This is a genomic window from Amycolatopsis sp. TRM77291, assembly GCF_054166285.1.
The window spans coordinates 8,056,383-8,111,720 of record NZ_JBSZHF010000001.1; the positions used below are offsets into that span (position 1 = coordinate 8,056,383).

Annotated in this window: 56 protein-coding genes (1 of these 56 cut by a window edge); 25 read left to right on the top strand and 31 right to left on the bottom strand. The window is 69.0% G+C overall.

The window, feature by feature from the left end; genetic code table 11:
* Positions 1–894, top strand: the 3' end of a protein-coding gene (locus ACXIZN_RS37770; protein ID WP_457959607.1) for a sacsin N-terminal ATP-binding-like domain-containing protein. It extends 1,914 nt beyond the left edge of the window; only the last 894 of its 2,808 coding nucleotides appear in the window; the start codon falls outside the window, past its left edge; its stop codon occupies positions 892–894.
* A gap of 72 nt (positions 895–966) precedes the next feature.
* On the opposite strand, the gene ACXIZN_RS37775 is transcribed toward ACXIZN_RS37770, so the two are convergent.
* The gene (locus ACXIZN_RS37775) at positions 967–1,194 is read right to left on the bottom strand and encodes a DUF2530 domain-containing protein (RefSeq protein WP_457960696.1); all 228 of its coding nucleotides are present in this window, start codon (positions 1,192–1,194) and stop codon (positions 967–969) included.
* Positions 1,195–1,274: 80 nt separating this feature from the next.
* Between ACXIZN_RS37775 and ACXIZN_RS37780 the strand changes: the two genes are divergently transcribed.
* From ACXIZN_RS37780 to ACXIZN_RS37795, 4 genes are all read left to right on the top strand, one after another.
* The gene (locus tag ACXIZN_RS37780; RefSeq protein WP_457959608.1) at positions 1,275–2,732 is read left to right on the top strand and encodes an NCS2 family permease; all 1,458 of its coding nucleotides are present in this window, start codon (positions 1,275–1,277) and stop codon (positions 2,730–2,732) included.
* Between the two features lie 67 nt (positions 2,733–2,799).
* Positions 2,800–3,231 carry a MarR family winged helix-turn-helix transcriptional regulator gene (locus tag ACXIZN_RS37785; protein WP_125683916.1) on the top strand — a complete coding sequence of 144 codons (432 nt, stop codon included), beginning with the start codon at positions 2,800–2,802 and terminating at the stop codon, positions 3,229–3,231.
* Positions 3,232–3,338: 107 nt separating this feature from the next.
* Positions 3,339–4,598 carry an MFS transporter gene (locus ACXIZN_RS37790; RefSeq protein WP_257484058.1) on the top strand — a complete coding sequence of 420 codons (1,260 nt, stop codon included), beginning with the start codon at positions 3,339–3,341 and terminating at the stop codon, positions 4,596–4,598.
* Positions 4,595–5,026, top strand: a complete 432-nt coding sequence (locus ACXIZN_RS37795) for a hypothetical protein (RefSeq protein WP_457959609.1) — start codon at positions 4,595–4,597, stop codon at positions 5,024–5,026. Before ACXIZN_RS37790 ends, ACXIZN_RS37795 begins: the two co-directional genes overlap by 4 nt.
* Here the strand turns inward: ACXIZN_RS37795 and ACXIZN_RS37800 are convergent.
* The 9 genes from ACXIZN_RS37800 to ACXIZN_RS37840 all read right to left on the bottom strand — a co-directional run bounded on the left by ACXIZN_RS37800 (position 5,023) and on the right by ACXIZN_RS37840 (position 14,568).
* The gene (locus ACXIZN_RS37800; protein ID WP_457959610.1) at positions 5,023–6,039 is read right to left on the bottom strand and encodes a hypothetical protein; all 1,017 of its coding nucleotides are present in this window, start codon (positions 6,037–6,039) and stop codon (positions 5,023–5,025) included. The genes ACXIZN_RS37795 and ACXIZN_RS37800 overlap by 4 nt on opposite strands.
* A gap of 216 nt (positions 6,040–6,255) precedes the next feature.
* On the bottom strand, positions 6,256–6,741 hold the full coding sequence (locus tag ACXIZN_RS37805; RefSeq protein WP_457959611.1) for a hypothetical protein: 486 nt from the start codon (positions 6,739–6,741) through the stop codon (positions 6,256–6,258).
* A 241-nt stretch (positions 6,742–6,982) separates the two neighbouring features.
* Complete coding sequence (locus ACXIZN_RS37810; protein ID WP_457959612.1) at positions 6,983–7,822, bottom strand: SDR family NAD(P)-dependent oxidoreductase; 840 nt, start codon at positions 7,820–7,822, stop codon at positions 6,983–6,985.
* Between the two features lie 218 nt (positions 7,823–8,040).
* Positions 8,041–8,790 (bottom strand): arylamine N-acetyltransferase family protein, encoded by a 750-nt coding sequence (locus tag ACXIZN_RS37815; RefSeq protein ID WP_457959613.1) that lies wholly within the window; start codon positions 8,788–8,790, stop codon positions 8,041–8,043.
* 90 nt (positions 8,791–8,880) lie between these two features.
* Positions 8,881–9,504 (bottom strand): superoxide dismutase, encoded by a 624-nt coding sequence (locus tag ACXIZN_RS37820; protein ID WP_016337537.1) that lies wholly within the window; start codon positions 9,502–9,504, stop codon positions 8,881–8,883.
* Between the two features lie 198 nt (positions 9,505–9,702).
* The gene (locus ACXIZN_RS37825; protein WP_457959614.1) at positions 9,703–11,562 is read right to left on the bottom strand and encodes a serine hydrolase domain-containing protein; all 1,860 of its coding nucleotides are present in this window, start codon (positions 11,560–11,562) and stop codon (positions 9,703–9,705) included.
* A 147-nt stretch (positions 11,563–11,709) separates the two neighbouring features.
* Complete coding sequence (locus ACXIZN_RS37830; RefSeq protein ID WP_457959615.1) at positions 11,710–12,378, bottom strand: biliverdin-producing heme oxygenase; 669 nt, start codon at positions 12,376–12,378, stop codon at positions 11,710–11,712.
* A 78-nt stretch (positions 12,379–12,456) separates the two neighbouring features.
* Positions 12,457–13,044, bottom strand: a complete 588-nt coding sequence (locus ACXIZN_RS37835) for a TetR/AcrR family transcriptional regulator (RefSeq protein WP_192743778.1) — start codon at positions 13,042–13,044, stop codon at positions 12,457–12,459.
* 24 nt (positions 13,045–13,068) lie between these two features.
* Positions 13,069–14,568, bottom strand: a complete 1,500-nt coding sequence (locus tag ACXIZN_RS37840; protein ID WP_457959616.1) for a glutamate-cysteine ligase family protein — start codon at positions 14,566–14,568, stop codon at positions 13,069–13,071.
* Between the two features lie 216 nt (positions 14,569–14,784).
* Between ACXIZN_RS37840 and ACXIZN_RS37845 the strand changes: the two genes are divergently transcribed.
* From ACXIZN_RS37845 to ACXIZN_RS37855, 3 genes are all read left to right on the top strand, one after another.
* On the top strand, positions 14,785–15,600 hold the full coding sequence (locus ACXIZN_RS37845) for a TrmH family RNA methyltransferase (RefSeq protein ID WP_457959617.1): 816 nt from the start codon (positions 14,785–14,787) through the stop codon (positions 15,598–15,600).
* Positions 15,601–15,626: 26 nt separating this feature from the next.
* Positions 15,627–16,229, top strand: coding sequence for a DUF2537 domain-containing protein (locus ACXIZN_RS37850; RefSeq protein WP_126730456.1), 603 nt, complete (start codon positions 15,627–15,629; stop codon positions 16,227–16,229).
* A 188-nt stretch (positions 16,230–16,417) separates the two neighbouring features.
* The gene (locus ACXIZN_RS37855) at positions 16,418–16,783 is read left to right on the top strand and encodes an MmcQ/YjbR family DNA-binding protein (protein WP_257484066.1); all 366 of its coding nucleotides are present in this window, start codon (positions 16,418–16,420) and stop codon (positions 16,781–16,783) included.
* Positions 16,784–16,819: 36 nt separating this feature from the next.
* On the opposite strand, the gene sepH is transcribed toward ACXIZN_RS37855, so the two are convergent.
* The 4 genes from sepH to ACXIZN_RS37875 all read right to left on the bottom strand — a co-directional run bounded on the left by sepH (position 16,820) and on the right by ACXIZN_RS37875 (position 22,184).
* Complete coding sequence (gene sepH, locus ACXIZN_RS37860) at positions 16,820–17,665, bottom strand: septation protein SepH (protein WP_457959618.1); 846 nt, start codon at positions 17,663–17,665, stop codon at positions 16,820–16,822.
* 189 nt (positions 17,666–17,854) lie between these two features.
* Positions 17,855–19,012, bottom strand: coding sequence for an ATP-binding protein (locus ACXIZN_RS37865; protein WP_457959619.1), 1,158 nt, complete (start codon positions 19,010–19,012; stop codon positions 17,855–17,857).
* Complete coding sequence (locus ACXIZN_RS37870; RefSeq protein ID WP_126730462.1) at positions 19,009–19,668, bottom strand: response regulator transcription factor; 660 nt, start codon at positions 19,666–19,668, stop codon at positions 19,009–19,011. The genes ACXIZN_RS37865 and ACXIZN_RS37870 overlap by 4 nt, the downstream gene beginning before the upstream one ends.
* A gap of 713 nt (positions 19,669–20,381) precedes the next feature.
* Positions 20,382–22,184: an alpha-L-fucosidase gene (locus ACXIZN_RS37875; protein WP_457959620.1), complete on the bottom strand. Its 1,803-nt coding sequence runs from the start codon at positions 22,182–22,184 to the stop codon at positions 20,382–20,384.
* A gap of 230 nt (positions 22,185–22,414) precedes the next feature.
* Between ACXIZN_RS37875 and ACXIZN_RS37880 the strand changes: the two genes are divergently transcribed.
* The 5 genes from ACXIZN_RS37880 (at position 22,415) to ACXIZN_RS37900 (ending at position 27,231) form a co-directional block, all read left to right on the top strand.
* The gene (locus ACXIZN_RS37880) at positions 22,415–22,969 is read left to right on the top strand and encodes a hypothetical protein (protein WP_457959621.1); all 555 of its coding nucleotides are present in this window, start codon (positions 22,415–22,417) and stop codon (positions 22,967–22,969) included.
* Positions 22,966–24,066: a peptidoglycan-binding protein gene (locus tag ACXIZN_RS37885; protein ID WP_457959622.1), complete on the top strand. Its 1,101-nt coding sequence runs from the start codon at positions 22,966–22,968 to the stop codon at positions 24,064–24,066. Before ACXIZN_RS37880 ends, ACXIZN_RS37885 begins: the two co-directional genes overlap by 4 nt.
* Positions 24,063–24,749 carry an ABC transporter ATP-binding protein gene (locus tag ACXIZN_RS37890; RefSeq protein WP_457959623.1) on the top strand — a complete coding sequence of 229 codons (687 nt, stop codon included), beginning with the start codon at positions 24,063–24,065 and terminating at the stop codon, positions 24,747–24,749. The genes ACXIZN_RS37885 and ACXIZN_RS37890 overlap by 4 nt, the downstream gene beginning before the upstream one ends.
* The gene (locus tag ACXIZN_RS37895; RefSeq protein ID WP_457959624.1) at positions 24,746–25,960 is read left to right on the top strand and encodes an ABC transporter permease; all 1,215 of its coding nucleotides are present in this window, start codon (positions 24,746–24,748) and stop codon (positions 25,958–25,960) included. The genes ACXIZN_RS37890 and ACXIZN_RS37895 overlap by 4 nt, the downstream gene beginning before the upstream one ends.
* 80 nt (positions 25,961–26,040) lie before the next feature.
* The gene (locus ACXIZN_RS37900; protein WP_457959625.1) at positions 26,041–27,231 is read left to right on the top strand and encodes a glycosyltransferase 87 family protein; all 1,191 of its coding nucleotides are present in this window, start codon (positions 26,041–26,043) and stop codon (positions 27,229–27,231) included.
* Position 27,232: 1 nt separating this feature from the next.
* Here the strand turns inward: ACXIZN_RS37900 and serC are convergent, their stop codons facing one another.
* Positions 27,233–28,360 carry a phosphoserine transaminase gene (gene serC / locus ACXIZN_RS37905; RefSeq protein WP_457959626.1) on the bottom strand — a complete coding sequence of 376 codons (1,128 nt, stop codon included), beginning with the start codon at positions 28,358–28,360 and terminating at the stop codon, positions 27,233–27,235.
* A 115-nt stretch (positions 28,361–28,475) separates the two neighbouring features.
* On the opposite strand from serC, the gene ACXIZN_RS37910 reads away from it, so the two are divergent.
* Both ACXIZN_RS37910 and ACXIZN_RS37915 read left to right on the top strand, forming a co-directional pair.
* Positions 28,476–28,793 (top strand): hypothetical protein, encoded by a 318-nt coding sequence (locus ACXIZN_RS37910; protein WP_034308476.1) that lies wholly within the window; start codon positions 28,476–28,478, stop codon positions 28,791–28,793.
* Entirely contained in the window at positions 28,793–29,302 is a 510-nt protein-coding gene (locus tag ACXIZN_RS37915; RefSeq protein ID WP_457959627.1) for a hypothetical protein, read from the top strand. The genes ACXIZN_RS37910 and ACXIZN_RS37915 overlap by 1 nt, the downstream gene beginning before the upstream one ends.
* Here the strand turns inward: ACXIZN_RS37915 and ACXIZN_RS37920 are convergent.
* The 6 genes from ACXIZN_RS37920 to ACXIZN_RS37945 form a co-directional block, all read right to left on the bottom strand.
* The gene (locus ACXIZN_RS37920) at positions 29,299–30,645 is read right to left on the bottom strand and encodes a serine hydrolase domain-containing protein (protein WP_457959628.1); all 1,347 of its coding nucleotides are present in this window, start codon (positions 30,643–30,645) and stop codon (positions 29,299–29,301) included. The genes ACXIZN_RS37915 and ACXIZN_RS37920 overlap by 4 nt on opposite strands.
* Before the next feature lie 14 nt (positions 30,646–30,659).
* Entirely contained in the window at positions 30,660–31,280 is a 621-nt protein-coding gene (locus tag ACXIZN_RS37925) for a response regulator (RefSeq protein ID WP_457959629.1), read from the bottom strand.
* Complete coding sequence (locus ACXIZN_RS37930; protein ID WP_457959630.1) at positions 31,277–32,431, bottom strand: sensor histidine kinase; 1,155 nt, start codon at positions 32,429–32,431, stop codon at positions 31,277–31,279. The genes ACXIZN_RS37925 and ACXIZN_RS37930 overlap by 4 nt, the downstream gene beginning before the upstream one ends.
* Positions 32,428–33,240 (bottom strand): ABC transporter permease, encoded by an 813-nt coding sequence (locus ACXIZN_RS37935; RefSeq protein ID WP_457959631.1) that lies wholly within the window; start codon positions 33,238–33,240, stop codon positions 32,428–32,430. The genes ACXIZN_RS37930 and ACXIZN_RS37935 overlap by 4 nt, the downstream gene beginning before the upstream one ends.
* Entirely contained in the window at positions 33,237–34,076 is an 840-nt protein-coding gene (locus ACXIZN_RS37940) for an ABC transporter ATP-binding protein (RefSeq protein ID WP_457959632.1), read from the bottom strand. The genes ACXIZN_RS37935 and ACXIZN_RS37940 overlap by 4 nt, the downstream gene beginning before the upstream one ends.
* Positions 34,077–34,226: 150 nt before the next feature.
* A complete protein-coding gene (locus tag ACXIZN_RS37945; protein WP_457959633.1) occupies positions 34,227–34,817 on the bottom strand; it encodes a TetR/AcrR family transcriptional regulator in 591 nt (196 codons plus the stop codon).
* A gap of 206 nt (positions 34,818–35,023) precedes the next feature.
* Here ACXIZN_RS37945 and ACXIZN_RS37950 point away from each other — a divergent pair, with 206 nt between their 5' ends.
* Genes ACXIZN_RS37950 through ACXIZN_RS37960 form a run of 3 tightly spaced genes read left to right on the top strand, consistent with a single transcriptional unit; the run spans position 35,024 to position 38,859 of the window.
* On the top strand, positions 35,024–36,523 hold the full coding sequence (locus tag ACXIZN_RS37950) for an MFS transporter (protein WP_457959634.1): 1,500 nt from the start codon (positions 35,024–35,026) through the stop codon (positions 36,521–36,523).
* Positions 36,524–36,559: 36 nt separating this feature from the next.
* Complete coding sequence (locus ACXIZN_RS37955) at positions 36,560–38,251, top strand: SDR family oxidoreductase (protein WP_457960697.1); 1,692 nt, start codon at positions 36,560–36,562, stop codon at positions 38,249–38,251.
* A 17-nt stretch (positions 38,252–38,268) separates the two neighbouring features.
* A complete protein-coding gene (locus tag ACXIZN_RS37960; RefSeq protein WP_457960698.1) occupies positions 38,269–38,859 on the top strand; it encodes a TetR/AcrR family transcriptional regulator in 591 nt (196 codons plus the stop codon).
* Positions 38,860–38,910: 51 nt separating this feature from the next.
* Here ACXIZN_RS37960 and ACXIZN_RS37965 read toward each other — a convergent pair whose 3' ends face one another.
* Positions 38,911–40,059: a citrate synthase 2 gene (locus ACXIZN_RS37965; protein ID WP_457959635.1), complete on the bottom strand. Its 1,149-nt coding sequence runs from the start codon at positions 40,057–40,059 to the stop codon at positions 38,911–38,913.
* A gap of 292 nt (positions 40,060–40,351) precedes the next feature.
* Here ACXIZN_RS37965 and ACXIZN_RS37970 point away from each other — a divergent pair, with 292 nt between their 5' ends.
* The 6 genes from ACXIZN_RS37970 to ACXIZN_RS37995 are packed head-to-tail and all read left to right on the top strand — an operon-like array spanning position 40,352 to position 44,754.
* A complete protein-coding gene (locus ACXIZN_RS37970; protein ID WP_037317886.1) occupies positions 40,352–40,654 on the top strand; it encodes an urease subunit gamma in 303 nt (100 codons plus the stop codon).
* 13 nt (positions 40,655–40,667) lie between these two features.
* Complete coding sequence (locus ACXIZN_RS37975; protein WP_457959636.1) at positions 40,668–40,961, top strand: urease subunit beta; 294 nt, start codon at positions 40,668–40,670, stop codon at positions 40,959–40,961.
* Positions 40,961–42,682 carry an urease subunit alpha gene (locus ACXIZN_RS37980; RefSeq protein WP_457959637.1) on the top strand — a complete coding sequence of 574 codons (1,722 nt, stop codon included), beginning with the start codon at positions 40,961–40,963 and terminating at the stop codon, positions 42,680–42,682. Before ACXIZN_RS37975 ends, ACXIZN_RS37980 begins: the two co-directional genes overlap by 1 nt.
* Complete coding sequence (locus tag ACXIZN_RS37985; RefSeq protein ID WP_457959638.1) at positions 42,682–43,356, top strand: urease accessory protein UreF; 675 nt, start codon at positions 42,682–42,684, stop codon at positions 43,354–43,356. Before ACXIZN_RS37980 ends, ACXIZN_RS37985 begins: the two co-directional genes overlap by 1 nt.
* Positions 43,346–44,053, top strand: a complete 708-nt coding sequence (gene ureG / locus ACXIZN_RS37990; RefSeq protein WP_457959639.1) for an urease accessory protein UreG — start codon at positions 43,346–43,348, stop codon at positions 44,051–44,053. The genes ACXIZN_RS37985 and ureG overlap by 11 nt, the downstream gene beginning before the upstream one ends.
* A complete protein-coding gene (locus ACXIZN_RS37995; RefSeq protein ID WP_457959640.1) occupies positions 44,050–44,754 on the top strand; it encodes an urease accessory protein UreD in 705 nt (234 codons plus the stop codon). Before ureG ends, ACXIZN_RS37995 begins: the two co-directional genes overlap by 4 nt.
* Positions 44,755–45,033: 279 nt before the next feature.
* Here ACXIZN_RS37995 and ACXIZN_RS38000 read toward each other — a convergent pair whose 3' ends face one another.
* A complete protein-coding gene (locus ACXIZN_RS38000) occupies positions 45,034–46,134 on the bottom strand; it encodes a lipase family protein (RefSeq protein ID WP_457959641.1) in 1,101 nt (366 codons plus the stop codon).
* A 91-nt stretch (positions 46,135–46,225) separates the two neighbouring features.
* Here ACXIZN_RS38000 and ACXIZN_RS38005 point away from each other — a divergent pair, with 91 nt between their 5' ends.
* Positions 46,226–46,846 (top strand): TetR/AcrR family transcriptional regulator, encoded by a 621-nt coding sequence (locus tag ACXIZN_RS38005; protein WP_457959642.1) that lies wholly within the window; start codon positions 46,226–46,228, stop codon positions 46,844–46,846.
* 3 nt (positions 46,847–46,849) lie between these two features.
* On the opposite strand, the gene ACXIZN_RS38010 is transcribed toward ACXIZN_RS38005, so the two are convergent.
* The 8 genes from ACXIZN_RS38010 to ACXIZN_RS38045 all read right to left on the bottom strand — a co-directional run bounded on the left by ACXIZN_RS38010 (position 46,850) and on the right by ACXIZN_RS38045 (position 55,263).
* Positions 46,850–48,394, bottom strand: coding sequence for a hypothetical protein (locus ACXIZN_RS38010; protein ID WP_457959643.1), 1,545 nt, complete (start codon positions 48,392–48,394; stop codon positions 46,850–46,852).
* A 111-nt stretch (positions 48,395–48,505) separates the two neighbouring features.
* Positions 48,506–49,099, bottom strand: coding sequence for a GTP-binding protein (locus ACXIZN_RS38015; RefSeq protein WP_126730503.1), 594 nt, complete (start codon positions 49,097–49,099; stop codon positions 48,506–48,508).
* Positions 49,077–49,457: a DUF742 domain-containing protein gene (locus ACXIZN_RS38020; RefSeq protein ID WP_034308529.1), complete on the bottom strand. Its 381-nt coding sequence runs from the start codon at positions 49,455–49,457 to the stop codon at positions 49,077–49,079. Before ACXIZN_RS38020 ends, ACXIZN_RS38015 begins: the two co-directional genes overlap by 23 nt.
* Before the next feature lie 20 nt (positions 49,458–49,477).
* Positions 49,478–49,903 (bottom strand): roadblock/LC7 domain-containing protein, encoded by a 426-nt coding sequence (locus tag ACXIZN_RS38025; protein WP_005156032.1) that lies wholly within the window; start codon positions 49,901–49,903, stop codon positions 49,478–49,480.
* Entirely contained in the window at positions 49,900–52,521 is a 2,622-nt protein-coding gene (locus ACXIZN_RS38030) for a nitrate- and nitrite sensing domain-containing protein (RefSeq protein WP_457959644.1), read from the bottom strand. Before ACXIZN_RS38030 ends, ACXIZN_RS38025 begins: the two co-directional genes overlap by 4 nt.
* 2 nt (positions 52,522–52,523) lie before the next feature.
* A complete protein-coding gene (locus ACXIZN_RS38035) occupies positions 52,524–53,312 on the bottom strand; it encodes an ABC transporter ATP-binding protein (RefSeq protein ID WP_457959645.1) in 789 nt (262 codons plus the stop codon).
* A complete protein-coding gene (locus tag ACXIZN_RS38040; protein WP_457959646.1) occupies positions 53,309–54,262 on the bottom strand; it encodes an ABC transporter permease in 954 nt (317 codons plus the stop codon). Before ACXIZN_RS38040 ends, ACXIZN_RS38035 begins: the two co-directional genes overlap by 4 nt.
* Complete coding sequence (locus ACXIZN_RS38045) at positions 54,259–55,263, bottom strand: ABC transporter substrate-binding protein (RefSeq protein WP_457959647.1); 1,005 nt, start codon at positions 55,261–55,263, stop codon at positions 54,259–54,261. Before ACXIZN_RS38045 ends, ACXIZN_RS38040 begins: the two co-directional genes overlap by 4 nt.
* Positions 55,264–55,338: the final 75 nt, after the last annotated feature.

Genomic DNA, 55,338 nt, shown 5'->3' on the forward strand with positions numbered 1-55,338 from the left:
TCGCTGGAGCGTCCGCCGTCGCGGGTGCTGGCCGTGCGCGATCTCGATCTCGTCGCCGACGACGCCTGGCCGGAGGCGCTGCAGCTGCTCGCGGCTCGCCCCGAAACCTGGCGTGCCCTCACCGAACCCGGCGGGCACACCGGCTGGTGGCTCGCGCGGTACGCGCTCCTGGACGGGCACGCGCCGCTCGATTGGCGGATGCCGGAGGCGTCCGCGCTGGCCGGCCTCTATGACGTCGTCCCGGATTCGGGGCTGAGCAAGGAGATCCTGCTCGCCGCTGGTGTCCGCACGGAGCTGGGGGCAGACGCCGAAGACGTCGAGGATCTCTTGGAGCGGCTTGGGGATCCCGAGCGCAAGGTGAGCCCCGGACTCGCTTGCCGGGCGCACGCGGCCCTCGCCGAGTACACAGTGGACGTTCCCGCGCCGGATCGCGTCCGTGCCGCGGACGGCTCGGCCGTCGACGCCCGCGACGCCGTCGTGCTCGACGTGCCGTGGTTCGCGGCCGTGCTGGCGCCGGAGCGGATGGTCGTTTCGGCGAGCGGCGCCGCCGCGCTGGCGGAACTGCTGGACCTGCCGGTGGCGAGCGGTCTCGACGCCAAGGTCACCGAAGACGGCGAGTTCGTGCCGTGGACGGAGCTGTCCGCGCTGCGGCTGGCCGCCGATCAGCTCGGCGTCGAGCTGCCCGACGGCGGGGTGCTGCTGCACGAGGTGCTGACGGTGACCTTCGAGGACGCGGAACACGACGTCGCCTGGTGGTCCGACGGCAGGCTGCACGCCGCCGACACCTCTGAAGGCCTCGGCCGGGCATTCGCCTGGGCCACCGACCGCTGGGCCGACCGGCACGTCCTGACGGCCCTGCTCGACGATCCCTCGCCCTCCGCCCTCCTGAACTGACGCATTTCGTCCTCTGGATGCGGTCCTTGCACACGCAAGTACCGCATCCAGAGGACGAAACGCGAGGGAAAGTCAGAGGTGCTGGGCGCTCTTCGAGCCCCGGCGGGCGGCGGCGCGTTGCCAGCTGATGATCGCGAGACCGATGAAGCCGAGCACGAGGCCGGAGAACGCCGTCTGCACCCAGATGCCGTCGGTCACAAAGAACAGGACCACGGTCGCGACCGCCCAGAGCGAGGTACCTACGATCACCACCGGCGTCAGGTCGGTCAGCCGCTTCGGCAGCTCCGGCGTTGGCCGCAATGAACCGTTTACTTCCCCGGAATTGATCGATTCGCCCACGTGGGGAAGGGTACCCGGCAACGGGCGAAGGGTGGTACGCGATGGCGGAGCAGCGCACCCGGTCCACACTGGACCGGTTCTTCAAGATCAGCGAGCGCGGCTCGACACCGGGGCGGGAGATCCGCGGCGGGGTCGTCACCTTCTTCACGATGGCCTACATCGTGGTCCTGAACCCGCTGATCCTCGGCAGTTTCTCCGCCGAAGACGCGGGTGCGCACAAGGACGTCCTCGGCAACATCCTCCCCGTCCCGCAGGTCGCCGCGGTGACCGCGCTGGTCGCCGGCGTGCTGACCATCGTCATGGGGCTGGTCGCGAACTACCCGTTCGCCATCGCCACCGGCCTCGGCATCAACAGCCTGATCGCGGTCACCTTCGCCTCCCAGATGAGCTGGCCCGAGGCGATGGGCCTGGTGGTGATCGAAGGCCTGGTCATCGTCCTGCTCGTGTTCGCCGGTATCCGCACGGCGGTGTTCAACGCCGTGCCGCCACCGCTGAAATCCGCGATCGCGGTCGGCATCGGCCTGTTCATCTGCCTGATCGGCCTGGTCGACGCCGGCTTCGTCCGCCGCGTCCCCGACGACGCTAAGACCACCGTGCCGGTCGGGCTCGGCATCAACGGTTCGATCGCGTCGTGGCCGACGCTGGTGTTCGTCGTCGGCCTGCTGATCACCGGAATCCTGGTGGCGAAGCGGGTCAAGGGCGCGATCCTGATCGGTGTCCTCGCCTCGACCGTGCTGGCGATCGTCATCGAGGCGATCACCAAGGTCGGCCCGTCGAAAGGCGTGAACCCGCAGGGCTGGAACCTCGGCTACCCGGCGCTGCCCGATCAGGTCCTCGGCGTACCGGATCTCTCACTGGTCGGCGACATCTCCTTCGGCGCCTGGACGCGGCTGCCGATCATCACCGTCGTGCTGCTGGTGTTCACCCTGGTACTGGCGGACTTCTTCGACACCATGGGCTCGATGACCGGCCTGGCGAAGGAGGGCGGCCTGCTTCCGCCCGACGGCAAACTCCCGAACGTCGGCAAGGCGCTGTTCGTCGACGGCACCGCCGCGGTGGCGGGCGGGTTCGCGTCTTCGAGTTCGAACACCGTCTTCGTCGAGTCCGCGTCCGGTATCGCCGAAGGCGCCAGGACCGGGCTCGCGAACGTCGTCACCGGCGTGCTGTTCATCGCGGCCATGTTCCTGACCCCGCTCTATCAGGTCGTCCCGGTCGAGGCCGCCGCTCCGGCGCTGGTCGTCGTCGGCGCGCTGATGATGAGCCAGGTCAAGGAGATCGACTTCGCCGACTTCACCGTCGCGCTGCCCGCGTTCCTGACCATCGTGGTCATGCCGTTCACCTACTCGATCGCCAACGGCATCGGCGCCGGCTTCGTCAGCTACGTCGTCATCCGCGCGGTCACCGGCAAGGCCAAGGGCGTGCACCCGCTCATGTGGGCCATCGCGGCGATGTTCGTGGCCTACTTCGCGGTCGGCCCCATCCAAGCCGCGTTCAGCTGACCAGCGGTTATGTCGGCCGTGGGCGATCTCACGGGCCGATGATCCGATCGTGAGGTATGCTAACTATATGTCCGGAGACACGCACGAGCGCTCACTGGCGAGCCGCCTGCGTCTCGCGGTGGTGCGGCTGAATCGGCGGCTGCGGGCCCAGCGGGCCGGTGACGGCATCTCGCTGACCCAGGTGTCCGCGTTGTCGACGCTGCACAAATGCGGTGCGCTGACCCCTGGCCAGCTCGCCGCGAAGGAAGGCGTCCAGCCGCCTTCGATGACGAGGGTGATCGCCGCGCTCGAGGAGATGGGTTACGTCGAGCGCAGGCCGCATCCGACGGACGGCCGCCAGGCCATCGTCGAACTGTCCGGCCGCGGCCGGGCCTACGTGATCGAGCAGATCACCGCGCGGGAGATCTGGCTGGACAAGCAATTGGCGGAGTTGAGCGCCGAAGAACGCGAAGTGCTCTCTCGCGCCTCCGAGATCATCGACAGGATGGCGGGGAACTAACAGCGGTGACGACCACGGGTAGCGAAACACAGTGTCCTTCCAAGACCGCCGCTACCCGGGAACCTTCTCCACCGCCACCTCCCGTTCGCGAGAAACCGCGCGGGAGCATGTTCTCCTCGCTGAAGGTCCGTAACTACCGGCTCTTTTTCACCGGCCAGGTCATCTCGAACATCGGCACCTGGATGCAGCGCATCGCGCAGGACTGGCTGGTGTTCACCCTCAGCGGCAACGACCCGATCGCGCTCGGCATCGCGGTCGCCTTGCAGTTCCTGCCGACGCTGTTCCTCTCGCTGTGGGCCGGGGTGCTGGCCGACCGCGTCGACAAGCGACGGCTGCTGATCGGCATCCAGATCGCCGTGCTGGCGCAGGCGGTCGTCCTGGGCGCGCTCGATCTGAGCGGGATCGCGGCGCTCTGGCACGTCTATCTGCTCTGCTTCACCCTCGGCGTGACGGCGTCGCTGGAAGTGCCCGCGCGGCAGTCGTTCGTCGCCGAGATGGTCGGCAGGGACAAGGTCACCAACGCCGTCGCGCTCAACTCCTCGATCTTCAACATGGCCCGGATCGTCGGCCCGGCCATCGCGGGTTTCGCGATCACCTGGGTCGGCACCGGCTGGCTGTTCATGGCGAACGCGGTGAGCACGGGCGCCGTCATCGCCGCGCTGGTGATGATGAACCCGGACAAGCTCTTCCGCGGCCCGGCCATCCCGCGAGAGAAGGGGCAGCTCGTCGAGGGACTGCGCTACGTGCGGCGGCGCAGTGACCTGATGACCGTGATGGTGCTGGTGTTCTTCGTGAGCACGTTCGGCATCACGTACTTCACGTCGCTGCCGATCGTCGCCGCGAACGTCTTCCACACCGACGCCGACGGCTACGGCCTGCTGTCGACACTGGTCGCCGTCGGTACCTTCACCGGCGCGCTGATGTCGGCCCGCCGCAACACCCGCGGTGGTCCGCGCGTGCGGCTGCTGCTGATCTCGGCGTTCCTGCTCGGCGCGTTCGAGGTGGTCACCGCGTTCATGCCGACGTACCTGAGCTTCGGCCTCGCGCTGATCCCGCTCGGCTTCGCCACGATCACCTTCCTGAACACGGCGAACGCACTGGTGCAGACCGCGGTCAGCCCGGAGATGCGCGGCCGCGTGATGGGCCTGTACGTGCTGGTCCTGATCGGCGGCAACCCCATCGGCGGCCCGATGACCGGCTGGATGGCCGACGCCTTCGGCGGCCGCTCGCCGTTCTACATCGGTGGCGCGGTCTCGGCGCTCGCCGCGATAGCCTGTGCCGTCGTGCTGATCCGGCGTGGCGGGGTGAGCCTGCCGGTGCGGCGGTTCGGGAACGGGCTGCGGGTGCTGAAGCGGGAGCGGGTGTGAACAGACTCGGCGTCGAACCTTCGGTGACCGGCGAGGCCCGGTTTCTCGACTGGACGATCGACGGCGTCGCGCTGCGGTCGATGATTCCCGGCCCGCCGGAGCAGCAGACGCCGCTGTTCCTGGACGACGATGTGTGGCGCGAGGCCGCTGTCGAGACGCTTCGCCGTCTGCTGGGCGAACTGCCGGGTGATTTCGACGACGGCCGGGTGGCGCTGCTGGTGTGCCCGGCGTGCGGTGACCTCGGCTGTGGCGCGTACAGCGTCGAGATCGTGTTCGGCGACGACGTGGTCGAGTGGCGGGCCCTCGGTTGGCAGACCGACTACGAGCCGTTCGACGGCCTGGACGAGGACGGGTTCACCGGGGCCAGGTTCGAGCGGAAGGCGTACGAGACGCTGCTCGGCGACCTGCTGTCGAACTACCGGGTTTAACGGCCGAGCAGCGGCGGCACCATCTTCTCGGCGAGTGCCATGAGATCGCCGGTGCCCTTGAACTTGAGCGTCTGCCCGGCCGGATCGTCGGTGAGCTGCACGAAGACGCCTCGTCCGTCGACTTGGGCGGGCAGCCCCGCGATCGTCGTGGTCGGAGCGACGACTGAGGACAGTTCGCTGTAGTCAGCGGTCACGCCGTTCAGCTCGCACGCGGCGAAAAAGGTCGGCTTCGCGTTGTCGGCGGGCACACCGAGCGCGCGGCCGAGTTCTCCGCACAACAGCCACGAAATCACCGGAAGCGGCCGGTCCTTGATCGGGCCCGGTTCGGTCTTCTCCAGGGCGATCTCGCCGTCCTCGCCGACCTTCGGCAACTTCGGCCCCGGCGGTGTCACGCCGGCGATCAGCGCTTCGGCGAGCGCCCTCGCCTTCTTCTCGGTTTCGGGGCTCTTGACGATCCTGCTGCGGAGCGAAACGTGCAGCACCGGCGACGCGCCGTTGCGCGGCGCGACGTCGACGAGTTCCACGCTCAGGCTGGTGCCGTCCTTGTCCGTGGCGATGACCGCGAGCTTGCCGGCGACCGTGGTCTTCGTGGGCAGGCCCCGGCTCGTGTCCTCGGGCAGCGCGGGGGCCATCTGCGCGCTGACGTCGAGTTTCGTGGTGACCGCGTGACAGGACCGGCCCGCCTCGCGGAGCGTGCGGTCGCCGAGGATCTCCTCCCAGCGCTGCTCCGGGATCGCCTGGCACAGCACCTGCGCACCGGTTTCGGCCGTCAGCGCGGCCACCATCTCGCCCGTCGGCATCATGACCGGACGGAGCTCCTGCCCGGACTTGGACGGCCAGACTTCGGGGAGCTTCGCCTCGGTACCGGTGTCGTCCCGGTTCAGCAGGGTGATCGCGACGAAGATGCCCACCCCGAACAGCAGCAGGGCACTGACGAGCGCGCAGCCCGCCCAGATCCACATCGGACGGTCGGTCCTGCGCGCGATGGCTCGGTAATCGTTCGGGGTGGCCACGGGGTGAAGCTAGCCCGTCGGGCGCCGCCTGTCCGGCGAAACGCCAACCCGATGGGCGGATCCGCGGAGGTGGGCCTTCGGGGAGGGTTGCGGCTGACTTCGATCAGCGCTGGTTAGTAAACCGGCGAAGTGGACCCGGCAGCCTTCCGGACGGTGGGTGGGCCGGGTTTCGCGTATCCGGACCTCATACGGTTCTGATCTCTTCCGCCATTTCCCTCACCCGGGTCTTGGTGTGGCCGCCACGCTGCCAGCACCAGGCGAGGGCGTCCGGTACGGCCAGCAGTGGTTCTTCGAAGGCACGTAGATGCCGGTACTCGAGAGTGTCGTGGCATCCGTGCCGTCGGACAGAGCGATACAGCGTCTTCCTGTCCAGTCCACTATCGATTCGTCGCTCTCCAGGACCAGCATTCGTGTCCCGGCGCTCGCGAGGTCCTCGACCAGTGCGTCGAGGCAGGCTTCGCGCTGACGACGTCGATGATGCGCTGAAGCGTCGTAGATCGTCACCGTCGGCCCGAGTCCGGCGATGGTGTCCAGGATCCGTTTCCGGCGTCCGTCGTTCTCGTGGGTGAAGTGCAGACGCCGTTGTCCGGGAAGCACCAGGCCGCGTATAGCGCGCCTGGCGGACGTGAGGTCGCCTGAAAGCAGCGCGGCGGCTGTCACCAACACCAAGTAACCGCGCTCTTTGCTTTCGTCGACGAACACGTGGCTGGTCATCCCGTGCATTGTTCCGGTGAGGGCCGACAAGACGATCATCGGCTGAGAGTGATGCCCTTGCGCGCGGGCAAAAGCTCCCCTCTAACGGGAGGACGAAGCAACGCCGGAGAGAACCGATCCGAAACCCGGTTCGCGCTGCTCAAGACATGAGCAGCGGCCCCGGCTGGATCACGGGCACCGCGCTCAGGCCTTCACAGACGCCCACTGCGCCAGTCGCCTTCGTACAACTTCACCTCCACCTCGCCGAGGGAGGCGGCTCCAGCGCCTCCCGCAGCTCGCCGCCCACGGCGCCCGCGATGTCTTCGACCGTCCAGGTGTCCCGCTCCAGCACGGGTTCCTTGATCGCGGTCTGCCGGAGAACGCACAGGATGTCGCCGCGGAACCGGAGGATCTGCCCGGTGACGCCCGTCGACAGGTCGCTGAGCAGGTAAGTCACCAGCGGCGCCACCCGTTCCGGGGTGTGCTGTGGCGTCTGGACGACGGTCGGGTCGTTCCGGGCCATCCGCGTCCAGGCCACCGGTGCGACGGCGTTGACCCGGATGCCGTATTGGGCCAGGTCGGCCGCCCAGGAGGCGGTCATGGAGGCGACGGCGCCTTTCGACGCCGAGTAGGCGGCCGCGCGCCGCTGGCCGATCATCGAGCCGGACCCGACGTTCACGATCACGCCGCCGCCCCGCTCGCGCAGCACTTTCGCCGCCGCGGTCCCGCAGAACAGCGGGCCGAGCACGTTGACCTCGACCACTTCGCGCATCCGCGCCGGGTCGTCCGCCCACGGGTCGGCCCGGTAGTTGACGCCGGCGTTGTTGACAAGGCCGTCGAGCCTTCCGAATTCGGCGACGCATCGGTGGATCAGTCCAGCGGCCGGCGCCGCGTCGGCGACCGAGCCCTCATAGGACACGGCCCGCCCGCCCAGGTCACGGATCTCCCTCGCGACCTCGTCGGCGAGCCCCGCTTCGACGTCGTTCACCACGACCGCCGCGCCCTGTGCGGCCGCGTGGTGGGCGAAAGCCCTACCCAGACCCTGTCCGGAACCGGTGATCACCACGGCTTTGCCGCTCAGAAGACTCATGGGGACAAGTGTGCTGTCACCCGGACGGGTGAGATCGGCATCTCTCGATCGAACCCCTTGTCGGGGCAGATGAGGTTAGGCTAACCTCATACATGTCCGCTTCGTGGTGGGAGCGGCAGTCAGTTCGGGAACGGACGAAGCCCCGCGACCGGGTCACCCCCGGAGGCGGGGCTTCGTTCATTCCGGAGGGTTCATGGTCGATGACCGCGCCGATCAGGTCAAGGCACCCGGTCGAGTGCGATCCCGAACTCCTTCCGATAGACGTCCAGGATCTCCTGGTCACCCGAAAGCCTGGTCTCCTCGCGGACGCCGTGGGTGGTGACGATCAGCTTGTCACCCGCCAGCGTGACCCGGCCGTGCTTGGCAGGCAGCGAGCAGGTCGGTCCCCGCGTGAAATGCGAGTCCGGCGACGTCGACTGCCAGAAAGCGGTCGGGACGAACTCGTCCAGCGCCCGCGGCCGCCGCTCGATCCGGTACTGGGGAGCGCCGTCGAGCAGGACGTCGATGTCGCCGTGGGGCGCGTCGAGGACCAGGAACTCCCCTTCCGGGTCGGCCTGCGCCTCGGTGGCGGCCAGCCGCAGCGGGAACCGGCTGAACCGCCCGAAGCCGACGTCGGCCAGCCACGGTTCGTCCAGTTCGACGTGGACGACGGCGTGGTCGAACGGCGGCCCGAGGGTGCCGTCCGGCCGGAACACCTTCGCCGACCTCAACCCGGCGTCGAACCCCAGCTCCCGCAGCAAGGCGGCGAAGAGCCCGTTCAGCTCATAACAGAAGCCGCCACGGCGCCGGAGCACGATCTTGCCGAACAACGCCTCGGTCTCCAGGACGATCGGTTCGCCGAGGTGGATGCTCAGGTTCTCGAACGGCACCACCGCGAGGTGGCGTTCCTGCAGCGTCCGCAGCGCGGCGACGTCCGCGGTGGCGGGAGGGGCGAGCCCGAGTCGGTCGAGGTACGCGGCGACGTCCATGCGTCCACCTTGACACCTCGACTTCGCTGGAGGTCAAGAAACGAAAACGGGGCCCTCCGTGAAGGAGAGCCCCGTTTGTGGCGAGAAGTGTCAGCCGAGCAGCAGGCCGTTGCCACCGGCGACGGCGTTGTCGAACCGCTTGGAGATCTCGGCCCAGTTGAAGATGTTCCAGAGCGCCTTGACGTAGTCCGGCTTCACGTTCTTGTAGTCCAGGTAGAACGCGTGCTCCCACACGTCGACCAGCAGGATCGGCGTGGTCGGCAGGACCAGGTTGTTGTGGTGGTCACGCAGCTGCTGGGTGATCAGCGTCTTGCCGATCGGGTCCCAGGAGAGCGCGGCCCAGCCGTTGCCCTGGATCGTGGTGGCGACCGCAGTGAACTGCGCCTTGAACTTGTCGAAGGAGCCGAACGCCTCGTCGATCGCGGAGGCCAGCTCGCCGGTCGGCTTGTCGCCGCCTTCCGGGGAGAGGATCTTCCACCACACGACGTGGTTGGCGTGCCCGGCGAGGTGGAACGCCAGCGTGGTCTGCAGGCCGACGATGTCGCCGAAGTTGCCGGCCTCGCGGGCCTCGGCGATCTTGTCGAGCGTGTCGTTCGCGCCCTTGACGTAGGTCGCGTGGTGCTTGCTGTGGTGCAGCTCGTTGATCTCGCCAGAGATGTGCGGCGCCAGAGCGCTGTAGTCATAGTCGAGATCGGGGAGCACGTAGCGGGCCATCGGCCCTCCTTCTGTCTTCGACACAAGTTTCCAAGGACGAACTTAGTCGTCTTCACCCGTTTGCGGCGACCGGGGGCGCCGCGTTTCTCCCCAGGTGGAACGACCCGTTCGTAGCGGCTGTACCCGGTGGGGCCACCGCCTGAAACCCACCCTGCTAGCTCCAGTTAGCTGGAGGTCAAGGCGATGTGACGGCGGTCATCAAGCCAGGTAGGGCAGCCCGGCCAGGTGATAGGAGGCGAGTACTCCGAGGAAGGCCGCCAGTGCCACGGAAACCACCGTGTAGGTGATCCTGGCGGGGACGGTCCACCAGCGGCGGAGCCACGCGAGCGCCGTGCAGACGACGGCCGCGCCGGTCAGGAGCAGGACGAGGTTCGGCAGGAGCAGGGTGACGCTCAGCAAGGGGGAGTGCCCGGAGGTCAGCGCGACCGCGGCGGCGCTGAGATCACTCATGAGGAGGGCGAAACCGCCCGTGAACAGCAGGACCGCGAGGGCGGCGGACCAGGCGGCGACCGTCGCGAACCGGGCGCCTTTCGGATTCCGCTCGCGGCCACGCCGGACGAACGCGCGGATCGGCCACCACGCCAGCGCGCCCACCAGGAGCAGCAGCGCGATACCGAGGATCAGCAGGTGCGTGGACGGCGATCCGAGCCATGACGTGCGTTCGTAGGAGGAGTTCGGGTCGTCGCCCGCGAACAGCAGCATCTCCCCGCCGGATTCGCGGAACGCGAGGCGCTCACCGGACGCGTCGGTGAACAGCCCGGGCTCCGTCTGCGTCCATCGCCGGGTCCCCTCGCCGAGGCCGGACGTCGTCAGCACGCCGTCGCCGTCGGCGGTCACGGTGACGCCGCCCGCGAGCGCACGCACCTTCGTGAAGCTGTCGTAGTCCAGCCGGGTGTTGTTGTAGTCGCCTTCGAACCGCGAGACATCACCCGCGAGGGTCACGGGCGCGGGAACGGGAGCGGCGGGCTGGAGCCGCTCGACGAAGGCCTTGAGCACCTCGGCGGTCACCGCGGCGGCGTCACCGGAGAACGCGCCGCCGTTGAACGCCAGGTACACGCCGGTGTTCTTCTCGGGGATCAGCTCCAGCACGCTGAAGAACCCCGGTGAGTCGCCGGTCTTCTCCACCATGCGCAGGCCGTTCAGATACCGCTCGGAGAAGCCGAACCCCATCGCGGGCAGCCGCGGGTCGTTGCGGAACCGCGCGCCGTGCAGCTGGTCGAGCAAGGAGCGGCTGAACACGCCGGGAACGAGGTTCGCGGACAGATAACGGCCCATGTCGGCCGGAGTGGCGACGTTCCCGTCGCCGGCGGGCGGTTCGGGGCCGAAGTTGGCGGGCGGGACGACCTGTGCGGCACCGTCCCAGCGGTACCCGCTCGCCAGCGGGACGTCCGGGGTGGGCTGCGCGACGCTGCTGGCGTTCATCCCCGCCGGTTCGAAGATGTGCTGCCGCACGTAGTCCGAATAGGACTGTCCGGACGCGAGTTCCACGAGATGCCCGGCGAGCGCGAAGCCGTAGTTCGAGTAGATCGCGACGTCGCCGGGCGGCCGGACGCGGGTGGGCATCTCGTTCGCGAGGTGCTCGGCGAGCGAAGGGAGTTTCTCGTCCCGTGGCGTGAACATCCGGTACACCCGGTCCTCGAAACCGGCGGTGTGGGTCAGCAGGGAGAACAGGGTGACCGGGCGGCCGGGGAAGGTTTCGGGGATCTTGAACGATTTCAGGTAAGTGTTGACGTCGGCGTCCAGCGCGATCTTGCCCTGTTCGACCAGCTGCATCGCGGCGGTCGCGGCGATCGACTTGCCGACGGAGTTGATCAGGAATCCGGTGCGCTCGGGGTCCACCTTGGCCTGGGTGTCCACTGAGGACACTCCGTAACCCTTCGAGAACACGGTCTTCCCGCCTTCGACGACCACCACGGCGGCACCGGGGATGTGATGCTCGGCAAGGCTCCGCGGAAGTATCTCGTCGAAGACGCCGGCGGGTGTCGCGGCTTGGGCGGCGGGGGCACTCAGGACCGTCGCGAAGGTCAGCAGGGCGGCGGTGGCCGCGATCCGGAACATACCCCGAAAGTTAGGGATTTCCCCGGGGAGAAGGGATCCGGCGGGCCGCCGATCGCGGGGTGGGGCCTGCCCTACCTGGTGACCGGCCCGCGTCAAGCTGCTCGTGAGTGGTAAGGACGGTTCTAACCGTCCTTACCACTCACGAGGTCAGGCGGCCCGGTACGCGTCCAGCTCGCTCGCCAGCTCGTCGAACACCGCGATGTTGCATTCGAAGGCCACGATGGCCTCGTCGATCAGCCGCGCGCGCTCGTCTTCGGTCCACGGCGCCGAGTTCAGCTGCTCGCGGTAGTTGTCCCGGAACTTGGGCGCGCTGCCCAGCTGGTCGAAGTGGTAGAACAGCGAACCCGCCTCGGTGAGCTCGTACTTGCGCTCCAGCAGCCGCCGGATGACCTGGCCGCCGGCGATGTCGCCGAGGTAGCGCGTGTAGTGGTGGGCGACGAACCCGCCGGACCAGTCCGACGCCTCGGCCACGCGCCGCGCGTAACGCTCCGTCGAGGGCAGCGGCCGGATGGTCTCGCGCCAGTCCGGGCCGACGAGGTGTTCGAGGTCGCGTTCGAGGCTCGGCAGCCGCCGCAGCTCCTCGAAGACGAACTTGCCCGCCACCGGGTCCTTCGCCAGCTTGTCGGCGGCCTGCTCGATGGCCTGGTAGATGAAGTAGTACTGGATCGCCAGCCGGATGTACCCGTCGCGCGTGAGCTCGCCGCCGAGCAGCGCGTTCATGTACTCGGAGTGGTTGGCCCGCTCGTGGGCGGGCAGGGTGGAGGCGCGCAGGGCCGCGGAGAACGGCCCGGATTCGACGTCGGTGGTCACCGGCATGGACAGAGCCTCCAAGCATCGATCTGACATGCTGTCAGAAAGAGCGTAAGGCACAACCACGGGTTAGGCTACCCTTATTTACGGGTTTTCCGTCATCCCGACCGCTCTGAGCACGAAGCGGACGGCTCCCTCGATCGCGTCGTCCAGCCGTTCGGGTGGCACGTCGACGACCTGACGGCTGCCCAGCGCGGCGGTGATCATCGGGATCAGCACGTCGGGGTCCTCGTCCGGCACCCCCTCGGCGAGGATCTCGCGCAGCTGGCCGGTGATGGGGTCGGCGTGCGCGCTGATCCGCCGGTACGCGGCGGGTGCCAGTGCCGACGCGAGCGCCGTCCCCGGCGGCAGGTGGTACTCGGCCAGTACCCGCAGCTGGAGCCGGACGAAGGTCGCGAGCTTCTCGACCGGGGTGTCCGCGGTCGCGACGGCCGCCTTCAGCCGTTCGACGTACCGCGTCGCCTCGTCCTCGACGAAGGCGACCAGCAGGCTTTCCTTGTCCGGGAAGTGGTTGTACATCGCCGTGCGGCCGAGGCCCGCTTCGGCGGCGACACCCGCGAGCGTGATCGCGTCGAATCCGCGCTCGTACAGCTGCCCGCGCAGGACGTCGAACACCCTACTGCGGACCTCGCGCCGGTGCTCCTCCAGCGACCGGCCGATGATCTTGGGCACGAGCCACCTCCCTGGAGGAAGACTCTAAGCCTCCAGGGACCAGGTGTGCACCGGCGTCTCGGTGGCCGACAGCTCCAGGTACCGGCCCAGCATCCGGTTCAGCGCGGTCTCCCGCTCGGCGCCGCGCTCCTCCGCGCGCAGGACGTACTCCCGCTGCCACGCCGCGCCGGTCCGCCGGGTGAGGCACCGCTGCTCGATGATGCCCAGATAACGCTCTCTCGCCTCGTCCGAAACGTCCGATCGGCGTAGTCCTTCGTGCGCCAGCGGCAGCAGGACCCGCAGCACCAGCTCGTCCGGCGGGATCCAGCCGATACCCGGCCAGTACAGCTGCGCGTCGAAACCGCGGCGCGCCCCCGCGTACATGTTCTCCTCGGCCGCCTGGAACGACATCTGTGTCCACACTGGACGGTCGGCTTCGGCGAGTGCCCGCTGCGCGCCGTAGAAGAAGGCGGCGTTCGCGACCATGTCGACGACGGTCGGGCCCGCGGGCAGCACACGGTTCTCCACCCGCAGATGCGGCAGGCCGTCGACGACGTCGTAGACCGGCCGGTTCCAGCGCCAGACGGTGCCGTTGTGCATCCGCAGCTCGGTGAGTTTCGGGGCCTGCCCGGAGTCGAGCGCCTCGATCGGGTCCTCCCGGTCGGTCTCGGGAAGCAGACCGGGGAAGTACCGGACGTTCTCCTCGAACAGGTCGAAGATCGACGTGATCCACCGCTCGCCGAACCACACCCTCGGCCGCACGCCCTGGTTCTTCAGTTCTTCGGGCCGGGTGTCCGTGGCCTGCAGGAACAGCGGGATCCGGGTTTCGTGCCACAGTGCCTTGCCGAGCAGGAACGGCGAATTCGCACCGACGGCGATCTGGACGCCGGCCAGCGCCTGCGCCGCGTTCCAGTGCGCCGCGAACTCCTCCGGCGCGACCTGCAGATGCAGCTGGACGGAGGTGCAGGCGGCCTCGGGCAGGATGGACTCGGAGTAGCTGCGCAGCCGCTCGGGCTGGCGGCCGGGCAGCGGCGAGCCCTCCATGGAAAGCACGGTGCGCTCGCCGCGCGCGGCGAAGATCCGGTCGTTGAGCAGCGAGTACCGGGCGTTGTTGGTCAGCCATTTCTGGTCGAAGTGCTCGTGCCGCAACGTCGGGAGGATGCCGATCATCGCCAGGGAGGCGCCGGATTCCTCGGCCTTTCGCGAAGCGGCGCCCAGATACGCGTGGAGGTCGTCCTCCAGTTGCAGCGCGGACTCGCCGGCCAGCGGCCGCGGCGGCACGTTGAGCTCCAGGTTGTGCTGGCCGAGCTCGGTGGTGAACGAAGGATCGTTCAGCGCTTCGAGCACCGTCGTGTTCGTCATCGACGGGCGCAGTTCCGCGTCGACGAGGTTGAGTTCGACCTCGAGGCCGATGTTCTTGCGCGGGAAGGAAAAACTTCCGTCGGTGAGCATCCGGGCCAAGGTGTCGAGGCAGCGCTGTACCTTCCGGCGATAGCGGCCGCGATCCTGCGGCTCGGAGGGGTCCGCCGAAAGATTCTTACCCATGTTCGTCGAGCTCCTCATTGGCCACGCTCCGCGGGATCCAGGCGGGACTGCCAGGCGGCCCAACGGTTTCACGCCTCGCAGCCGCCCGGCTAGCGGCCAAACTGGTGCTCTCTGTCACTAGGGGTTAACTGACAGCAAAATACATCCATTCGTACTACTTACCCGTGGACGATCGGACGCAAACGGCGCGCAGCGGGCGGATGACACACTCTCCTGGTGGCAGAACTGATCACCATCGACGACCGTGACGACCCGCGGCTCGACGATTTCCGCGACTTGTCCACAGCCGATCGGCGTCCCGATAGGCCGGGTGGGCGTGGCTTTGTGATCGCCGAGGGCACCGTCGTGGTCGAGCGCCTGCTCAAGTCCCGCTATCCGGTCCGTTCCCTGCTCGGGGTGGAACGGCGATTTTACGAACTGGGCGGCGAGCTGGACCGTGTCGACGTCCCCGGATATGTGACCTCGGCCGAAACGATGGCCGAGGTGGTCGGATTCCACCTGAATCGCGGCATCCTGGCCGTCGCGGACCGGCCGTCTCCGCCGCCGGCGGTCGAAGAGGTCATCGACGGCGCGCGGGTGCTCGCGGTACTCGAAGGCGTCGGTGACCACGAGAATCTCGGTTCGCTGTTCCGCAACGCGGCCGCGCTCGGCGTCGACGGGGTCCTGCTCGGCGCCGGCTGCTCGGACCCGCTGTACCGGCGCAGTGTCCGCGTCTCGATGGGGCACGTCCTGCGCGTGCCGTTCGCGACCTTCGGATCCTGGCCAGGCGACCTCGAACTGCTGCGGGAACGCGGTTTCCGCATCGCTGCCCTCACTCCTCGTGCGGATTCCGTTTCGCTGCGCCAGTTACGGGACCAGACGCCGGAGAAGGTCGCGCTGATGCTGGGCGCGGAAGGGCCGGGCCTGACCGAGGAGGCCATCGCCGCCGCCGACGTCGCGGTACGGATCCCGATGCCGGAAGGCGTCGATTCGCTGAATGTCGCCACGGCGGGCGCGATCGCGTTCTACGAGACGCGTCCACCGCTATCGTGAGCACCCGGGCGATCACGAGGAGAACCATGGAATTGCGGATCCGTGAGGGACGCGCGGTGCTGGCCGGTCCGGGCGGCGAAAGCGCGCGCGAGGTGGACCCGCATTCACTCGCGATCGGTTCGGATCTCGCGCAGGCGCTGCACGAATGGGCCCGGGTCGCCTCCGCCGTCGGCGGCTCCGGCACCGAGGCGGCTTCCGTGGTCTCGCAGCGGGGCCGCCAGCTCGCGCAGCGGGTCGCCGCCACGATGGGCACGTCGGTGCGGTTCGTCGATCCCGTCTCCGGCGACCGCGTCATCATCGACCCGCCCGCCCCCACACCCCGGAACGAACTCGCGCGCCGGCTCTTCGGCACGCCGGACCCCGCCGGGGAACCGACACCGTGGCTGACCGGGCTGACCGTCTCCGCGTTCGCCGCGGCCTTGGTCGTCGTGGCGATGCTGGCGCTGGCGAACACCCTCGCGCGCGAGACCAACGGCTGGCTCGCGCTGCTCGCGTCGGCCGTCGTGACCGCCGGGATCACGCCGTCGCTGTGGCTCGCGCGTCGGGTGCCGATCGTGCGCTGGGCAGCCTTCGGCGCGGCCGCGGGGATCGTGATCGCGTGGATCGGCGTGCTGGTCGTCGTCTTCTAGAGATCGAAACGGTGTTCGAGGTAGCCGCGGCTTTGGGCGATACCGCGGAGAGCGCCGGGATCGATCCGACATTCCATCGGTGAGACATGCGCGTACGGCGTTCCGGCGAAAACCTGGAAACGCAAACGGACAGCGCGTGCGTACCAATCCTGCATGAATCCCCCTCGGCGGCGAGGATACTGAGCTCCATGACCGGTGACCCGCTCGATTCACTCAGAAGGCTGTGTCTCGCGCTGCCGGAAGTCTCCGAGCGGCTCAGTCACGGCGAGCCGACATGGTTCGTGCGCGGTAAGAAGACGTTCGTCATGTACGCCGACCGCCATCACGACGACAAGGTCGCCTTCTGGTGCCCGGCGCCGCCGGGGGCACAGGAGGAACTCGTGGGGGCTGAGCCGGAGCGGTTCTTCCGGCCGCCGTACGTCGGGCATCGGGGGTGGCTCGGGGTGCGGCTGGACACCGACGTCGACTGGGCCGAGATCGGACAGATCGTCACCGACGCGTATTGCCTCGTGGCGCCGAAATCCCTGATCGCGCAGGTCCCCGGACGCACGTAATGGCCCCTCCACCGGAAGGGGCCATTACGTGCGGATTCAACCTCGTTGTGATCGGACGCCCAGAAGGACGTCTTCCCAGGATGGGACGATGGGGTGGTTCTTCTTCCCCTTCGCCCGTGGAGCGGGTTCGGCCACTTCCTCAGGCTCGTCAGCCGGAAGTGGTGGCTCGGCATCTTCTTCGGGCTCCGCGATCGGCGCGTCGATCACCTTCGCGACCGGCTCGCCCGGGACCGAATCGAGAGTGGGCTGGACGACGGCTTCCTTGCCCGGGTCCAGCGCCCGCACCGTGCGCGGGGCGCGGTAGGCGTTGGGGTTGAGCAGGACTTCGGCGTTTTCGTCGAGGGCTTGCACGGTGCCGCCGTGCGCGCCGGGCGCGAACGACCAGTGCGCGCGGTTGTCCGAGCGGCCCGCCTTCCAGCTCAGCACGACGACCCACTTGCCGTCGTCGCCTCGCCAGGAGTCCCAGGTCGCCTGGCTGTAGTCGTGGCCGCGCTGCCCGAAGGAATGCGCCACGACCTCGCCGAGCGTCTGGACGTCGGGGCCGTCTTCGCGGACCGGGTGCGCCCGCTGGGCCAGTTCGGCGGTGCGGGATCGTTCGAGCAGGACGGGGTACGCGAACCGCTCGACGCGCTGCACGGTGACGCCGGCGCTGCTCGCGACCTGCTCCACGGACTCACCGGCCCGGATTCGTGCCTGGATCTCGCGTGGCCGCATTTGGCTCTCCAACTCGATTTCGATCTGGCCGAGGCGGGTGATGTCACCCCTCGCCGCCGCTCGCAGCCTCTCATCCGCGGGGAGCAGGAAGCGCGTGCGGCTCGCCGGGTCTTCGCACACGATGGACTTACCGTCCTCGTGCAGCCCGACCACCCGTAGCGCTCGCATTCTCGCCTCCCCGATTCTTCACCATTGTGGGTGTCCACGTTAAAACGGCGCGTCGCCTTGACGTGTGAGGCGCGCCGATGTCATGTGTCCTGCTCACTATTTTGTTCATGACGGCAAGTGCATTCTGTCCGAGCGACGCGCCGTCCGCCGCGTGACGCGCTGGACACGCACAGTCACGATCGGGGGAATCTACGGCAGCCGCACCCGCACGACCAGTCCGCCGCCGCGGCCGCCGGGTTCCGCGCCCGCGGTCCCGCCGTGCGCCTTCGCGATGGACCGGACGATCGACAGCCCGAGCCCCGCGTTGCGGGAGTCGCCGGTGCGGTCGCCCGAGAGACGCCGGAACGGCTCGAACAAGGCGGGCACGGCGTCCAGCGGTACCTGCGGGCCGGTGTTGCGCACCACCAGCGCCGGATCGACGCCGATGTCGACGTGGACCCAGCCGCCCTGGTGGTTGTAGGTGATGGCGTTGTGCACCAGGTTCGTGACCAGCCGCTCCAGCAGCACGGGATCGCCGGACACCGTCCGCGGCCGCAGCCTCGACTCCACCGTGACACCCGCTTCCTCGGCCATGGCCGACGCCGACCGGATCACCGTCGCCGCGACCTCGTCCAGCCGGACGGGGCCGCGCGCGGCCAGGCCGCGGTCACTGCGGGCGAGGACGAGCAGGCCCTCGATCATCCGTTCGCTGCGTTCGTTGGTGTAGATCAGGTGTTCGCCGAGTTTCCGGACCTCGGGGCTCGCGTCGGGATCGGCCATCGCCACCTCGACCAGCGTGCGCTGCACCGCGAGCGGGGTCCGCAGTTCGTGGGAGGCGTTGGCGACGAAGCGTTTCTGGCTGTCGAACGACACGGCGAGCCGGTCGAGCATGCCGTCGAAGGTGTCGGCCAGTTCCTTGAGTTCGTCGTCGGGACCGTCGAGGTCGATGCGCCGGTCGAGGTTTTCGACCTCGAGTTTCCGCGCGGTGGAGGTGATCGCGTGCAACGGCCGCAACACGCGGCTCGCCATCAGCCAGCCGAGCAGTACCGCGAGCGCGCCGGCGATCGCCAGCGCCACCAGTGATTGCCACAGCAGGGTCGACAGGACGTCCGAGCGGTATTCGGTGATCGAGGTCGCGACCAGCTGGGTGGCCTGGGCGCGTTCGGCGGGGAGGATGGTCGTCGTGTCCATGGGGTACGCGCGCTGGACCGCGATCCCCGCGGCGTCGGTCGCGAACGTCGCCGTATCCGGCAGGGTCGAGCTCACCAGCAGGTAGTTGACGATGAGCAGGGCGAGCCCGACGATCAGGAACGCGCCGCCGTAGAGCGCCGTCAGCTTGGTGCGGACGGAGAGCCGGATCGGTTTCACGACCCGAACCGGTAACCGGCTCCGGGCACGGTCTCGATCAACGGCGGTTCACCGAGTTTGCGCCGCAACGTCATCATCGCCACCCGGACGGCGTTCGTGAACGGGTCGGCGTGTTCGTCCCACGCCTTCTCCAGCAGGTCTTCCGCGCTGACGACGGTCCCTTCGGCGCGCATGAGCACCTCCAGTACCGCGAACTCCTTGGGGGACAAAGGAAGGAACCGGCCGTCGCGCGACGCCTGGTGCCGGGGCAGGTCGAGGACGACGCCGCCGCGTTCCAGTACCGGCGGCAGCGCCGGCCGCGCGCGCCGCGACAGCGCCTGCACCCGCGCGACGAGTTCGGCGAACGCGAACGGTTTCGTCAGGTAGTCGTCGGCGCCGAGGCCGAGCCCGGCGACGCGGTCGTTGACGTCGGCCGCGGCCGTCAGCATGAGGACCCGCGCCTCGCCGCCGGTCCCGATCACCGCGGCACAGACCTCGTCGCCGTGCACGACGGGGAGATCACGGTCGAGCACGACGACGTCATAGCCGTGCACCCCCACCCGGTCCAGGGCCTGCGCGCCGTCGTAGCAGACGTCGACGGCCATGGAGAACCGTCGCAGGCCCTCGGCGATCGTGTCCGCCAGGAGCCGCTCGTCTTCCACCACCAGCACTCTCACCTGGCCAGTCTGCCCCGGATGGGGGTAAGCGGGGGATAAGCGCGGCTCAGCCGACCGGGTGTGGCCCGGGGGTCGCGAAAGCCACTTTCGCAACGTCCCTTCGCGCTGCGGAGTCCAGGTGAAGGGTGCCTTCCCCGCCTCGGACGAGGAGAAAGTCCCCTTCGCGACACCCGGGCCTTGCTCGGCGCTCGTCCCTGCGTGGATCCACCGACCGGGTGGCGAACGTCCCCTTTATGTCAAGGCGCGCGCCGGCCCGTGATGTCGCGAAAGCCACTTTGGGGACGCCAGATGTCCCGAAAGTGGCTTTCGCGACATCACCGGCCCCGGCCAGCACGGATCCACCGGCCGGGTGGCGTCGAAGACCGAACTCGCGTACGTGGAGCCGTAACTCGCGTACGTGGAGCCGTAACTCGCNGCGAAAGCCACTTTGGGGACGCCAGATGTCCCGAAAGTGGCTTTCGCGACATCACCGGCCCCGGCCAGCACGGATCCACCGGCCGGGTGGCGTCGAAGACCGAACTCGCGTACGTGGAGCCGTAACTCGCGTACGTGGAGCCGTAACTCGCGTGCGTGGAGCCGTAACTCACGTGATTGAAGACGTAACTCACGTGATTGAAGACGTAACTCACGTGATTGAAGACGTAACTCACGTGATTGAAGCCGTAACTGCGTGATCCGGCTCTAAACACGCGAGTTACGGCTCCAAGCACGCGCTATCCGGCCGCGCGCAGCTGTCGCGCCGGGATCACCTGCTGTGGTGTGTTCGGGCTGGACCACAGCAGCTTCATCGACGCCTCGCCGCCGCGCTCGGTGTGCTCCAGCCGGATCGCGTACGATCGCCCGGCGACCAGGTCGAGAGTCGCTTTGTCGACACTCGGGCCGTGCGGGACGGTGTTGTCGATCAGGAGTTTCCCGTCGACCCACAGCCGCACGGTGTCGTCCGAAACCGTGGTGAACGTGTACTTCCCGGTGTCGCGGGCGGTGACCTGCCCGGTCCAGCGCGAGGAGAAGGTCTCCGCCGGGATCTTCGCGTCCGGCGAGCCGGTGAACTTCCAGTTGTGGTTCACGCCCGGCTCGACCCGGCGCACCGACGGCGTCCCGGTGAAGTCCGCGTTCGGCCAGTACTCGGCGGTCAGCCCCGTCCCGCGGCCGGCGGGCGCCTGCGGCAGCGGGTCGACGCTCAGTTCGATGACGGTCGCGACGTCGTTCGTCCGGCCGCCCGACGGCGTGAGCCTCACGCTTCCGGATGTCTGCTCGACCTGTACGCGCTGACGGCTGCCGAGCACGCGCGCCTCGCGAACCTGGAAGGGCGCCAATGCGTCGAGCGTCAGCGAACCGCCAGCGGCGGGCCAGTCGAACACCGACGCGTAAAGCTTGTCACCGCGACGGCTGACGACGCCCCAAGCCGGTTCGGCGACCAGCCCCGGCGCGCCCGCCCCGTAGACGGCGGCGGACTGGCCGTTCGTTCGCAGCCACTGGCCCATCTGCTTCAGCCTGTCGATGGATTCCCGCGGCACGCGGCCGGTGCGATCGGGGCCGACGTTGAGCAGGAAGTTCCCGCTCCGGCCGGCGATCGAAAGCAGCTTCCTGGTCAGATCCGCCGAGGATTTCCAGTTGTGGTCCCAATCGGTGTAGCCCCAGCTGCCGTTGAGGGTCATGCACGACTCCCACAGCTGCCCGTCGACCGGCTTGTCCGGGATCTCCTGTTCGGGTGTGCCCGTGTCGCCGTCGACCACCCGCCGTTTGCCGACGCGGTTGTTGACCACAATGGACGGATCGAGGCTGCGAACGTAAGCCTCCAGTTCCTCGCCGTCCCTTTCCGTCCACGGGTTGTTGGGCCGGTCGGTGCTCCATTCGCCGTCGAACCACAGCACCGCCGGGCGGTAGTTGTCGACGAGTTCCTTGAGCTGGGCGTACATCCGCCCCTTGTACTTCGGGAACGTCGCCGGGTCGGGGAAGTCCGGGTCGTGCCAATCCCAGATCGAGTAGTAAAAGCCGAGTTTGACGTCGCGCGCGGCCGTCGCGCGTTTCAGTTCGGCGAGGATGTCGCGCTTCTTGTCGAACGAAGAGTGGTCGCGGAGGTTGAACTTGTTGACCTTCGTCGGCCACATCGCGTAGCCCTCGTGGTGTTTCGACGTGATCACCACGTACTTCTGTCCCGCGTCCTTCGCCGACTGCGCGATGGCGTTCGCGTCGAAACCGGCCGGGTCGAACTTCGCGGCGATCTGCTCGTATTCGGCTCGCGGGATCTGGCAGTTCCGCTGGATCCACTCGGCGTCCTGGCAAACGCTTCCGTCGGGGCGGGTGTACTTCCCCTGCAGCTGGGAGTACGCGCCGAAGTGGATGAACTGGCCGAACCGGTCGTCGCGCCACCAGCGCGTCCGCTCGGCGGTGAACGGGTCGTCGTAGGCGTGGTCGGACGGGAGTGGCGCGGCTTCCGCGGCGGGCGCGACGCCCAGTGCGGTGGTCGCGATGACGAGGGCCGCCAGGGCCCGGAGTGGCTTGCGGCGATTCATGCACTCCTCCTCGCTGAGGTGTGGACGCCGGGGACTCTAAGAGGCAAAAGGTCGGATGTGAACCTCCGAACGGCGACCTGAGTGCCTAGTTCACCCAGAAAGACGGTGGATAGATCTGACCTCTGTACCGCTGATCGGGACGGTAAACGCGGCATAAGCAACATCGCTTACCGCCCCGGAATCGCTCGCTCCGTAGAAATCGGGGCGCCAAGACGACCGAAGGAGCAGCGATGCGGAAACGACCGATGGCGGCACTGATCGCCGGTGCGGTCCTCGCGCTGGTGGCCGGTTGCGGCGGTGGCGGGGACGGCGGCGACAAGGTCGCCTCGATCTCTTCCCCGCCGTCCGCCGGCGCCGCCGGTGACGGGAAGCAGGCCGACAACGTGTCCGACGAGGACAAGATGCGTAACTACCGGAAATGCATGCGCGAGCACGGGATCGAGATGCCCGAGCCCAAGCCCGACGGCAGCGGGCAGGACACCGTCACCTTCGACGCGCGCGACATGCCGGACGAGAAAAAGATGAACGCAGCGAGCGACGCATGCCGCAGGCTGCTGCCGAACGGCGGCGAGATCAAACCGCCCACGCCCGAAGAGCTCGACAAGATGCGCAAGGAAGCGAAGTGCATGCGCGAGCACGGCATCGACTTCCCGGATCCCGAGCCCGGGGGCAAGGGTGGCGCCGCCATCGCGCTGGGCGACGCGAACGGTGATCCCAAGAAGTTCGAAGAAGCGGCGAAGGCCTGTGGCCTCGGCATGACCATGAGGGCGGCCCCGGCGAAATGAGCGGACACGAAGGACCCGGCGGCGCACGGCGTTCGCGCCGGGCACGCTGGTTCGTCATCGCGGCGGTCCTCGTCGTCGTGGCCGGGACGATGTCCGTGGTCGTGCTGACCAGGGTCACGTCGGAGGCCCAGCAGGTCGGGCAGGCGCCACCGCCGGTCGAGACCGCGGAGGTCGAGAAGACCGACCTGCAGGAGGAAGAGGAAGCGAACGGGACACTGGGCTACGGCGAGGAAAGCTCCCTCGCCGGCCGGAAACAGGGCACCATCACCTCCTTGCCGGACGCGGGCGCGGTGCTGACCCGGGGCAAGACCGTGTACGGCGTCGACGCCAAGCCGGTGCCGTTGTTCTACGGCACGCTGCCGTTCTTCCGTGACCTCGCGGACGGGGCCGCGGACGGCCCGGACGTCAAGCAGCTGGAAGAGAACCTGAAGGCGCTCGGGTTCGGCGGTTTCGGCACACCCGACAAGAAGTTCACCTCCGCCACCGCCGCCGCGCTCAAGAAATGGCAGAAGTCGCTGGGCCTGGAGCAGACCGGCGCCTTCGGCCAGGGCGACGTCGTCCTCGCGCCGGGTGAGATCCGGGTTTCGCAGCTCGCCGCGCAGCTCGGCGGCCCCGGCGGTGGTGAACTGCTGAAGTACACCGGCACCGAGCGTCTCGTCGAGGTCAAGCTCGACGCCGCCAAGCAGGCCATCGCCAAGGCGGGGGACAAGGTCGGCGTCGACATCACCGGCGGCAAGTCCACGACCGGCGCGATCGCCGACGTCGGCAAGGTCGCGGAGAACGGCAAGGACGGCGCCGGGCAGGACGACGGCAAGCCGAAGATCAAGGTGAAGATCAAGCTGGACGATCCGGCCGCGGCGGGTTCGCTCGATTCGACACCGGTGTCGGTGCGCTTCACCAAGGAAGTCCACAGTGGAGTATTGGCGGTCCCGGTCGGGGCGTTGCTCGCGCTCGCTGAGGGCGGATACGCCGTCGAGGTCGACGAAGGCGGCAAACGCCGCCTCATCGCGGTGAAGACCGGCCTGTTCTCCGGCGGTCGCGTCGAAGTCACCGGCACCGGCCTCACCGCCGGGATGCGGGTGGTGACGACGTCATGACCCCGGTGCTGGCCGTGCGCAACGCCTCGCGCACCTATCTCGGCGGCGTGCGCGCCTTGCACGAAGTGACTTTGTCCATTGAGGACAGAGAGATGGTCGCCATCCTCGGGCCTTCCGGTTCCGGTAAGTCGACGCTGCTGCAGCTCATGGGCACGCTCGACCGGCCGACCAGCGGAGTCATCGAACTGCGCGGGCACGACGTGGCGAAACTGCCCGATCGCAAGCTGTCGGCGTTGCGGTCGCGCTGGATCGGGTTCGTGTTCCAGCAGTTCTTCCTCAGCGAGGGGGTGAGCGCGGTCGACAACGTCGCGACTGGGCTGCTGTACGCGGGGGTGCCGCGGCGGAAACGGCGTGAGCGGGCGCTGGCCGCGCTCGACCGGGTGGGTCTCGCGCATCGCGCGGCCCATTTCCCGAACGAGCTCTCCGGCGGGGAACGGCAGCGGGTGGCGATCGCGCGGGCGGTCGTCAACTCGCCGTCGATCCTGCTGGCCGACGAGCCGACCGGGAACCTCGACACGGGCAACGGCGCGGCGATCCTCAACCTGCTGGCCACGTTGAGCTCGCAGGGGACGACGGTCGTGATCATCACGCACGACCGGGAGATCGCGGCGGGCATCCCCCGGCGGATCGAGCTGCGGGACGGCCGGATCCGGCTCGACACCGGGACGGGGGTGCTGGTGTGAGCGCCTCTGTCCTCGGCAAGACGCCGGATCCGGCCCGGCTCGGCCCGCGTGACGTGCTGAGCCTCGGCGCGCACGGGATGCGGACACGGCCGATGCGGGCGGTGCTGTCCGCGCTCGGCATCGGGATCGGGATCGCCGCGATGGTGGCTGTGCTCGCGATCCCGGCGTCGGGCGCGAAGGCGTTGCAGGACCAGCTGGCCGCGCTCGGCACCAACCTGCTCACCGCGGGGCCGGGCAAGACGATGTTCGGCGACGACGCGACCCTGCCGGACAGCGCGGTGCCGATGGCGAAGCGGATCGCGCCGGTGACGGCGGCGTCCGCGACCGGCACCACGGGCGCGACGGTGCGGCGCACGGACAAGATCGACAAGGACGAGACGTCCGGCCTCGGCGTCTACGCGGCGACGCCGGAACTCCTCGACGTCATCGGCGGCGCCGTCCGTGACGGGCAGTTCCTCCGTGACGCCACTCGCGACTATCCGGTCGTCGTGCTGGGTTCGGTCGCGGCCGCGCGGCTCGGGATCGACCACATCGACCCGGCCAAGCCGCCGCAGGTGTACGTCGACGGGAAGTGGTTCACCGTGGGAGGGATCCTCGGGCCGACACCGCTCGCGCCCGAGATCGAGCGTTCGGTGCTGGTCGGCTGGGACGCGGCCAAGCGGCTCCTCGGCTTCAAGGGGCATCCGACCACCGTGTACGTGCGGGCGAAGGACTCGCAGGTCGAGAACGTGCGGTCGGTACTCGCGCAGACGATGAACCCGGAGGCGCCGAACGAGGTCGAGGTCCGCCGTCCGTCGGAGGCGCTGGAGGCGCAGAAGCTGACGGAGAACACCTACAGTGCGCTGTTCCTCGGGCTGGGCGGCGTGGCGCTGCTGGTCGGCGGTGTCGGGGTAGCGAACACGATGGTGATCTCGGTGCTGGAGCGGCGCCGGGAGATCGGCCTCCGTCGCGCGCTCGGCGCGACGAAACGGCAGGTGAGAGGCCAGTTCCTGGCCGAGTCGGTGCTGTTGTCCGGGCTCGGCGGGATCGCCGGAGTCCTGGTCGGGGTGCTGGTGACGTCGGGGTACGCGTTGAGCCAGGGGTGGCCGGCCGTGCTCCCGGTCGGCGCCCTGCTCGGCGGGGTCGGGATCTCGGCGCTGGTCGGTGCCGTCGCCGGCGCCTATCCGGCGATGCGCGCGGCGCGGCTCCCGCCCACCCAGGCCCTCGCCTAGCTCGCGTTCCGTCCTCTGGATGCGGTGGTCCACCGCATCCAGAGGACTGGACGCGGAGTAGCGGTGGGTAATCTCGCCGGGTGCTGGTGGGATTGTCGGGGCGGAAACTCGCGGGGGCGTTGATCGCGCTCGAAGTCGTCGTGGTCGGCGTGCTCTTCACCCTCAAGGTGTTCGACGGCCAGGACCTCGAGGTCTACATCGGCGGCGCGCGGCTGCTTCTCGACTCGGGTGACCCGTACGGCGCGTGGGTGCAGACGCACGGCGGCTGGCTGCCCTTCACCTACACGCCGTTCGCGGCCGCGGTCTTCCTGCCCGGCACGCTCCTGTCCGCCGCGCTGGCCACGAGACTGGTCGGGCTCGCGTCGATCATCGCGGGCGGCATCGTCGTCTACCTCTTCGTCGCGACGCTCAACGGCTCGCTCACCGATCGCGCGAACGTACGTGGCCGCGCCATCGCCGTCCTGGCGGCGATCGGGGCACAGGCCGTCGGCGGGATCATGGAGCCGGTCCGCTCGACGCTCGGCTTCGGCCAGGTGAACACCCTGCTGATGCTGCTGGTCGTCCTCGACGCGCTGCTCCCGGGCCGCGCTCGCACGAAGGGACTGCTGATCGGCGTCGCCGCGGCGATCAAGCTGACCCCGGCCTTCTTCATCCTGTTCTTCTTGTTCCGCAAGGACTTCCGCTCCGCGGCCCGGGTCGTGGCCGGTTTCCTCGGCGCGGGCGCGCTGATGTTCCTTGCCGCGCCGGACGCGTCCGCGAAATTCTGGACGAACATCCTCTTCGACACCGGCCGGATCGGCGATCGCGGTTACGTCGGCAACCAGTCGCTGCGCGGGATGCTCGCGCGGTTCGGGCTCGGCTCGGCGGAAGACGTCGTCTGGGTACTGGCGTCGATCGCCGTGGTCGCGCTGACCGCGTTCGTCATCGTGCGCGTCGCGGAGCCGGTGTTCGCGCTGACCGCGTGCGCGATCGGCGGGCTGCTGGTGTCGCCGGTGTCCTGGACGCACCACTGGATCTGGTGCGTGCCGATCCTCGCGCTGCTCATCTGGGCGCGCTCGGTCGTTTCGTACGCGCTCGCGGCCGTGACGGTGGCGCTGTTCGTGATCGCGCCGATGTGGCTCGCGCCGCGGCCCGCCGGGAGCTTCGGCTGGTGGCTCGCGACGGAGTCCTACGTGCTGTACGGCCTCTTGCTGCTCGCGCTGGCCGCCAAGTACGTGAAGGCCCCCTTCCCTACTCTCAAGGTAGGGAAGGGGGCCTTCACGGAAAGCTAGCTCAGCCCAGGCGCTCGACGACGTACTCGATGCTCTGGGTCAGCTTCGTGATGTCGTCCGGGTCGATGGCCGGGAACAGGCCGACGCGCAGCTGGTTGCGGCCGAGCTTCCGGTACGGCTCGGTGTCGACGATCCCGTTGGCGCGCAGCACCTTCGCCACCGCGGCGGCGTCCACCTCGTCGGCGAAGTCGATGGTGCCGACGACCTGCGAACGCAGCGACGGGTCGCTGACGAACGGCGTCGTGTAGCTGGTCTTCTCGGCCCATTCGTACAGCCGGGTCGACGAGTCGCGGGTGCGCGAGGTCGTCCACTCCAGGCCACCGTTCGAGTTCATCCACTCGATCTGGTCGGCCAGCAGGAACAGCGTCGACACCGCCGGGGTGTTGTACGTCTGGTCCTTGCGGGAGTTGTCGAGCGCCGTGGTCAGCGACAGGAACTCGGGGATCCAGCGGTCGCTCGCGCCGATCTCGCCGATGCGCTCGACCGCGGCGGGCGAGGCCAGCGCGATCCAGAGGCCACCGTCGGAGGCGAAGGACTTCTGGGGCGCGAAGTAGTAGACGTCGAAGTCCTCGGCCTTGACCGGCAGACCGCCCGCGCCGGAGGTGGCGTCGATGGCGACGAGGGCGCCTTCGCTTCCTTCGGGGCGGCGCACCGGCACCGCGACACCGGTCGAGGTCTCGTTGTGCGCCCAGCCGACCAGGTCGGCGCCGGCCTCGTAGGCGATCTCGGGAGCGCTGCCCGGGTCGGCCTTGACGACGATCGGGTCGGCGAGGAAGGGGGCACCCTTGGTCACCGTGGCGAACTTCGAGGAGAACTCGCCGTAGGTGAAGTGCTGCGCACGTTCCCGCACGAGCCCGAAGGCGGCGGCGTCCCAGAATGCGGTCGTCCCGCCGTTGCCGAGGATCACTTCGTAGCCGTCGGGCAGGGAGAACAATTCGGACAGACCCGCACGCACGCGGCCGACGAGGGACTTCACCGGCTTCTGACGGTGCGAGGTGCCGAGGTAGGTGGCACCGGATTTCGCCAGGTTGGCGAGCTGCTCGTCACGGACCTTGGACGGTCCGCAGCCGAAGCGGCCATCGGCAGGCTTCAGGTCCGCGGGGAGGGTCAACTCAGGTGCGTCGGTCATGTGCCCAGTCTCTCAGGTCGGGATGCCCCTGCTGACAATCGGTGCCGCGTGTCCGGAATATGGGATCGGCGGACCGGCTCCCGCCGCTGCCGACCGCCGGGTAGCTTCTCGCCTCATGGCGACAGTGCACGAACGATTCCCCGTGCCCCCCGAGGCGTTGTGGCAGGCCCTCCCGAACGGGGTCGACGCGGTCAAGGGCCAGGCCCCCTACTACGACGCCGCGGCCGGGTACGTCACCTTCTCGACCAAGCTCGGCTTCTTCAGCTACGGGCAGACGGTCACCGTGAAGGTGGAGCGGACGACGGAGGGCTCCGGCCTGGCGATCCAGACGAGCTTGAAGTTCGGCTTCGTCGACTGGGGCGAGGGCAAGCGCATCGCCCGCAAGTTCATCGCGGCCGTCGGCGCGGCGGTCGGGCACACCCCGGCGGCCTGATGCCCGATCCGTGGAGACCCAGATGGGGTTTCCTGCTCCTGTACTTCCTCGGGCTCGGCGGGCACTGGATCTTCCGCGACTGGGACGACACCGCCACCATCGGCGCGATCGTCGGTTTCGTGGGCGCGCTCGTGCTCGTGTTCGTCCCCGGCCTGCCGTCCTGGATGCACGGAGACCTCCCCGGGGAGAGATCCTCGCCGAGGATCCGCCAGTGGTGGACGGCGCTGCGGTACACGATCCGCCGTCGTGAACGTGTCCTCGACGTCGTGCTCGGACCCTGGGCGCTGTCCACCGCCACGCTGGACCCGGACACCGGAACCGCGCGCGGATGGGCCGTCCTCGACGGCGACCCGGCGAAGTTCGTCATCGAGGACTGCCCGGACGAACTCGCCGAGTCGCTGCGCGGCCCGCGCCGGATGTGGGTCGTCGGTGACGCCCGCTACGGCGATGTCCTGGTGTGCGCCGACGGCGGCCGCGAGTTCACGACCGCCGCCATCCGCTTCCGTTAGCGCCAGCCCTCGGGGTCGACGCCGCCCGGGATGGGCGCGGCCGGGTCGAACGGGGTCCGCGAGAAGATGAACGTCGCGAGGTCGAGGTGGTTCGGCTTCCCCGCCGAGTCCCGCCCGACCCGCAGCGTTTCGCCCGCGTAGTAGGCGTCGAGGCCGACCCAGGTGTCTTCGCCCACCGGCGCGAACCGCGACGCGCGGCCGGGGCCGTCGGTCGGCGCGAGGGAGAACAGGCCGCCGGGGAGCAACCGCAGGTGGTACGGCGTCGGGCCCCAGTGCCACAGCCCAGTCAGCTCCAGCAGCTTCGGGTCCACTGTGGACGGTTGCCATTCGGCGGGCATGGCGGGCTCGTGCTGTTCGGTCAGCTTCATCAGGTCGAGGCACAGCTGCGTGATGCCGACGCCCGCCGTCGAGTTCGTCAGCACCAGCGCGCCGATGCCGGCGTTCGCGTCGACCAGCGAGCAGGCGAGGAAGCCCGGCATCGACCCGGTGTGCCCGGCCAGCCGCCTGCCCTCCGTGCGGACCAGCATGACGCCGAGGCCGAATCCGGTGGTCCAGGCGTCGCCGTCGTCCACGGTGACCATCTCGCGCATCTCCGCGACGGTCTGCTCGCTCAGCACGCCGCCGGTGTGCCCGCCGAGGAAGGCCGTCCAGCGGGCGAGGTCGGTGGCCGTCGACCACAGCTGCCCGGCGGGCGCCATCGCGCCCGCGTCCGGAGACGGCTCCGGCATGAGGAGATCGGCGAAGGGATGCACCGCGAATCCGCTCGCGTGCGCGCCTTCGGGGTGCGGCGAGGTGCGGGTCATGCCGAGCGGGCCGAGGATCTCGGCGCGGACGACGTCGAGCCACGACTGCCCGCGGAGCCGGGCGACCAGCTCGCCGAGCACGCCGTAGCCGACGTTGCTGTAGTGGAACCTGCTGCCCGGCCGCAGCCGCGTCGCACCGTCCTTGAGGCTCTCGACCAGCGCGTTCCAGTCGGCGCCGACCGTGCGCTCCCACCAGGAGCCGGGCGATTCCGCGGTCAGGCCCGAGGTGTGCGACAGCAGCTGCGCGATGGTGGCCGAGCCGAACGCGGTGCCCGGCAGGTGCCGCTCCAGCGGGTCGTTGAGGTCGAGCTTGCCTTCGTCGCGCAGCCGCATGACGGCCGTCGCGACGAGTGTCTTGGTGATCGAGCCGAGCCGGTACTGCGTGTCGGCGCCGGGTGTCTCGCCGTCGACGCGTCCACGCCCTCCTGACCAGGCGAGTTCCCCGTCGCGGACGACGGCGGCGACGATGGACGGGGCGCGGCACGAGGATTGCTCGTGCGCGAGGCGGCGAAGCAGCGCCAATTCGGTCGAGGCAAGCATGGGACGCATTCTGCCTACCCGAGCAGGCCCAGTCGCATAGCGGTGGTCACGGCGGCCGTGCGGTCCGAAACGTCCAGTTTGCCGAACACGCGCAGCAGGTGGGTCTTGACCGTCGCCTCGCTGATGTGGAGCGTCCGGCCGATCTCGGCGTTCGTGCTTCCCCGCGCCACCAGCCGGAGCACTTCGATCTCCCGCGCTGACAACGGTGACGTCGTCGGGTTGCGCACGCGGTTCACCAGCTTCCCGGCGACCGAAGGCGCCAAGACCGTCTCGCCGCGCGACGCGGCACGAATCGCACCGGCCAGCTCCGCGCGCGAAGCGTCCTTCAGCAGGTACCCGGAGGCGCCGGCTTCGACCGCGCGCAGGATGTCCGCGTCCGTCTCGTAGGTGGTGAGCACGACGACTCGCTGGCCCGGCCGGTCGGCGAGGATCTTCCGCGTCGCGCCGACGCCGTCGAGACCGGGCATCCGCAGATCCATCAGGATCACGTCCGGCTGCTTGACCCGGCTCAGCGCGACGGCCTCGTCGCCGGAACCCGCTTCCCCGACGACGCTCAGATCCGGCTCGGCCTCCAGCATGCCGCGCAGACCTTCCCGCACCACGGGGTGATCGTCGACCAGCATGATCGTGATCACGCGGGTACCTCCAGTTCCAGCGTCGTCCCCGCACCGGGTTCGCTTTTCAGTGTCACGATGCCACCGACCTGATCGGTGCGCGCCCGCATCCCCGCCAGGCCGAAGCCGCCGGTGGGCGCCGCGGGGTCGAATCCTGTGCCGTCGTCGGTCACGGCGAGCCGGACCCGTCCATCCATAGTGGACAGACGGAGTGCGGCAGAGGTGGCGCGGGAGTGCTTGCGGATGTTGCTCAAGGCCTCCTGTGCGCCTCGCAACAGGACGACCTCGGTGGCCATCGGGAGCGCGGGCAGCGGGCCGTCGACGTCGATCGACGTCTCGATACCGGTCTCCTCGGTCAGCCGTTCCACCTGACGGCGCAACGCTTCCTCCAGTGAAGTGGCGGCCAGCGCCGACGGCCCCTGAGCCGCGACGATCGCCCGCGCCTCCGCCAGGTTCTCCCGCGCCGTCCGGGCCGCGAGCTCCAGATGACGGCGGGCGGCCTTCGGATCGGTGTCCATTTCGGACTCGATCGCCTGGGTCAGGGTCACGATGCTGGTGAAGCCCTGCGCGAGCGTGTCGTGGATCTCGCGGGCCATGCGCTCGCGTTCGGCGGCCGTCCCCGCCTCCCGCGAGAGCCGGGAAACCTCCGCCTGGCTGGCTTTCAGCTGTTCGATCAGCGCCGCCCTGCTCTTGCTCTGCTGGATGATCTGGGTGGTGTAGCGGCCGGCGAGGAGGCTGAAGATGATCAGGATCGCCGTCATCGGCAGCAGGACCGGCTGCTCGTCGAGCCCGCCCCGGACGAGCAGGGACGCGGGACTCGACAGCACCGCCGCCGTGGTGAGGATCGAGGCGGCCTTCGTCGGCATCGTCATGTACAGCACCGGGCACACCAGGAAGAGGATGAAGCTCGAGTTGCCGGCGGCGAAGACGGCGCCCAGCGTGAAGAGCATCATCGTCGCGGCGAACAACCATGGCGTGTGGTCGTAGTCCGGGCCTTTGATGAGGCGGCGTCCCCGGACCAGGTAGGTCACGCCGAGCCCGGCCAGGCACAGGAGCGCGACCGTTTTGCCCGTGGTCGCCCCGCCGTCGAGCAGTACCAAGACCGTCGTCGCGACGAAGGTGACCCCGAACAGGACTTCCCAGAGCCAGTAGAACCGCTCCCAGGCGTTCACCTGCCCTCGTTCGACCAGCGGAACGTCAGCTTCGCCAGCAGCAGCCCCGCGGCGCACCACGCCGTCAGCACCAGTGCCACCATCGGAAGTTCCCATGTCCCCGCCATCTCCTGTGTCGCGGCCTCGGCCGGCAGGAACACCGAGCGGAAGCCCTGGCAGATCCACTTCACCGGGAAGAACGAAGCGATGTCGACCATAACCTTCGGCAGAGCGGTGATCGGCGTGACGAACACCCCGGAGATGAACTGCAGCGCGAGGTAGATCAGGTTGGTCACCGCGACCGCGCCGCTGACCGTCCGGGTGACCGAGCCGAGCGCGATCCCCAGCAGCGTGCAGCTGGTGATGCCCAGGAGGAAGACCCACAGCGCGGTCAGCAGTTTCGCCGGATCGGTGGGCGGTTCCAGATCGAACAGCAGGCTGCCCACGATCGACATCAGCACCACCTGCGCGATGCTGGTGAAGCCGACCAGGATGATCTTGCCGACGAAGTAGGACGCCGCGGGCATCGGCGTGCCGCGCAGCCGTTTCAGCGCCCCGAGCTCGCGATCGGACGCGAGGTTGATCCCGATGCTGGTGAAGGACGTCGAGACGATGCCGGAGCCGATCATGCCCGCGGCCAGCACCTGACCGGTGGTGATCGCCATACCGGGCATCGAGGAGTTCAGCATCGAGCCGAGCAGGATCATCAGCAGTGACGGGAAGGCGAAGGTGAAGATCACCTGCTCCCGGATGCGGAAGAACTGCTTGATCTCCGCGGCGCCCCGGACCAGACCGAGCGAGAAGGTGCCCGGGAGGGTCAGCGTGCTCATCGGGCTTCTCCGATCAGGTCAAGGTAGGTGTCTTCGAGCGTGGGGCGGTGGACGGTCAGCTCCGACGGCTCGCGGCCGTCGGCGGAGAGCTCGCGGATCAGCTTGGCCGGGAAGTGGGTGCGCTCCTGGTGTCCGCCACGCTCGTCGGTCCAGCGGACGGTGGCCTCCGCGGTCGCCCGGCCGCCGAGCGTCTGCGGCGTCCCTTCGGCGACGATCTCCCCGCGCGTGATGACCGCGACGCGGTCGGCCAGCGCCTCGGCCTCGTCGAGATAGTGGGTGGTGAGCAGGATCGTGGTGCCCTCGCGGGCGAGACTCCTGATCAGCTCCCAGAACTGGCGCCGGGCCGCCGGATCGAAGCCGGTCGTGGGCTCGTCGAGGAACACGAGTTCAGGCCGCCCGATGATGCCGAGCGCGACGTCCACACGACGTCGTTGGCCGCCGGAAAGGCTTTTGACGCGGGCGCCCGCCTTCTCGGTCAGGCCGACCTGCTCGATCACCTCTTCGGTGTCGCGGGGATCCGGGTAGTAGCGGGCGAAATGCCGGACCGTCTCGGCGACGGTGAGCTCGGCGGCGTCGTTGGCCGTCTGCAACACGATCCCGAGCTTCGCCCGCCAGGCGCGCCCGGCGGTGCCGGGATCCTCGCCCAACACGTCGACCTCGCCGTCGGTCCGTTTGCGGTGACCCTCCAGGATCTCGACCGTCGTCGTCTTGCCCGCCCCGTTGGGGCCGAGCAGCGCGAACACCTCGCCCGGCTCGATGTCGAGATCGATCCCCCCGACGGCCGTGTGGCCCGGGTACTCCTTGCGCAGGCCGCGCACTCTCACTGCCGTTTTCATACCTCGATCGTGCTCCGGTGGTTCGCCGCTCCGGGACGTCCGCTGGACTGAACCCGGCTGTCAACCGATCGATGGACACCCGTGTCGCCCCCTCCCGCATTTAGTCCTCTGGATGCGGTCCTTGCGCGTGCAACTACCGCATCCAGAGGACTAAATGCGGGGAGTCAGGAGCGTGCGTACGGAGGTTTCGAGGGAAGGGAGGAGGGCGGCCGGGTCGGTGGCGGTGAGCATCCGGTTCGCGAAGCCGTCGGTCAGGGCGAGGACGGCGTCGGCCAGGTCGCTCGCCGCGAGGTCGTCTCGCACATGGCCCGCTGCCTGCGCTTTCGAGAGGTACTGGGCGGTGATCTCCACGAGCTCGTCGTAGCCCGTGCGGATGAACTCGGCCCACGACGGCCGGACGGCGGCGCGGGCGGTGAAGGCGTTGATGACGATCACCTCCGCGCGGCGCTGCTCGTCGAGCGGCATCGCCTCGACCAGCAAGCGCAACAGGAGGTCGAGCAGGTCGCCGGACTGGTCGAGGGTGTTCCAGCGCTGCTCCAGGAACTCGCTGGTCATGTCGAGGGCGAAGCGGAACAGGTCTTCCTTGGTGGAGAAGTACTTCTGCACCGCGCCCGCGGACACCCCTGCTTCGACGGCGACCGAGCGCACGCTGACGGCCTCGACGCCTTCGCGCGCGACGATGCGCAGGAGGGCGCCGGCGATTTTGCGGCGACGTTCGGCGCGGTCCACGATCTTCGGCACGGACGCATCCTCCTCTCCCGTGGCGGTTGGACCGCCAGGTCGTCCAACGCACTGAAATCCACACGGTCCCTATCGCGAGGGGTGTGTGGAAATAGAGACGTTGAGCGTCCCTATTTCCACACAGCTCTTACTCTGCGTCACCCCCGCCCCGCTTGCCCGCTCGACGCCCTTTGGAATACAGTCGTATCCGAAAAGGGGGTACTGGGGTGGACGAAGTAGCGCAGAAACGAAGGGCGGAGGAGAACCAGCTCGCCGCCGCGCTGACCAAAGGTCCGGCGGAGGTTCTCGATTTCCTCCTGCCGCTGTGGGTGGGGAGCCAGCTCGGCGCGTCGGCCGCCGAGGTCGGCGCGCTGACGGCGCTGGAGACACTGGTGTCGTTCGTGGCCCGGCCGATCGCGGGTTCCCTCGCGGACCGGTTCGATCGCGGCCGGATCGCGGCCGCCGGTGCGGTCCTCTATGGACTGTCCTTTGTGGTCTACGCGGTGGCACCGGGGATCGGGGTCGCCTATCTGGCCGCGGTTCTCGGCGGCGCGGGCGGCGCGCTGTTCTGGGTCGCGTTGCGGGCCCGCGTGGGGGAGGGGCTCGCGAGGGACGACGGAGCGTTCAGCAAGCTGTTCGCGGCCGAGGGCGGCGGAACGTGGATCGCGTTCGTGGTCGCGCTGACCGCCATCGCCTGGATCGACTACCGGGGCGTGTTCTGGCTCGGCGCGGCGGCGTGCGCGGTGGCCGCGGTGGTCCTGCTGAACGCGAAGTCCGCGCCCGTGCGCGAAGAAGGCGCGCCGCGGCTGCTGCAGCTGGGCAAGCGGATGCGCCCGATGCTCGCGCTCGTCGCGTTGACCGCGATGGCGGAGGCCGGGGTCGCCCTGTTGCTCCTGATGCACCTGCAACGCGGGCATCAGCTGCAACTCGGCGAGATCGCGGCGGTGTTCATCCCCGGCTTCATCGTGTACAGCCTGCTGCCGGACTACCTGCACGGCTTCGTCCGCAAGGTCGGCCGGACGCGGGTGCTCGCACTGGCGATGGTGGCGAGCGCGATCTTCGCCGCAGGGTTGTCCTTCGCGCCGAGTCCGCCGGTGCTCGCGGTCATGTGGGTGCTGTCCGCGGCGGCGTTCGCGGCCGCCATCCCGGTGGAGCAGGCGGTGGTCGCCGAGGCGGCCGGGCTCAGTCTCGGCCGCGCGATGGGGATCTACGAGAGTGCGACGTTACTCGGAGCGACGATCGGCACCTTCGTGGCGGGGCAGCTCTACGGTTCGGACGCCGGGTGGCGCGCCGCCTGCTTCGGCGCGGCGGTGCTCCTGCTCTTCGGATCGTTCGTGGTTCGTGGCGCCGTACGGCGTGTCGGAGTTGCGGAGTTTCCCGTGGAACCACGAAAAACGGTGTCACAAAAGGAAAAGCCGGTAACCCGCACGGACGAGGAGAGTTCGCAAGCGGCCGAATCGGTGACGAAGGAGCCGAACAAGCGCGCGAACCCCCTTCGCAACTGGGCGGCCCATGTCACGGTTTACGTCGTCGCGCAGGCGGCGCTGGCGTTCGCCGGTTACAGCTGGCCCGTCGAAGCGTTGTTCGGCAGTCCTCGCCCCGCCGAGTGGTACTGGAACTCCAGTGGTCACTGGCTGTTGAACATCGGCCGGATCTGGACCTTCGTCCTGGTGATCGACACCTTGTGGACCGTCGGTCGCGTGGTGCTGAAAAAGCGGCCTTATTGACAAGTTGTCTAACATGACAGCATGTCTCACAAGTGGGTGACGGCCAGCGACGGTGTCCGCCTTTCGGTCCGGGTGACCGGCGTCGACGACGCGCCCACGGTGGTGCTCGTCCACGGCTACCCGGACAACGGCTCCATGTGGGACGGCATCGCCGCCCTTTTGGAACGCCGCTACCGGGTCGTCGTCTACGACGTCCGTGGCGCGGGTCGCTCGGACAAGCCGTCGGGACGCGCGTCCTACAAACTGGACCAGCTGTCCGACGACCTGGCCGCGGTCGTCGACGAGGTCCAGCCCGAGGGCAAGGTCCACCTGCTCGCGCACGACTGGGGCTCCATCCAGACCTGGCATTCGGTCACCGGCGAAAAGCTGCGCGGACGGCTCGCGTCGTTCACGTCGATCTCCGGGCCGAGCCTCGATCACGCCGGCGCGTGGTTCCGCGCACAAGTTCGCCCGAGCCCCAGAAGGCTCAAGAACGCGCTCGTCCAAGGGGCGCATTCGACCTACATCCTCGGCTTCCAGATCCCACTGATCCCGCAGCTGCTCTGGCGCACCGGCGCGATGGGTGCGCTGATCGGCCGGATGGATCCGGCGGCCGCAGCGCCGTCCACTTCGGACGGCCTGTACGGGCTCAACCTCTACCGCGCCAACATGTTCACGCGCCTTTCCCGGCCGAGGCCGCGACCGGCCGAAATCCCGGTGCAGGTGCTCGCGCCCACCGGCGACAAATTCGTCACCACGCCGTTGCAGACCGAGATCGAGCGCTGGGCGCCGGACCTCCGGATCCGCCGGATCGTCGGCACGCACTGGGTCGTCCGCGAGAAGCCCCAGGTGATCGCCGACGCCACCGCCGAGCTGATCGACCACGTCGAGGGCGGCGAGGAGAGTCGTGCGCTCAAACAGGCCCGAACCCGAGGGTTCGCAGACAAGCTCGTCGTGGTGACCGGCGCCGGCAGCGGCATCGGCCGCGCGACGGCGCTCGCGTTCGCGGACAAGGGTGCCGACCTGGTCATCACCGACATCAACGGCTCGGCCGCCGCGGAAACCGCGAAACTCCTGCGGGACAAGGGTGTCACCGTCGGCGAGTACACAGTGGACTCGTCCGACGCCGAGGCGGTCGAGAAGTTCGCCCAGCGGGTCAAGGGGGAGTTCGGGGTTCCGGACATCGTCGTCAACAACGCGGGGATCGGCCTGTCCGGGCCGTTCCTCGACACGACGGTCGAGGACTGGGAACGCCTCATCGACGTGAACCTGTGGGGCGTCATCCACGGCTGCCGCGTCTTCGCCGAGCAGATGCGCGAACGGGCCGAAGGCGGCCAGATCGTCAACGTCGCTTCGGCCGCCGCTTATCTGCCGTCGAAGATCCTTTCCGCCTACGCCACCACGAAATCCGCCGTGCTGACCCTGAGCATCTGCCTGCGGGCCGAGCTCGCCGCCGAGAACATCGGCGTCACCGCGATCTGTCCCGGCATCGTGAACACGAACATCACCAGCACCACCCGTTTCGTCGGCGTCGACGAGATCGAGCAGAAGCGGCGCCAGAAGTCGAGCAGCAAGCTGTACGCGAAACGCGGTTTCGGCCCGGAGAAGGTCGCGCGCGACATCCTTCGCGCGGTCGAGAAGGACAAGGCGATCCAGCCGTCGACCCCGGAGGCCAAGGCCGCGCTCGTCCTCTCCCGGCTCACCCCCGGACTGCTGCGGGCCGCGGCGAAACTGGACGTCACCCCGTGACCAGACGCCCACGCCGGATGTCGCCGGAAGCGCGCCGCGAGGACCTGATCCGTGCCGCGCTGGACCTGTTCGGCTCGCGCGCGCCCGAACTCGTCACGGTCGACGACATCATCGCCCGCGCCGAAGTCTCGCGGCCGCTGTTCTACCGCTACTTCTCGAGCCTGCGGGAACTGCAGGTCGAGGCGCTGAAAACGGTCACCGAAGGCCTTATCGACGGCCTGGCCGGGCTGGAGGAAGGGCCGCCCGAAACCCGCCTGCGAGCCGCCGTCCGCGGGCTGATCGACGTCGCCGATCACTACCGGGCGGGTTATGTCGCACTGTTGCGCAGCGGCTCGGTGATCGCGACGTCGGAGACGGACGCGGCGATCGACGAGGTCCGCAACCGCGCCGTCGAGCTCATCCTCGACGCGCTGGGAGTGTCGGAGCCCTCGCCCATGCTCCTGCTGACGTTGCGCTGCTGGACCGCGGTGGTGGAGGGCTCGCTGCTGAGCTGGCTGCAGGAGCGCGCCGTGCCACGCGAAGCCCTGGACGGCTGGCTGGTCGATCAGCTCACGGCCATGCTTTCGGCGACCGCGGCCCACGATTCTTCGGTCCCGCAGCTGCAATGAACGGGCCGTTCCTCGCGGAATTCGCAAGGAACGACCCGTTCATAGCGCGCGTCAGGACTGCTTGACGACCAGGTCCCAGCCTTCGACGTCCTCGGGCTTACGCGGCTCCGGCCCGACGTACTTGGCCGACGGCCGCACCAGGCGCCCGGTCTTCTTCTGCTCCAGGATGTGCGCGGCCCAGCCGGCGGTGCGCGCCGAGCTGAACATCGCGGGCATCATGTGCGGCGGCACCTCGGCGAAGTCCAGGATCACGGCCGCCCAGAACTCGACGTTGGTCTCGATCGGGTGGTCCGGACGCCGCTCGCGCAGCTCCTTCAGCGCCACCTGCTCCAGCTCGGCGGCCGCCTCGTAGCGCGACGCGCCGAGCTCCTGGCACGTGCGGCGCAGCACGCGTGCCCGCGGGTCCTCCGCGCGGTACACACGGTGCCCGAAGCCCATCATCCGTTCCTTGCGGTCCAGGATGCCCTTGACCAGGCCGACCGCGTCGCCGGTCTTCTCGACCTCTTCGATCATCGGCAGCACTCGCGCCGGCGCGCCGCCGTGCAGCGGGCCGGACATGGCGCCGATCGCGCCGGACAGCGCCGCGGCGACGTCGGCGCCGGTCGAGGCGATGACCCGGGCGGTGAAGGTGGAGGCGTTGAGGCCGTGTTCGGCGGCCGAGACCCAGTAGGCGTCGATGGCCTTGACGTGGGCCGGGTCGGGCTCGCCGCGCCAGCGGACCATGAAGCGCTCGGTGATCGACTTCGCCTCGTCGACCCTGGTCTGCGGGACGGCGGGCTGCCCGATACCGCGCGCGGACTGGGCGACGTACGAAAGCGCCATCACCGAGGCGCGGGCCAGCTGGTCGCGCGCTTCGTCGTCGGTGATGTCGAGCAGCGGCCGGTAGCCCCAGATGGGGGCGAGCATGGCCAGCGCGGCCTGGACGTCGACGCGGACGTCACCGGTGTGCACCGGCAGCGGGAACGGCTCGGCGGGCGGTAGCCCGTGGCCGAAGCGGCTGTCGACGAGAAGTCCCCAGACGTCACCGAAGGTCACCTTGCCGGCGAGATCCTCGATGTCGACACCGCGATAGCGCAGCGCGCCACCGTCACGGTCGGGCTCGGCGATTTCGGTCTTGAAGGCGACCACGCCTTCGAGACCGGGTCGGAAACCGTCGTCGACCTGGTCGGACGGCTTGGTGCTGATCGTGGAGGCACTCACTGTGGTGAAACCTTTCGATGCGCATTCCCCGGCTTTGTGTTTCATGCGTGGACGGGTTGCACGCAGCGAAGGCGCGCCTCATCGCACGGATGGACAAACTTTGCTCCACGTCGCGGCGTGGGGCAATCGAAAGATGTGGTGCTTTCGGTCACGATTACGAGAACGATTCAGTGAAATCGGCGCTCGTACGCGAAGAGTTACGGTTCCGTTCACTTTCCGTGTACCGGGTGCCGACGTAAATCCTGTGTTTCGAGAACCGGCGGCGGGCGGTTTCCGGTGATAGACCTTTCCCATGCACCTGAGCCCCCAGGAGCGGGACAAACTGCTCATCCACGTCGCGGCTGACGTAGCGCGCAAACGCCTGGAACGAGGGGTCCTGCTGAACTACCCCGAGGCGGTCGCGCTGATCACCGACCACGTTCTCGAGGGCGCCCGCGACGGCCGGACGGTGAGCGAACTCGTCGCGAGCGGCCGGTCGGTGCTCTCCCGGGCGCAGGTACTGGGCGGAGTGCCGGAAATGGTCGATTCCGTGCAGGTGGAAGCCACTTTTCCGGACGGCACGAAGCTCGTCACCGTGCACGACCCGATCGTCTAGGGAGGGGCCGCGAGTGCGACCAGGGGAGATCATCACCGGCGACGCGCCGGTCGAGCTGAACCCGGGCAGGCCGCGGGTCCGGCTGCTCGTGCGGAACCTCGGCGACCGGCCCGTCCAGGTCGGCTCGCACTACCATTTCGCGGCGGTGAATCCGGGGCTCGAATTCGATCGCGAAGCCGCGCGAGGGCATCGGCTCGACGTGCCCGCGGGGACCTCGGTGCGGTTCGAACCGGGCGTCGAACGCGAAGTCGACCTCGTCCCGCTGGCCGGGAACCGCGTGGTGCCCGGATTGCGGATGGAGTCCTGATGCCGTCGATCGATCGCGAGCGGTACGCCGAACTGTTCGGCCCGACGACCGGCGACCGGCTCCGCCTCGCGGACACCGATCTGCTCGTCGAGGTCACCGAAGACCGCAGTATGGGTCCGTCCGGCAGCGGTGACGAAATGTTGTTCGGCGGCGGCAAGGTCATCCGCGAGTCCATGGGCCAGGGGATGGCGACCCGGGCCGAAGGCGCGCCGGATCTGATCATCACCGGCGCCGTGATCCTGGACCACTGGGGGATCGTCAAGGCCGACGTCGGCGTCCGCGACGGCCGGATCGCCGGCATCGGCAAGGCGGGCAACCCGGACACGATGGACGGCGTTGACCCGGCGCTGGTCGTCGGTCCGTCGACGGAGGTGTTGTCCGGCAACGGGAAGATCCTCACCGCGGGCGGGATCGACTGCCACGTCCACTTCATCTGCCCGCAGCTGACCGAGACCGCGCTGGCGTCCGGGCTCACCACCCTCGTCGGCGGCGGGACCGGACCGGCCGAAGGCAGCAAGGCCACCACCGTCACCCCCGGCGCGTGGAACCTCGGCCGGATGCTGCAGGCGATGGACGGCCAGCCGGTCAACGTCCTGTTGCTGGGCAAGGGGAACACCGTCCGGCACGAGGCACTGCGGGAACAACTCGCCGCCGGCGCGGGCGGTTTCAAACTGCACGAGGACTGGGGCAGCACCCCGGCCGCGATCGACGCCTGCCTCACGGTGGCCGACGAATCCGGTGTCCAGGTGGCGATCCACACCGACACGCTGAACGAGGCGGGTTTCCTGGAGTCCACTGTGGACGCCATCCGTGGCCGCTCGATCAACGCGTACCACACCGAAGGCGCGGGCGGCGGGCACGCGCCGGACATCATCCAGGTCGCCGGGCTGCCCAACATCCTGCCGTCGTCGACGAACCCGACGCGTCCGCACACCGCGAACACCCTCGACGAGCACCTCGACATGCTCGTCGTCTGCCATCACCTGAACCCGTCGGTGCCCGAGGACCTGGCGTTCGCCGAAAGCCGGATCCGGCCGACGACCATCGCGGCCGAGGACGTCCTGCACGATCTCGGCGCGATCTCCATGATGAGCTCGGACTCGCAGGCGATGGGCCGCATCGGCGAGGTGATCATCCGGACCTGGCAGACCGCGCACGTGATGAAACGACGGCGCGGCGCCCTGCCCGGCGACGGCGCGGCCGACAATCTGCGGGCTCGTCGTTATGTCGCCAAATACACGATCAACCCCGCGATCGCGCACGGGATGGACCACGAGATCGGCTCGGTGGAAGTCGGGAAGCTCGCAGATCTCGTGCTGTGGGAGCCGAAGTTCTTCGGGGTCCGGCCGCATGTGGTGCTCAAGGGCGGTTTCCCGGCGTGGGCGGCGATGGGCGACGCGAACGCGTCCATCCCGACGCCGCAACCCGTGCTCGCGCGGCCGATGTTCGGCGCGGCCCCGGTGGTCGCCGCGGCGAGCAGCTTCCATTTCGTGGCACCGGAAGCGCTCGAAAGCGGGGTGGCGGAGCGCTTCGGCATCACGCGGAAGCTCGTGCCGATCGCGAACACGCGCTCGCGGGGCAAGGCCGACATGGTGCTGAACGACGCGACGCCGGACATCCGGGTGGAGCCGGACAGCTTCGCCGTGCACGTCGACGGCGAGCTGATCGAACCGCGGCCGGTGACGGAGTTGCCGATGGCGCAAAGGTATTTCCTCTTCTGATGGATCTCTCCGCGCTCATCCTCGCCGACTCCCGGTTCCCCGGGGGCGGGCACGTCCATTCCGGCGGGCTCGAAGAGGCCGTCACCCGGAAGCTGATCACGCATGAGCGCGACCTGCCGGGTTTCCTCTACGGGCGCCTGCGAACGGCCGGTTCGCTGGCCGCGGTGTTCGCGGCCGCTTCGGCACATGCCGCCGCGCGGAACGTCCAGAGTGGACACTGGGGGCGGCTCGACCTCGAACTCGACGCCAGGACGCCTTCGCTCGCCCAGCGCGAGGCGTCTCGCGCGCAAGGTCGCGGAACCGCTCGGGCGGGAAAGGCGGCGTGGCCGTCGCCGGTGCTTTCGCAGCTCCTGAAGGAAACTCCGCGACCGCACCATCCGGTGATCGTCGGCGCGCTGGTTCGTGCGCCCTTCGATGCCGCTATGGCGGTGGCGTACCTCGCGATCAGCGGGCCCGCGAGCGCGGCCGTGCGGTTGCTCGGGCTCGATCCGTTCGCCGTCAACGCGGTCGTGGCCCGGCTCGCGAACGAGGTCCGGGAAGTTTCCCTGCGTGCGGCCGAGGTCGCGGGCGACGATCCGGCCGATCTCCCGGCGCCGGGTTCACCGGCGCTCGATCTGTTCGCCGAGGCACACGCCCGGCATCACAAGGAAGAGGTGCGTCTCTTTGCCAGCTGAGCATGGTCACGGTCATGGACATGTCCACCCCGTCAACTTCGACCCGACCGCCGCGGAACCCGACCACTACGAGCAGGCGCCGACCGCGGGGCGCGCGTACCGGATCGGGATCGGCGGGCCGGTGGGGAGCGGGAAGACCGCGCTCACCGCGGCGCTGTGCCGGGCGCTCGGCGACGAGTTCAACCTCGCCGTCGTGACGAACGACATCTACACCACCGAGGACGCCGACTTCCTGCGCAAGGCCGGGGTGCTCGACCCGGAGCGGATCGAGGCCGTGCAGACCGGCGCGTGCCCGCACACCGCGATCCGCGACGACATCACCGCGAACCTCGACGCCGTCGAACGGCTGGAGGAGCGCTTCCCGGGGCTGGATCTGGTGATCATCGAAAGCGGCGGGGACAACCTCACCGCGGTGTTCAGCCGGGGACTCGCCGACAGCCAGGTGTTCGTGGTCGACGTCGCCGGTGGCGACAAGGTGCCGCGCAAGGGCGGGCCGGGTGTCACGACGGCGGATCTGCTGGTGATCAACAAGATCGACATCGCGCATCTGGTCGGCGCGGACATGGACGTGATGACCTCGGACGCGCACCGGATGCGGGGTGAGCTGCCGGTGATCACGCAGTCCCTTGTGGACACCCCGAACGCACCGGCGGTCGCGGACTGGGTCCGCTCGCTGCTCCCGGTCCGCGCGGGGTGAAGGCGCACGCGCGGCTGACCGCCTGCTTCGATGGCGGCCGGACCGTACTGCGTGAGCTGCGCTCGATGGCGCCGCTCACGCTCCTGCCCAAGCGGGGCGCCGGCGCGAAGGCGGTGGTGCATCTGGTCAATTCGGCGACCTCGCCGTTGGGCGGCGACGAGCTGAAGCTGACCATCCGCGTCGGCGCCGGGGCCGCGTTGCGACTTTCCGGTGTCGCGGCGACGATCGCGCTTCCCGGCCTGCGCGGGGAGGGGAGTTCATCCCTTGTGGACATTGTCGTGGAGGACGGTGGGTCGCTGGAGTATCTGCCGGAGCCGACCGTGGTGACCGCTCGCGCGCGGCACGCCGCCGAGTTCCGGGCCGCCGTGGCGGCTGATGCGTACCTGCATACGCGGGAGGTGCTGGTGCTCGGGCGTGCGGGTGAGCGGCCGGGGTCTTTGGTGACCACGCAACATGTCGTGCGGGGAGCCGTTCCGGTGTTGCGGCAGACGCTGGTGATCGGTGACTCCACTTTGGACTCCAGCCTCGCGCATCTGGCGGGCAGGCGGGTGCTGGCGACCGATCTGGTCGTGGGCGGTCCTTCGCTGCCCGCCGCCTCGGGTGAGTGGTGGTCGCGTACGCCTTTGGCCGCCGGTGGGACGCTCACGACTTCTTTGGCGCCGGACGCGGTGACCGCGCTTCGGGTGTTCGACACTGTCTGATGCCGGTCGTGTTTGGACGACACGTGTGATCAGACGGACGACACGTGTGACTGGACGGACGGCACGCGGGCGAGACCCGGCCTCGGCCGTGTCGTCCCTTCAATCACGCGTGCGGCCGCGGGGCGCTAGCATCGCTAGAAAACCTAGCGGTACTAAAGGTCCCTTGCTCCCCTCAGGAGGGGCTGGTGGGGCTCGTGTGACGGTGGCAAGCGTTGCGAAAGCCACTTTCGCAACCTTCAAGGTTGCGAAAGTGGCTTTCGCGTCATCCCCGGGGGCTCGTCAGAACTTGGTGCCCAGCCAGGTCATCGCGACGGGGCCGCCCGCCGAGACGCCACCGATGTGTTCCAGCAGCGGGAACTCCTGCCAGGTGACGTCGGCGCCGAGGGCGCGGTAGCGGTCACGCAGGCCCTGGCCGACCGAAAGCGGGATCAGTTCGTCCAGCGAAGCGTGGTACAGGAAGACCGGCGCGCCGGGTTTGGTCTTGCCCGCCAGGTTCTCGCCGAGCCTGGCCTGCCAGCGCGGGTCCGACGAAACGTTCGGCACGGTCGTGAAGTCGTTGAGCCGCGCGAAAGGCGCCGCCGCGCCGAGTTCGACGGTGCACGCTTCCTTGGCCTTCGCGACGGCCCGCTCGCCCTTCGCGTTGAGCACCTCGTTGAACGGCAGTTCCGGATACGCGGTCGCGTAGCCGACGGCGGCACCGAGCACGAGGCCGAACGCGGGCCCGCCGTCGTTGAACTTCAGGACCGCGTTCAGATCCGCCGGGACACCGCCTTCCGCGACGCCGACCAGGTTGACGTCCGGCGCGTAGGACGGCTGCAGTTCGCCGGCGAAAGCCGCGGCTTGACCTCCTTGCGAGTAACCGAAAACGCCGACCGGACCGGTCTTGGAGAGGCCCGCTTCAGGGATCCGGGAAGCGGCCCGGGCGGCGTCCAGGACGGCCCGGCCTTCGGACTGGCCGACGGCGTAGGTGTGCGTGCCCGGGGTGCCGAGACCCTCGTAGTCGGTCACGACGACCGCCCAGCCGCGCGAAAGCGCTTGGCTCATCAGGAGGACTTCGTTCTCCGACCCGTTCGTCAGCCGGGTCGACGGCGCGCAGCGGTCGCCGAGGCCGTGCGTGCCGACGGCGTAGCTGACCAGCGGGCGGGCGCCCTTCGTCCACGGCGTGTGCGGGACCAGCAAGATGCCCGAAACCGTGTTCGGCTGCCCCGTCGCCGAGGTCGAGCGGTAGTGGAGTTTCCAGGCCTTCGCCGGGGCGGTGGCGATGACGGGTTTGTAGTCGACCAGATCCCCTGGGGCGCTCGGCGCGGCTTGCGCGGCCGGGGCCCCGATCAGGGTGGCGGTGAGAGCTGCGACCAGAACTGTCCGAAGCGCCAGACGCATTACAGCCTCCAGTTTGGTAATCGAGATTTTCGCAATGTAGGCGCTGTTGCTAGCATCTGGCAATCCCTGTTACCGAATCGGGGGAGGTCGAGTGGCCCGCACCTACGGCGGGGTCGCGCCCGAGCAACGGCGCGCCGAACGGCGTGAACGCCTGCTCCTGGCGGCCCTGGACCTGTTCACGTCGACGGGCTACCGGCAGGCGAAGATCACCGAGTTGTGCACCCGCGCGGGCGTTTCGACGCGGAACTTCTACGAGGAGTTCGAGAGCAAGGAGAAGGTGCTGCTCACCCTGCACGAGCGCATCAACGCGCTCGCGCTGGAGCACGTCACCGGCACCCTGGAGACGCTGGAAGGCGCCGACGCGGTCACCCGGATCGGGACACTGCTGGACGTCTTCGTCAGCACGGTCACCTCGGATCCCCGGATGCCGCGGCTGAACTACGTCGAGGCCGTCGGCGTCAGCGCCGCTTTGGAGGCGCAGCACCAGGAATGGGTCGACCGGTGGGCCGCGTTCATCGAAACCGAGGCCCGGCACGCCGCCGCGCACGGAGTCGCACCGGATCGCGACTACCGGCTGACGGCGATCGCGCTCGTCGGCGCGGCGACCGGTCTGCTGCGCGAGTGGCAGGCGCACACCCCGCCGCTCCCGGTCGCCGACGTCGCCGCCGAACTCCGTGCCCTGATGCTCGCCGCGATCACCCGGCCCGCCTGAACGTCAGTTCTGGGCGCCTTCCTTGTCCGGGTCGAGGTCGATCCGGTCCCGCTTTTCACCCTCGGGCTTCTTGCCTGGCTCTTCCTTGGCCCAGTCGCCGAGCGTGCCGATCGACGACTGGAGCCGCTCCTTCTGCTCGGCGTCGGTCTGCGCGTACTTCTCGGCGGCTTCCTTGATGCGGTCGCCCGCGGCCAGGTAACGCGCGGTCGTCTTCTGGAAGAAGGACTCGACGTCGTTCCGTAACTGCTTCAGGGCGGTGTCGGCCTCCGTGGGGACGACCCCGCGACCGACGAGCTGGCCGTCGGCGTAAGAGGTTTTCGCGAGTTCCCCGAGCAAGCCCGAGTAGATCTCGGCCGCTCCGTAGCAGGCCTCGGCGAGCTGCAGCACGACCGTGACGTCCACGGCGAAGCGCTGGGTTCCGTCCGATCCTGGTTTGGGGCCGCCTTTCGCCGGAGGTTGCGTCATGTCGTAGAGCTCGAGATCGATGCGGTCGACCCCGGCGATCTCGCTCTCGATGGCCTTGATGGCGTCGTGGTAGTCCTTCTCGGCCTTGTCCAGGTCGCTGTGGAGTTCACGGACGCCGGTGTCCACATGCGCGAAGAACGCGTCCAGCTGAGGGAACCGCAGGTCCGAGTTGAACGGCCGTGCGGTGATGTTCATCGCGAACTCGAGCAGGATCAGCGCGTTGCCGACGCCGGCCGGAGCCGTGCGGCCCAAGGCGCCGATGACGGTTTTGGCGTACTCCCACTTGTCGCTGACGGCGCTCAGTACCAGCTTCTCCTTGGGAGGTTCCGTCGGAGCGGGGGCGGCTTCGTTGAGCGCGGTGGTGGCCTCGGCGATGAGGTTCAGGATGTTGTTCCTGGCGGCGTGGATGATCGTGGCCCGGCACGAGTAGCTGTTGCCGAGCCACTGCACGAGGAGGTCCTGATGCGTGAGGGTGGGGAGGACCGTCGCGAGGAAACCGTCCTGGAGGCTGTTCGCCGCGAGCCCCATCCAGCCGGTCATCCAAGCCCGGGTGCCCGACTGGTTGTTGCTGCCCGCGAGCAGCGCGACCATGTTGTCCAGGTCGTGGTCGCCCATCGCGTTGCCGACCCGCATCTTCTTCTCGACGGACGAGAAGGCGCTGTAGGCCTCTTCGAGCGACGACAGTTCCGGACCGCCCGCGAGATCCGGGATGCCGGTCGCCAGCTGTTCCCGTTTCCGCCACGCCCAATCCGCGACCTGGGTGAACACGTCGAACGCCCGGCACTCGACGTACTTCGCGTCCCGCACGCTCCAGCCGTCACAGGCCTCCGCCTGCGGCCGGTTCGCCGCGGCGCCGTCATTGACCGCCCACTGGACGATCGGACAGGTCGTCAGATGGCCCCACGAGTCGGTCGGGGGCTGCCAACGAGCTGGCTCCGGTGCCCCGGGGAACTGGCTCGAACCACCCCTCAGCAACTGGCCGGCGTCGTGCAGCCAGCGCTTCTCCAGCGTCTGCCAATAGCCGTTGAGCGCGGCCGTGAGCGTCGCCGAATACTCGCTTCCGCTCATGTAGTCGCCGGACATCGCATCCACCCCGTTTCGCATTCCCGCGGCCGGATCGGCGGGAATGCGATCGAGGATAACAGGATAGTGTGACGTTCAGGGGCCAGTTGTCACTTCTTGTGCGCGATCGGGTCAAGACGCCGCCGACGCCCGCCGGAAGGTGTTGTGCAGCACGGCGAGCAGCGCGTCACGGACCGAAAGCCGTTGCCTCGCGTCGAAGGTGATCAGCGGGACGTCCTCGCCGACGGCGAGGGCCCAGCGCACGTCTTCGAGGTCGTGCTTCAGCGAACCGTCGAAGACGTTCACCCCGACCACGAACGGCAACCCGGCCTTCTCGAAGTAGTCGACGGCCGGATAGCAGTCGTCGAGCCGCCGGGTGTCCACGATGACGAGCGCGCCGAGCGCGCCCAGCACCAGGTCGTGCCACATGAACCCGAACCGGTCCTGCCCCGGCGTGCCGAAGAGGTACAGCTTCACCTCTTCGTCGATGGTGATGCAGCCGAAGTCCAGCGCCACCGTGGTGGTGGTCTTCGACGGCACCTCCCCGCCGGAGCCGTCCACGGCCGCTCCCGCCGAGGTCATGGCGGCCTCGGTGGTCAGCGGTTTGATCTCGGAGATCGCGCCGACGGTGGTCGTCTTACCGACCCCGAACCCGCCCGCGATGACGATCTTGACCGGTGTCGGCGGCTTGGCGGGCGCCGGTTCAGCGAATTGCTTCGAGTCCACGAATGACCCTTTCGATCATGCCGAGGTCCTGGGTGAAGGCACCGGCCGGGCGACGGAGCACGACGTAGCCGAGTGCGGCGAGATCCGCCACGAGCACCCTGGCCACGCCGATGTGCAGGCCGAGCATCGCCGCCACTTCGGCGACGGATTTCGTTTCCCGGCAAAGGGAAACGATCTCCCGCCGTTCGAAGGTCAGCCTCGCGTGCGACGCCGCGCCCAGCCTGCTCGTGAGCACTTGAGCCTCGATTTCGAGCGTGCCGTCCACCGGCTGCGCGCGGCCGGCGGTGAGCAGATACGGGCGTAGCGGCGAGATGCCCTGTTCGGCGCCCCTCGGCTGAGGTACCTGGTCGTCGCTCATTCCCTTGTCCCCTCGTCAGTTCAGCTGCCGACGCTCTTCTTGAGTTCCTCGATCAGCGCGGGGGTGAGCACCTCGGTCGCGCGGTTGGCGAACATCGCCATCTCGTAGGCGATGGTGCCGAGGCTGGCCTGTTTGGTGGCGAGCACGCCGAGCGAACATCCGATGCTGATCGTGCAGACCAGCAGATAGCCCTGCTCCAGCTCGATGATGATCTTGTCGGGTGAACCGAGCGGGTGGCTCTCGGAGACGCCGTGCGCGAGGCCGAGCATCGCCGAGCAGATCGCGGCCAGCCGGTCGGCGTTGGCCCGCTCCAGCTCGGACGACATCGCGATCAGCAGGCCGTCGGCCGAGACGGCGATCGCGCCCATCGCGCTCGCCGTGTTCTGCGCGAAGCGCGTCACCAACCAGTTGAAGTTCCGGGCTTCGACGCTGACTCCGGTCGTCATCTCTTGCTCTTCTCTCTCTGTTGCATCTCCGGGTTGACGGCTTTCTCCAACCCGTCACTGAAGGCGTCGAACGCGGCACGCTCGGCCTCGGGGTCACGCATGCCCTTGGGCTTGGTGGTGTTCAGCGCCGCCCGCGCGGTCTGGTGCCGCGCGGCCGGACCTTTCGCGAGCCCTGGCGCCAGCTGCGCGCCGGGGACCCGCCTGGTGAGACCGCCCCGCGAGGCGGCGGGCACTGGCGTCGGGGTGGGCATCGGCGCCGGGACGGCCGCCGGCGGCGCGGTGGCCTTCGCCAGCCCGGCCTCGAAGCCGTCGAAGGCCGCCTTGGCCGCTTCTGGATCATGCCTGGACTTCTGCCGCGAAGGCGCTTCGGGGGCGCCGGGAAGCTGTGCGCCCTTGACCCGGCGTCGCAGCCCGCCGCGGGTCTCGCCAGGATCGGCGGCGGTGAGCGTCGGCGCGGGTGCCTGGTACACGGGCGCCGGTTCGGGCGCCGGCGGCGGCAGTGGCACCGGAGCCGGTTCCGCGATCTCCCCGTCGGTCTTGCGGAACCAGCGGAAATCCCTCGGCCGCTGGCCGTCGCGCGGGATCATCCCGGCGATCGCCAGCGTCGGCGGCTCGCTCGGAGCCGCCTCCTGCGCCGGACGGGACAGCGGTTCGGGTTCCTCACTCGGTTCCGCCGTCGGCCACACCGGCGGCGCGGGGACGGACTTCGGCGTGGGCGGCCGGTACGTCAGCAGGGTCGGCGGGATGGTGATCCGCGCGGTGACCCCGGCTCCCGGCTCGGTCTCGGTGAGTTCGACCTTGAGCCCGTGCCGCCGCGCGAGCCGCCCGACCACGAACAGCCCGAGCACACTGGTCGGCGCCAGTTCGAGCCGCTCGCGTTCGACCAGCCGCCGGTTCTCCTCGGCGAGCCGTTCCGCGGTCATGCCGATGCCCTGGTCCACGATCACGATCAGGCAGGAGCCGTCGGGCAGGATCTTCGTCCCGACGTCCACAAAGGACTCCGGCGGGGAGAACGACGTCGCGTTCTCCAGCAACTCGGCGAAGATCAGCACCAGATCGGAGCCGAACGGCGACGACAGCAGGACGTCGCCCATCGAACCCAGCCGCACCCGCTGGTAGTCCTCGATCTCCGCGAGCGCCGAACGCAGCGCCGTCGACAGCTCGATCGGGCCGGAAATCCTTGCCTCGTCGCGGTTCCCCGACACGACGAGCAGGTTGTCCGCGTTCCGGCGAAGGCGGGTGGAGAGGTGGTCGAGCCGGTAGAGGCTGGCCAGCAGTGCGACGTCCTGCTCGTTGCGCTCCAGTTCGTCGACCAGCGCCAGCTGCCTGCCCACCAGGTTCTGCGTGCGCTTCGCGACGTTGGCGAACATGAGGCCGACGTTGCGCCGCGTGACGGCCTGCCGTTCCACCAGTTCGGCCGCGGTGGCCTGCACCCGGTTGAACGCCTCGGCCAGCTTGCCGAGTTCGTCCTGTGAGGACACGTCGATGGTGGCGAGCCGCGGCGCGAGTTCTTCGGCCTGCTCGGTGTCGGTGACGCGGACCAGTTCGGTGCTCGCGAGGTCGGCGACCGAGGTCGCCGCCGTGGTCAGCTTCCGCAGCGGATCCGCGATCGACCGGCTGACCGCGATCGCGAGCCCGCCGACCAGCAGGAACAGCACACCGGCGCCGATACCGATCGTCCACGCCAGGTTCTGCGCCGCGTCGGCTCGCGCGGTCGCGGCGTCGGTGATGCCGGTGGTGACCGCGTCCTGGGCGAGGCGCCGCTGGTTCGACTGCGCGTCGACGGCGCCGAGGATGTCCGGCAGCAGGCTCTGCACGGCCTGCGGGCCACGGGCCTCCGCGAGCCTGGCCTCCAGCGCGTCGACCCGGCGGCCGGACTCGCCCTGCTCCACCGCGACGACCTGCGTGGCCTGGGCGACGTCGGCCTGCTGCACGAACCGTTCGAGGAACAGCGACGACTGCTGTTTCGCGTCGGCCAGCACCGGCGCGCCCGATTCGGGGGTGACCAGCACGATGATCAACGCCATCCCGCGCAACGAGTTCTCCTCGTTCGCGCGCAGCAGCGCGTCGAGCGCGGTCAGCTGCTGGGTGCCCGCCGCGTCACTGGTCTGCTGCGGGACCAGGCGGAGCGAGTTGATGACCGCGTCGATCACCGCGTGATAGGTCCGCGCCACGCTGTCGAGTGAGGCGCCGCGCCGGAGCGCGTTCTCCCGGATCTCGTTCAGCGATCCGATGCGCACCAGCGCCGCCGCGAGTTCTTCCGGCGCGTCGGCGCTCAGCTGCGAACTCACCTGGTTCACCGCGTCCGCGACGACGGCCTGCTGTTTCAGCATCGCCGCACTGCTCGCCGACGACGACGCGATGTAGTGCGCCGTCAGCAGCCGTTCGCGCTGCAGTTCCCAGGCGAGCGTGCCGAGCGCGCGGGCCTGCGACGCGACGTCGGCGGTGGTGCGCGCGGACCGGGCGTCGTCGATCTCCCCGGCGACGTAAGGCACCGACACCAGGACCACGGCGGTCAGCGGCAGCATCAGGAGCAGGTTGAGCTTGCCCCGGATACCGAGTCTGCCGAGCAATCCGGACCACGGCCCGCGTTCGGGCCGGGTCTTCCCGTGCCTCATGGTCACCTTTCTCCCCGGCTCCGCCCGAGGTGTCCGCGGTGCTGTTCCCGGACGAGGTCTTCGATGGACGCGCGCAGCGCGACGAACTCCGGCGCGCGTTTGACCGCGAGGTCGCGTTCCGCGGGCAGGCCGACCTCGATGTCGGCGGCCACCCGGCCCGGATCCGAGGCCAGCACCACGACGCGACGGCCGAGGAACACGGCCTCTTCGACGTCGTGGGTCACCATCAGCACGGTGGTGTGCGTGTCGGTCCAGATCCGGCGGATCAGGACCTGCATGTCCTCTTTGGTCTGGACGTCCAGCGCCCCGAAGGGCTCGTCCAGCAGCAGCACGTCGGGCTCGCACGCCAGCGCCCGCGCGATCGCGACCCGCTGCTTCTGCCCGCCGGAAAGCTGTTTGGGCAACGACTTCCGCAGGTGACCGAGGCCGGTCTCGTCGAGATACCAGTCGATGCGGCGCGCTCGCTCGGCCTTGTCGATGCCCAGCAGTTCGAGTCCGAACGCGACATTGGCCTCCACCGTGCGCCACGGGTACAGCGCGCCGTGCTGGAACACCAGTCCGCGGTCCGGGCCCGGTCCGGTCACGGCGTCACCGTCGAGGGTGATCAGGCCTTCGGTCGGTTCGGTCAGCCCCGCGATCAGCGACAGCAGGGTCGATTTGCCGGACCCGCTGGCGCCGACCACGCAGACGAAGTCGCCGCGCGTGATGTCGAGATCGATCCCGTCGAGCGCGCGGGTGGTCTTGCCTCGGACCGTGTAGTCCTTGGCGACCGCCTTCAGCTGCAGCGTCATGCCGCCCACTTCCCGACCCGGGCCCGCAGGAGCCGCAAGGCGATGTCGATGACCAGCCCGAGCAGGCCGATCACGATCAGCAGCGCGAAGATCCGGTCGGTCTGGGTGAACCGCTGCGCGCGCATGATCCGCAGGCCGAGCCCGGCGGTGGCGTTGATCAGTTCGGCGACCACCACGAAGTTCCACGCGGCCGCCGCGTTGACGCGGGTCGCGTCGATCATGCCGGGCAGCGCGTGCGGGACGATCACCTTGCGCAGGACCTCCCCGCGCCGCGCGCCGAGCGTGTACGACACGTCGAGCAGCGAACGCGGCACCCCGCGGACGGCGTCGGCGATCATCAGCGTGTTGAAGAAGACCGTGCCGAGGAACAGGACCGCGACCTTCGACGGTTCGCCGAGGCCGAGCCAGATCATCAGCAGCGGGATGAACGCGCTCGCCGGCAGGTAGCGCAGCATCGCGATGACCGGCTCGAACAGCGCCAGCCCCGCGTCGAACGTCCCCATCACGATGCCGAGCGGCACCGAGACGAGGATCGCGAGCCCGAAGCCGAGCAGCACCCGCTGCGTGGTGGCCCAGAGATCGCTGAACAGTTCGCCCGACTCGATCATCTTCAGCAACGCGTCGAACACCGCGACCGGCGTCGGGAGGAACATCGGCTTGATCGTGCCCAGCGCGTTCAGCGTCACCCAGATCAGCAGCGGGATCACGAACGAGGCCACCGCCAGCGTCCACCGCCAGCGCGCGGGGATCGGTGTCCGGAGCGAGAACAGCGGGGAGGCGTTCGGCTTCAGGCCCGCCCGGCGGGGCAGCGGCGACCAGTCCGGTCGCGTGCCGCGCCGCTCCTCCTGCGCCTCGGCGAGCCGCTGCTCGTCTTCGAGGCGGCGCGCTTCGGCCTCGTCGTCGGCGTCCGTCCGCTGAGCGGCCCGCCCCGACGCGTCCGTGGCGCTCACTTCACCGCCTTCACGTACTGGTCGTCGAACAGCCCGTCGAAGTTCGGCCTGCTCTGGGCGAGGCCGTTGGAGACGATGAAGTCGGCGATCTTGCCCGCCTGGAAGTTGAGGTGGGCGGGAGTGACGCCAGGGGTGAACGCGTCGAGGTTCTGCTGCTTGGTGAAGATCGTGGTGCCCGCGTCGTAGGTCTTGTACTCGTCGGTCGACACCGCGCCGCGTTTGGCCATGATCTTCACGGCCTCGTCCCGGTTCTGCTTGATCCAGTCGATGGTCTCGAACCAGGTGTTCACCAGCGCCTGGACCTCCTTCTTGCGCTCCTTCGACATCTGCTCGGAGACGACCAGGTGGTCGGGGATGGCGCCGGGGAACTCGGCGGACGTCGCGATCGCGCGGCTGCCCGGGCGCTCGAGTGCCTTCGTGGTGAAGGGCGCGAAGGCGGCGACGGCGTCGACCTGCTCGCCGACGAACGCGGCCGCGGCGGCGTCGGTCAGCAGCGGGACCAGCTCGATGTCCTTCTCGGTCAGCTTCGCCTCCTGCAGCGCGAGCAGCAGCAGGTAGTGGTCGACGGTGCCCTGCTCGACGGCGACCTTCTTGCCCTTGAGGTCGGCGACACTGGTGATCCCCTGGCGGGCGATGACCTTGTCGTTGCCGGTCGAGTTGTCGTTGACCAGCACGACCGACAGCTTCGCGCCACCGCTGACCGACGCGAGCGTGTCGTTCAGGGTCTGGCTGTTCGCGTCGATCGCGCCGGAGGAGAGGGCGTTGATGCTCTCGGTGTAGCTGTCGAACCACTTCAGGTCGACGTTCACGCCGTTCTTCTCGAAGAGGCCCTTCTCTTGGGCCACCGCCCACGGGAACCAGCCCGGCCAGGCGCTGTAACCGATCGTGACCTTGGTGCCGGAGGCGGCCGTGCTGTCGGAACAAGCCGAAAGGGCGGTCACGCCTGCCAGCGAAAAGACGCACAACAACGCCGTCACGAGACGGCGGGAACGGGAAATCACAACGCACTCCTGGGGAAGGGGAGTAACTCGGGCGTGGAAAGTTCCGGCTGTTCGAGCGCAGGACTGATCGACCGG

What these genes read in the sequence shown, in the direction of transcription:
- ACXIZN_RS37780 (WP_457959608.1), top strand. Translation starts at nt 1,275, where the DNA reads ATGGCGGAGCAGCGCACCCGGTCCACACTGGACCGGTTCTTCAAGATC.
- ACXIZN_RS37785 (WP_125683916.1), top strand. Translation starts at nt 2,800, where the DNA reads ATGTCCGGAGACACGCACGAGCGCTCACTGGCGAGCCGCCTGCGTCTC.
- ACXIZN_RS37790 (WP_257484058.1), top strand. Translation starts at nt 3,339, where the DNA reads ATGTTCTCCTCGCTGAAGGTCCGTAACTACCGGCTCTTTTTCACCGGC.
- ACXIZN_RS37810 (WP_457959612.1), bottom strand. Translation starts at nt 7,822, where the DNA reads ATGAGTCTTCTGAGCGGCAAAGCCGTGGTGATCACCGGTTCCGGACAG.
- ACXIZN_RS37815 (WP_457959613.1), bottom strand. Translation starts at nt 8,790, where the DNA reads ATGGACGTCGCCGCGTACCTCGACCGACTCGGGCTCGCCCCTCCCGCC.
- ACXIZN_RS37820 (WP_016337537.1), bottom strand. Translation starts at nt 9,504, where the DNA reads ATGGCCCGCTACGTGCTCCCCGATCTCGACTATGACTACAGCGCTCTG.
- ACXIZN_RS37825 (WP_457959614.1), bottom strand. Translation starts at nt 11,562, where the DNA reads ATGTTCCGGATCGCGGCCACCGCCGCCCTGCTGACCTTCGCGACGGTC.
- ACXIZN_RS37830 (WP_457959615.1), bottom strand. Translation starts at nt 12,378, where the DNA reads ATGCCGGTGACCACCGACGTCGAATCCGGGCCGTTCTCCGCGGCCCTG.
- ACXIZN_RS37840 (WP_457959616.1), bottom strand. Translation starts at nt 14,568, where the DNA reads ATGGGTAAGAATCTTTCGGCGGACCCCTCCGAGCCGCAGGATCGCGGC.
- ACXIZN_RS37850 (WP_126730456.1), top strand. Translation starts at nt 15,627, where the DNA reads ATGGAATTGCGGATCCGTGAGGGACGCGCGGTGCTGGCCGGTCCGGGC.
- ACXIZN_RS37855 (WP_257484066.1), top strand. Translation starts at nt 16,418, where the DNA reads ATGACCGGTGACCCGCTCGATTCACTCAGAAGGCTGTGTCTCGCGCTG.
- sepH (WP_457959618.1), bottom strand. Translation starts at nt 17,665, where the DNA reads ATGCGAGCGCTACGGGTGGTCGGGCTGCACGAGGACGGTAAGTCCATC.
- ACXIZN_RS37875 (WP_457959620.1), bottom strand. Translation starts at nt 22,184, where the DNA reads ATGAATCGCCGCAAGCCACTCCGGGCCCTGGCGGCCCTCGTCATCGCG.
- ACXIZN_RS37880 (WP_457959621.1), top strand. Translation starts at nt 22,415, where the DNA reads ATGCGGAAACGACCGATGGCGGCACTGATCGCCGGTGCGGTCCTCGCG.
- ACXIZN_RS37885 (WP_457959622.1), top strand. Translation starts at nt 22,966, where the DNA reads ATGAGCGGACACGAAGGACCCGGCGGCGCACGGCGTTCGCGCCGGGCA.
- ACXIZN_RS37890 (WP_457959623.1), top strand. Translation starts at nt 24,063, where the DNA reads ATGACCCCGGTGCTGGCCGTGCGCAACGCCTCGCGCACCTATCTCGGC.
- serC (WP_457959626.1), bottom strand. Translation starts at nt 28,360, where the DNA reads ATGACCGACGCACCTGAGTTGACCCTCCCCGCGGACCTGAAGCCTGCC.
- ACXIZN_RS37910 (WP_034308476.1), top strand. Translation starts at nt 28,476, where the DNA reads ATGGCGACAGTGCACGAACGATTCCCCGTGCCCCCCGAGGCGTTGTGG.
- ACXIZN_RS37915 (WP_457959627.1), top strand. Translation starts at nt 28,793, where the DNA reads ATGCCCGATCCGTGGAGACCCAGATGGGGTTTCCTGCTCCTGTACTTC.
- ACXIZN_RS37920 (WP_457959628.1), bottom strand. Translation starts at nt 30,645, where the DNA reads ATGCTTGCCTCGACCGAATTGGCGCTGCTTCGCCGCCTCGCGCACGAG.
- ACXIZN_RS37935 (WP_457959631.1), bottom strand. Translation starts at nt 33,240, where the DNA reads ATGAGCACGCTGACCCTCCCGGGCACCTTCTCGCTCGGTCTGGTCCGG.
- ACXIZN_RS37940 (WP_457959632.1), bottom strand. Translation starts at nt 34,076, where the DNA reads ATGAAAACGGCAGTGAGAGTGCGCGGCCTGCGCAAGGAGTACCCGGGC.
- ACXIZN_RS37960 (WP_457960698.1), top strand. Translation starts at nt 38,269, where the DNA reads ATGTCGCCGGAAGCGCGCCGCGAGGACCTGATCCGTGCCGCGCTGGAC.
- ACXIZN_RS37970 (WP_037317886.1), top strand. Translation starts at nt 40,352, where the DNA reads ATGCACCTGAGCCCCCAGGAGCGGGACAAACTGCTCATCCACGTCGCG.
- ACXIZN_RS37980 (WP_457959637.1), top strand. Translation starts at nt 40,961, where the DNA reads ATGCCGTCGATCGATCGCGAGCGGTACGCCGAACTGTTCGGCCCGACG.
- ACXIZN_RS37985 (WP_457959638.1), top strand. Translation starts at nt 42,682, where the DNA reads ATGGATCTCTCCGCGCTCATCCTCGCCGACTCCCGGTTCCCCGGGGGC.
- ACXIZN_RS38000 (WP_457959641.1), bottom strand. Translation starts at nt 46,134, where the DNA reads ATGCGTCTGGCGCTTCGGACAGTTCTGGTCGCAGCTCTCACCGCCACC.
- ACXIZN_RS38010 (WP_457959643.1), bottom strand. Translation starts at nt 48,394, where the DNA reads ATGTCCGGCGACTACATGAGCGGAAGCGAGTATTCGGCGACGCTCACG.
- ACXIZN_RS38020 (WP_034308529.1), bottom strand. Translation starts at nt 49,457, where the DNA reads ATGAGCGACGACCAGGTACCTCAGCCGAGGGGCGCCGAACAGGGCATC.
- ACXIZN_RS38025 (WP_005156032.1), bottom strand. Translation starts at nt 49,903, where the DNA reads ATGACGACCGGAGTCAGCGTCGAAGCCCGGAACTTCAACTGGTTGGTG.
- ACXIZN_RS38030 (WP_457959644.1), bottom strand. Translation starts at nt 52,521, where the DNA reads ATGAGGCACGGGAAGACCCGGCCCGAACGCGGGCCGTGGTCCGGATTG.
- ACXIZN_RS38035 (WP_457959645.1), bottom strand. Translation starts at nt 53,312, where the DNA reads ATGACGCTGCAGCTGAAGGCGGTCGCCAAGGACTACACGGTCCGAGGC.